This is a genomic window from Clostridium gallinarum (assembly GCF_014836325.1).
Classification (GTDB): Bacteria; Bacillota; Clostridia; order Clostridiales; family Clostridiaceae; genus Clostridium; species Clostridium gallinarum.
Genome location: NZ_JACSQZ010000004.1, coordinates 57,672 through 99,218, shown reverse-complemented (window position 1 = coordinate 99,218; position 41,547 = coordinate 57,672). Strand labels below are relative to the sequence as shown.

40 protein-coding genes and 1 tRNA gene (1 of these 41 cut by a window edge) are annotated in these 41,547 nt (G+C 27.8%); 35 read left to right on the top strand and 6 right to left on the bottom strand.

Translation table 11 applies throughout. The annotated features are described in order from the left end of the window. Positions 1 to 340: 340 nt before the first annotated feature. Positions 341 to 793: a thioredoxin-dependent thiol peroxidase gene (gene bcp / locus H9660_RS02000; protein ID WP_191748018.1), complete on the bottom strand. Its 453-nt coding sequence runs from the start codon at positions 791 to 793 to the stop codon at positions 341 to 343. A 168-nt stretch (positions 794 to 961) separates the two neighbouring features. Here bcp and H9660_RS01995 point away from each other — a divergent pair, with 168 nt between their 5' ends. Further along, positions 962 to 1,708, top strand: a complete 747-nt coding sequence (locus tag H9660_RS01995) for a peptidylprolyl isomerase (RefSeq protein WP_191748016.1) — start codon at positions 962 to 964, stop codon at positions 1,706 to 1,708. Between the two features lie 44 nt (positions 1,709 to 1,752). On the opposite strand, the gene H9660_RS01990 is transcribed toward H9660_RS01995, so the two are convergent. Then, positions 1,753 to 2,394, bottom strand: coding sequence for an HAD family hydrolase (locus H9660_RS01990; protein ID WP_191748014.1), 642 nt, complete (start codon positions 2,392 to 2,394; stop codon positions 1,753 to 1,755). A gap of 295 nt (positions 2,395 to 2,689) precedes the next feature. Next, positions 2,690 to 2,765 (bottom strand) — tRNA-Pro (locus H9660_RS01985). A gap of 190 nt (positions 2,766 to 2,955) precedes the next feature. On the opposite strand from H9660_RS01985, the gene H9660_RS01980 reads away from it, so the two are divergent. From H9660_RS01980 to rsmI, 4 genes are all read left to right on the top strand, one after another. Next, positions 2,956 to 3,261, top strand: a complete 306-nt coding sequence (locus H9660_RS01980; RefSeq protein ID WP_191748012.1) for a hypothetical protein — start codon at positions 2,956 to 2,958, stop codon at positions 3,259 to 3,261. Positions 3,262 to 3,501: 240 nt separating this feature from the next. Next, positions 3,502 to 4,728, top strand: coding sequence for a C40 family peptidase (locus tag H9660_RS01975; protein WP_191748010.1), 1,227 nt, complete (start codon positions 3,502 to 3,504; stop codon positions 4,726 to 4,728). Between the two features lie 152 nt (positions 4,729 to 4,880). After that, on the top strand, positions 4,881 to 5,630 hold the full coding sequence (locus H9660_RS01970) for a tRNA1(Val) (adenine(37)-N6)-methyltransferase (RefSeq protein ID WP_191748008.1): 750 nt from the start codon (positions 4,881 to 4,883) through the stop codon (positions 5,628 to 5,630). A 2-nt stretch (positions 5,631 to 5,632) separates the two neighbouring features. Beyond that, positions 5,633 to 6,478, top strand: coding sequence for a 16S rRNA (cytidine(1402)-2'-O)-methyltransferase (gene rsmI, locus H9660_RS01965; protein ID WP_191748006.1), 846 nt, complete (start codon positions 5,633 to 5,635; stop codon positions 6,476 to 6,478). A gap of 50 nt (positions 6,479 to 6,528) precedes the next feature. On the opposite strand, the gene H9660_RS01960 is transcribed toward rsmI, so the two are convergent. Continuing rightward, a complete protein-coding gene (locus H9660_RS01960; protein WP_008676225.1) occupies positions 6,529 to 6,768 on the bottom strand; it encodes an AbrB/MazE/SpoVT family DNA-binding domain-containing protein in 240 nt (79 codons plus the stop codon). Between the two features lie 399 nt (positions 6,769 to 7,167). On the opposite strand from H9660_RS01960, the gene H9660_RS01955 reads away from it, so the two are divergent. The 4 genes from H9660_RS01955 to H9660_RS01940 all read left to right on the top strand — a co-directional run bounded on the left by H9660_RS01955 (position 7,168) and on the right by H9660_RS01940 (position 11,013). Continuing rightward, the gene (locus H9660_RS01955) at positions 7,168 to 7,758 is read left to right on the top strand and encodes a DUF1836 domain-containing protein (RefSeq protein ID WP_191748004.1); all 591 of its coding nucleotides are present in this window, start codon (positions 7,168 to 7,170) and stop codon (positions 7,756 to 7,758) included. 48 nt (positions 7,759 to 7,806) lie between these two features. Continuing rightward, a complete protein-coding gene (locus H9660_RS01950) occupies positions 7,807 to 7,950 on the top strand; it encodes a YvrJ family protein (protein WP_191748002.1) in 144 nt (47 codons plus the stop codon). A 130-nt stretch (positions 7,951 to 8,080) separates the two neighbouring features. Beyond that, positions 8,081 to 10,384 (top strand): ATP-dependent DNA helicase, encoded by a 2,304-nt coding sequence (locus H9660_RS01945; RefSeq protein ID WP_191748000.1) that lies wholly within the window; start codon positions 8,081 to 8,083, stop codon positions 10,382 to 10,384. Then, positions 10,381 to 11,013, top strand: a complete 633-nt coding sequence (locus H9660_RS01940; protein WP_191747999.1) for a cyclase family protein — start codon at positions 10,381 to 10,383, stop codon at positions 11,011 to 11,013. Before H9660_RS01945 ends, H9660_RS01940 begins: the two co-directional genes overlap by 4 nt. Before the next feature lie 155 nt (positions 11,014 to 11,168). Here the strand turns inward: H9660_RS01940 and H9660_RS01935 are convergent, their stop codons facing one another. Next, positions 11,169 to 12,047, bottom strand: a complete 879-nt coding sequence (locus tag H9660_RS01935; protein ID WP_191747997.1) for an aldose 1-epimerase family protein — start codon at positions 12,045 to 12,047, stop codon at positions 11,169 to 11,171. Between the two features lie 157 nt (positions 12,048 to 12,204). On the opposite strand from H9660_RS01935, the gene H9660_RS01930 reads away from it, so the two are divergent. Together H9660_RS01930 and H9660_RS01925 are read left to right on the top strand one after the other, a co-directional pair. After that, positions 12,205 to 13,041 (top strand): YihY/virulence factor BrkB family protein, encoded by an 837-nt coding sequence (locus H9660_RS01930; RefSeq protein WP_191747995.1) that lies wholly within the window; start codon positions 12,205 to 12,207, stop codon positions 13,039 to 13,041. A 126-nt stretch (positions 13,042 to 13,167) separates the two neighbouring features. Beyond that, a complete protein-coding gene (locus H9660_RS01925) occupies positions 13,168 to 13,530 on the top strand; it encodes a single-stranded DNA-binding protein (protein ID WP_191747993.1) in 363 nt (120 codons plus the stop codon). 74 nt (positions 13,531 to 13,604) lie between these two features. On the opposite strand, the gene H9660_RS01920 is transcribed toward H9660_RS01925, so the two are convergent. Further along, positions 13,605 to 16,235, bottom strand: coding sequence for an FAD-dependent oxidoreductase (locus H9660_RS01920; protein WP_191747991.1), 2,631 nt, complete (start codon positions 16,233 to 16,235; stop codon positions 13,605 to 13,607). Between the two features lie 448 nt (positions 16,236 to 16,683). Here H9660_RS01920 and H9660_RS01915 point away from each other — a divergent pair, with 448 nt between their 5' ends. From H9660_RS01915 to uvrC, 24 genes are all read left to right on the top strand, one after another. After that, on the top strand, positions 16,684 to 16,989 hold the full coding sequence (locus H9660_RS01915; protein WP_191747989.1) for a DUF6514 family protein: 306 nt from the start codon (positions 16,684 to 16,686) through the stop codon (positions 16,987 to 16,989). Between the two features lie 102 nt (positions 16,990 to 17,091). Next, positions 17,092 to 17,460 carry a holo-ACP synthase gene (gene acpS, locus H9660_RS01910; RefSeq protein WP_191747987.1) on the top strand — a complete coding sequence of 123 codons (369 nt, stop codon included), beginning with the start codon at positions 17,092 to 17,094 and terminating at the stop codon, positions 17,458 to 17,460. After that, positions 17,460 to 18,950: an NAD(P)H-hydrate dehydratase gene (locus H9660_RS01905; protein ID WP_191747985.1), complete on the top strand. Its 1,491-nt coding sequence runs from the start codon at positions 17,460 to 17,462 to the stop codon at positions 18,948 to 18,950. Before acpS ends, H9660_RS01905 begins: the two co-directional genes overlap by 1 nt. 60 nt (positions 18,951 to 19,010) lie before the next feature. Further along, positions 19,011 to 19,622, top strand: a complete 612-nt coding sequence (locus H9660_RS01900) for a germination lipoprotein GerS-related protein (RefSeq protein ID WP_191747983.1) — start codon at positions 19,011 to 19,013, stop codon at positions 19,620 to 19,622. Between the two features lie 245 nt (positions 19,623 to 19,867). Continuing rightward, positions 19,868 to 20,110 carry a hypothetical protein gene (locus H9660_RS01895; protein WP_191747981.1) on the top strand — a complete coding sequence of 81 codons (243 nt, stop codon included), beginning with the start codon at positions 19,868 to 19,870 and terminating at the stop codon, positions 20,108 to 20,110. Positions 20,111 to 20,118: 8 nt separating this feature from the next. Further along, positions 20,119 to 20,472, top strand: coding sequence for a type II toxin-antitoxin system PemK/MazF family toxin (locus H9660_RS01890; protein ID WP_279289562.1), 354 nt, complete (start codon positions 20,119 to 20,121; stop codon positions 20,470 to 20,472). A 267-nt stretch (positions 20,473 to 20,739) separates the two neighbouring features. Next, entirely contained in the window at positions 20,740 to 21,564 is an 825-nt protein-coding gene (locus H9660_RS01885) for a transketolase (RefSeq protein WP_191747977.1), read from the top strand. Next, the gene (locus H9660_RS01880; RefSeq protein ID WP_191747975.1) at positions 21,564 to 22,508 is read left to right on the top strand and encodes a transketolase family protein; all 945 of its coding nucleotides are present in this window, start codon (positions 21,564 to 21,566) and stop codon (positions 22,506 to 22,508) included. Before H9660_RS01885 ends, H9660_RS01880 begins: the two co-directional genes overlap by 1 nt. A 304-nt stretch (positions 22,509 to 22,812) precedes the next feature. After that, complete coding sequence (locus H9660_RS01875) at positions 22,813 to 23,658, top strand: YitT family protein (RefSeq protein WP_191747973.1); 846 nt, start codon at positions 22,813 to 22,815, stop codon at positions 23,656 to 23,658. 44 nt (positions 23,659 to 23,702) lie between these two features. Further along, positions 23,703 to 24,539, top strand: a complete 837-nt coding sequence (locus H9660_RS01870) for a YitT family protein (protein WP_191747971.1) — start codon at positions 23,703 to 23,705, stop codon at positions 24,537 to 24,539. Between the two features lie 142 nt (positions 24,540 to 24,681). Further along, positions 24,682 to 25,368 carry a cell division ATP-binding protein FtsE gene (gene ftsE, locus H9660_RS01865; protein WP_191747969.1) on the top strand — a complete coding sequence of 229 codons (687 nt, stop codon included), beginning with the start codon at positions 24,682 to 24,684 and terminating at the stop codon, positions 25,366 to 25,368. After that, positions 25,358 to 26,248: a permease-like cell division protein FtsX gene (gene ftsX / locus H9660_RS01860; RefSeq protein WP_191747967.1), complete on the top strand. Its 891-nt coding sequence runs from the start codon at positions 25,358 to 25,360 to the stop codon at positions 26,246 to 26,248. Before ftsE ends, ftsX begins: the two co-directional genes overlap by 11 nt. A gap of 118 nt (positions 26,249 to 26,366) precedes the next feature. Continuing rightward, positions 26,367 to 27,623 (top strand): S41 family peptidase, encoded by a 1,257-nt coding sequence (locus H9660_RS01855; protein ID WP_191747965.1) that lies wholly within the window; start codon positions 26,367 to 26,369, stop codon positions 27,621 to 27,623. Between the two features lie 11 nt (positions 27,624 to 27,634). After that, entirely contained in the window at positions 27,635 to 28,903 is a 1,269-nt protein-coding gene (locus tag H9660_RS01850) for a PDZ domain-containing protein (RefSeq protein WP_191747963.1), read from the top strand. A 156-nt stretch (positions 28,904 to 29,059) separates the two neighbouring features. Continuing rightward, a complete protein-coding gene (locus H9660_RS01845; protein WP_191747961.1) occupies positions 29,060 to 29,857 on the top strand; it encodes an alpha/beta hydrolase in 798 nt (265 codons plus the stop codon). A 214-nt stretch (positions 29,858 to 30,071) separates the two neighbouring features. Beyond that, entirely contained in the window at positions 30,072 to 32,039 is a 1,968-nt protein-coding gene (gene uvrB, locus H9660_RS01840; RefSeq protein WP_191747959.1) for an excinuclease ABC subunit UvrB, read from the top strand. Positions 32,040 to 32,205: 166 nt separating this feature from the next. Continuing rightward, positions 32,206 to 33,102, top strand: a complete 897-nt coding sequence (locus tag H9660_RS01835) for a radical SAM protein (RefSeq protein ID WP_191747957.1) — start codon at positions 32,206 to 32,208, stop codon at positions 33,100 to 33,102. A gap of 453 nt (positions 33,103 to 33,555) precedes the next feature. Then, positions 33,556 to 33,855 carry a hypothetical protein gene (locus H9660_RS01830; RefSeq protein WP_191747955.1) on the top strand — a complete coding sequence of 100 codons (300 nt, stop codon included), beginning with the start codon at positions 33,556 to 33,558 and terminating at the stop codon, positions 33,853 to 33,855. A 179-nt stretch (positions 33,856 to 34,034) separates the two neighbouring features. After that, positions 34,035 to 36,860 (top strand): excinuclease ABC subunit UvrA, encoded by a 2,826-nt coding sequence (uvrA, locus tag H9660_RS01825; RefSeq protein ID WP_191747953.1) that lies wholly within the window; start codon positions 34,035 to 34,037, stop codon positions 36,858 to 36,860. Positions 36,861 to 36,935: 75 nt separating this feature from the next. Further along, positions 36,936 to 37,388, top strand: coding sequence for an FHA domain-containing protein (locus H9660_RS01820; RefSeq protein ID WP_191747950.1), 453 nt, complete (start codon positions 36,936 to 36,938; stop codon positions 37,386 to 37,388). Between the two features lie 10 nt (positions 37,389 to 37,398). Then, positions 37,399 to 38,634, top strand: a complete 1,236-nt coding sequence (locus tag H9660_RS01815; RefSeq protein WP_191747948.1) for an FtsW/RodA/SpoVE family cell cycle protein — start codon at positions 37,399 to 37,401, stop codon at positions 38,632 to 38,634. 171 nt (positions 38,635 to 38,805) lie between these two features. Further along, positions 38,806 to 40,272: a peptidoglycan D,D-transpeptidase FtsI family protein gene (locus tag H9660_RS01810; RefSeq protein WP_191747946.1), complete on the top strand. Its 1,467-nt coding sequence runs from the start codon at positions 38,806 to 38,808 to the stop codon at positions 40,270 to 40,272. A 360-nt stretch (positions 40,273 to 40,632) separates the two neighbouring features. After that, the gene (locus H9660_RS01805; RefSeq protein WP_191747944.1) at positions 40,633 to 41,181 is read left to right on the top strand and encodes a dTDP-4-dehydrorhamnose 3,5-epimerase family protein; all 549 of its coding nucleotides are present in this window, start codon (positions 40,633 to 40,635) and stop codon (positions 41,179 to 41,181) included. A gap of 105 nt (positions 41,182 to 41,286) precedes the next feature. Then, a protein-coding gene (gene uvrC, locus H9660_RS01800) for an excinuclease ABC subunit UvrC (protein ID WP_191747942.1) crosses the window boundary here: on the top strand, positions 41,287 to 41,547 show its 5' end (the start). It continues 1,608 nt past the right edge of the window; the window shows 261 of its 1,869 coding nt (coding positions 1-261); it begins with the start codon at positions 41,287 to 41,289; its stop codon lies beyond the right edge, outside the window.

Below are 41,547 nucleotides of genomic sequence, written 5' to 3'. Positions count from 1 at the left end.
GCTCGATAGCTCAGTCGGTAGAGCAGAGGACTGAAAATCCTCGTGTCCCTGGTTCGATTCCTGGTCGAGCCACCAGAAAAAAGCATTAACATAAGTTAATGCTTTTTTATTTTACAGGAATATAATATTTATTTCTTTTTTAATATCTAGGAAAGTATAAAAAGTTACGCCTTATTATTAACTATTTATACTTTCCTTCCTTCAGTTTTGAAGTGTTAAAATATCATAGCAAGGTGGCTTGGAGCTGTAAGGCTGAACCTGGATATGATATTTTAACACTTTTTTATAAAAAAATTATGCTAAAAAAATTACAGCTATATTAATTATAGCTGTAATTTTTCTATTTAATTTCATTTAAAACTTCTTCAATATGTCCTTTGACTTTAACTTTTCTAAATTCTTTTATAAGAATTCCATCTTCATTAATTATAAATGTACTTCTTTCAATTCCAAGAACTTTTTTACCATACATATTTTTCTCTTTAATTACATCGTATAGGTTACATACAGTTTTTTCTTCATCACTTAAAAGAAGAAATGGCAGATTAAATTTTTCGATAAATTTATTATGAGAATTTAAGTTATCTTTACTTACTCCAATAACCACTGCATTTAAATTATTTATCTCATTAATATTATCTCTGAAGTCACATGCTTCAGTAGTGCAACCTGGTGTATTATCTTTTGGATAAAAGTATAATATAACTTTCTTACCTTTATAATCACTTAAACTATGATTTTTTCCATCGGATCCCATAAGTGTAAAATCTGGTGCTAATTGTCCTATTTCCATTGTAATACCTCCTTTATAATAATAATTATAATACTAATAATAATTATTATCAATAAATAGGAGTAATTATAGAAAATTTGGATTTATTGAGGAAAATTTATATATTTAAATATAAACTCTGTTATAATTAATTATGTTAATAAATTAAAATTAAAGGAGATTATTTAAATGGAAAATAAGATTTTAGCAACAGTTGCAGGGAAAGAAATAAGGGAATCAGATTTACAAAATGTAATATCAAGATATCCAGAAGATAAGAGAGCATATTTTAGTACAGAAGAAGCAAAAAAGCAACTATTAGAGCAACTTGTATCATTTGAGTTAATAAATATTTTAGGAAAAGAATTAAAAATTGATGATACTGAGGAATACAGAGATAATGTAAAACAAGCAGAAAAGGATATATTAACACAATTAACTTTAAATAAATTATTATTAGAAGTTACAGTTACTGATAAAGATGCGTTAAATTATTATAACAATAATAAAGCTCAATTTACACAAGCACCTACTGTTACAGCTAAACATATATTAGTTGATACAAAAGAATTATGTGAACAAATAAAGAAAGAAATTGATAATAATGAAATAACTTTTGAAGAAGCAGCGCTTAAATATTCTACTTGTCCATCAAAAGAAGAAGGTGGAAATTTAGGGGCGTTTGGTAGAGGAATGATGGTTCCTGAATTTGAAGAGGCAGCATTTAATCTAGATCTTAATGTTGTAAGTGAACCTGTACAAACTCAATTTGGTTATCATTTAGTAAAGGTAGAACAAAGAAATGATGGCGTAGAAATGAAATTTGATGAAGTTAAACCTCAAATAGTAAACAAATTACTTCAAGAAGCACAAGAAAGAAAGTATTTAGATGTTGTAAAAGAATTAGAAAAGAAACATGGAGTAACTAGAGCATAATAATAAAGGAGCTGTTATCAGCTCCTTTATTATTAATAGTAAAATTATAATAATTCATTAAATCCTAATATATATTTGTCGGCTAATTTAGTTAATTCATCCTTTTGACTTTCAGAGCTTTTATCATAAATTGCATAAACTGTCATTCCAGCTTTTTTTGCTCCTTTTACAGCTTGTACAATATCTTCAAATACTAAACAATCTTTAGGTTGTACATTAAGTTTTTTTGCAGATAAAAGATATATATCAGGATTATCTTTAGATTTATTTACTTCTTCTGTAGTTGTTATAGCATCAAAATAGTGATAAATATTATTATTTTTTAATGTTGCTTCTAGTAGTGGGATAGAATTACTTGTTGCTAGAGCAATTTTTATATTTTTTTCCTTTAAAAGATTTAAAAAATCAACAACACTATCTTTTAATTTAATATTATTTGAATAATGAGATAAGGCCATTTCATGCCATTTAGCAATTATAGCTGAAACTTCATCTTTTATATTAAATTTTAATTTAAAATAATTAGCTGTTTCACTAAGGGTTAAATGGGTTATTTCTTCTTGTAAATTTTCGGGAACAACGTGTCCAAATGAAGAAAGATATTCTTCATCTATTTTAGCCCATACACCCATAGAATCTATTAAAGTACCATCTAAATCAAAAATTACTGCCTTAAAGTTTTCCATAAAGATACCTCCTTTATAAGATAAAATAAAAAAATATATAAATTAATAGATATATTTCGAATAGTTTCATACAATGTTTTTAAGTAAACAATAATAAAAGGGGAAAAGATTTTTATGAGAATATTAATGTTGTGTACTTATATTTCTATAATTCCATTAATATTAAATTCTTTTAAATTTATTGGGTTTGAGGACAAATTTAAAGAATTCCAGGATTACTTAGATTGAAATTAATTATTTAGAAGTTTATATTTTTAAACATTAAAAAATCCTCTCAAAAAGAGAGGATTTTTTTTGGTCGGGGTGACAGGGATTGAACCTGCGACCTCATGGTCCCAAACCACGCGCGCTCCCATCTGCGCCACACCCCGAAGTACATTATTATTATAGTAACTATATTACTTTATGTCAACACCTTAATATGAAAAAATAAAAAAATTTACTTTCAAATGGAAAGTTGATAAAATATTTTAAATTAATGTTTAAGTTTTGATAAGTTAGCTTATAATTAAGGATAGTGTAAAGTTTCGTAAAAAAATAGAGTTAATAGGAGGAATAATTATGAAAAGTACTACTTTAGTTATATTATTAGGAAGTTTGGGGTTCTTAGTAATGGGATTTGTTTCATTATTAAGTAAAAAAATAAAAGAATATTTTAAAGAAAGTGGAGTTTATAATAATATAGATAAGTTTATGAAATATAATGGTATTTTTAATTTATCTATAGGAATTATAGGAATCATATTAGGAATGTTAGATATATTATTAGAGGAAAAATCTAAGTACATAATAATAATATATATAATACTTACATTAACTATATCAATAATTCAAAATAAATTATTAAAGAAATATAGAAATATATAATAGAATATTAGTATGTTTTAAAAATGTAGATATAAAATACAAGACTGTAAAATATAATTAGATATAAGGAAATAGGCAATATATTATAAAATAATATATTGATAAAGTATGTATAGAATACATTTACATTAACTAGATATCACATTTTTAAAATTTACCATTGTCCAAGCTTACCATAAGTGTTATAATGGTAAAGTATCAAGTAGGGAGAGGGGGATGGTCTAAAAGACCAAGAACTTTATGAAAAAGAAGATTTTATCAGTTGTTATAGCAGGAGCTTTAACACTAACTTCTGTAATGCCAGTTTTTGCTACTCCTAATCAGGAGGTAATAGAAAACCAACAAAAGTATGACGAATTAACTGAGAAGATAAATGACATTCAAGGAGAAATATATAAACTAAATGAAGAAATAGCACCATTAGCTGAACAAGTTAATAAAAACAATGAGCAAATGGAAGCTATAAAAGAAGAAATTGAAAATACAAACAAAGAAATCGAAGCATCAAGAATTGAAATTTCAGAAAAAGAAGAAGTATTAGGAAAAAGATTAAGAGAGTTATACAAAACAGGTGGACAAGGAAGCTACTTAACTCTTTTATTTAGTGCAGAAAGCTTTAGTGATCTTATATCAAAATTAGATTCAGCTAGTAGACTTGTTAATATTGACAAGAAAATAGTAAAGGAATTACTTGATAAAAAAGAAAAATTAGATGAAAAAGTATCTTCATTAGAAGAGAAGTCTAATGAAATTGCAAAGCTTACTGAAGAAACTAATAAAGTTTTAGAAAGTTTTAAAGAGAAGAAGAGTGAACAAGAAACTCTTATTGCTCAAGCTCAGGCTGAACAAAGTAAATTTGATGAAGAATTTCTATCAGTTGCTGAAAGAAGTTTAGTTAATTATCAATTAGAGGTTTTAGGATCATCTAACGATATTACCGAACTTAAAGATGCAATTAGCCAATTAAGAAATATTAGGGATAATCAGCCATTAAAGAGCCCTATCGTTATAGAAGAAGTAAATAATGCTATAGAAAATGCAAAAGTTAAGGTTGAAGATTTAGAAGCACAGCAAGCAGCAGCATCAATAAATGCTAATAGAGGACAAATTTCAGGCTCAGCATCAGCATCAGGAAATGCTATTGTAAGTTATGCGTACCAATTTATAGGAACTCCATATGTTTATGGAGCAACAGGACCAAATTCTTTTGATTGTTCAGGATTTACAAGCTATGTTTATAGAAATGCAGCAGGAATAGAAATAACTAGAACAACTTATTCTCAAATTGGAGTAGGTACACCAGTTTCATATGGTGAATTACAACCAGGAGATTTAGTATTTACCTATGGAGCAGATCACGTTGGAATATACGTAGGTGGAGGCCAATATATACATGCTCCTCAACCAGGAGATTCTGTTAAAGTTTCCCCTGTTACATCATTCTATGCTGCGAGAAGAGTACTTTAATTAAGAAGTTAATAATATTAATTAAAATAAGCTCCGTCTATTAGGCGGAGTTTATTTTTGTATGATATAATTTATTAGATTTGAGTCAAAACTTATATAGAAAACAAGTATAATCCGTTTATAAATGGAAATATTAGATTGAGGTTAAATAAATGAATAAGAATATTAATTTATTAGAAGACGAATCTATAGATGATTTACAATTAGATAATTTATTATTAATTCAAAAAAAACAAGGATTTAGATTTGGAGTAGATGCTGTATTATTATCTAACTTTGCTAATGTAAAAAATAGACATAGAGTTATAGATTTATGTACAGGGACTGGAATAGTTCCATTTTTGATTTATGGGAAATATAAACCTAAAGAAATAATAGGTGTTGAAATTCAAGAAGATATGGTAGAAATGGCTAATAGAAGTAGCAAGTATAATGAAGTTGAAAATATAGTTAAATTTATAAATGCAGATCTTAAGGATACAGGTTTTTTAAAATCTTTAGGAACTTTTGATGTTTTAACTGTAAATCCGCCATATAAGTTAAATAATTCAGGAATATTGAATCCTGATGATAAGCTAGCAATTGCGAGACATGAAATACTATGTAATTTAGAAGATGTTATAAGAGCTTCTAGAAGGCTTTTAAAGGATAATGGAAGAATGTATATAGTACATAGACCAGAAAGATTAATAGATATATTTGAGCTTATGAGAAAGTATAAAATTGAACCTAAAAGAGTTCAAATGATACATCCTAAGGTAAATAAGGCTCCTAATATAGTTCTAGTAGAAGGTCAACGAGATGGTGGAGCATATTTAAAGTGGGAAGCGCCTTTATATGTTTATAATGAAGATGGAACTTATACTAAAGAGATAAATAAAATTTATGGTAGGGAGGAATAATAATGGGTAAAGGTAAATTATATTTAGTTCCTACACCTATAGGGAATTTGAAAGATATAACTTTAAGAGCTTTAGAGGTATTACAAAGTGTAGATGAAATAGCTGCTGAGGATACTAGAACAAGTTTAAAGTTATTAAATCATTTTAATATAAAAAAGACTTTATTTAGTTATCATAAGCATAATGAACAAGGAAAAAGCTTAGATATAATAAATAAATTAAATAATGGGATAAATATTGCTTTAATTACAGATGCAGGAACACCAGGAATATCTGATCCAGGAAGCGTAATAGTAGAAAAGTGTATAGAGGAAAATATAGAATTTGAAGTTTTACCTGGAGCAACAGCAATAACTACAGCTTTAGTCTATTCAGGGTTAGATACTACAAAATTTATATTTAGGGGTTTTCTTCCAAGAGAAAATAAGGAAAGAAATCCTGTGATTGAAGAGCTTAAAAATGTTAGAGATACAATAATACTTTACGAAGCACCTCATAGATTATTAAATACATTAGGATACATCAATGAAAATTTAGGAAATAGAAAAATAGCAGTATGTAGAGAACTTACTAAACTTTATGAAGAAATATATAGAGGAAGGATATCTGAGGCTATAGAATTTTTTACTGAAAGTAGACCTAGAGGAGAGTTTGTTTTAGTAATAGAGGGAAAATCGGATGAAGATATTAAGTCTGAAAGAGAAGCGTTATGGAGCGATTTAAGTATAGAGGAACATTTAATAAAGGTTATTGAATCAGGAATTGACAAGAAAGAAGCTATAAAGATAGTTGCTAAAGAAAGAGGATTAACTAAAAAAGAAGTATATAAGTATTCTGTAAATCTATAATTAAAGGAAAAGCCCCTATAGATTTTTCTATAGGGGTTCTAATTAAAAAACTATTTCTTTAATTCTGTTAAGCAGTTTTTACAGATGTTTTTACCTTTGTAGTTAACAACATCTCTAGCATCTCCGCAGAATATGCAAGCTGGTTCATATTTCTTTAAAATTATTTGTTCTCCATCGACATAAATTTCTAAAGCATCTTTTTCAGCTATATCTAATGTTCTTCTTAATTCTATTGGAATAACTATTCTTCCAAGTTCATCTACTCTTCTTACAACTCCAGTTGATTTCATAAAATACTTCCTCCTTAAAAACAAGTTTCGACATCACGCAAAGTTAATATTACTAAAAATGTAATTAAAAGTCAATAATAAAAGAAAAATTTTTTCAAAAAATACAAATTTATTAATAAAACTAATTTATAAATACAATATACTACCATAAATTAGAAAAGTCAATACTATTAAAATAAATTTTAAAAAAATAGCAAAAAATGTAGAATGGCTTGTCTACTAATTTATAGACCTATTAAATTAGTAAATATAAATATAATATTAAAAAAAAATGAATAAAATAAGCAAAAAATGTAAAAAATATAAGAGTACATTTTAATAAAAGAGATAGAAATAACTTGTAATAAGTTTATATAAACTATATAATTAAAATATAATGAAAACGTAGAGGTGAATATAATGGTAAAGAAGATAGATACTAATTATATAACAGAAATTGCAGAAGAGATGGCAAATAGTACTATGGTTGGTTATGATGATTTACCCAAATATGATCTTTTTTTATCTCAAGTTATAGATTTCTTAAATGATAAATTTATTGAAGATAAATATACTAATAATATAGTTCAAAATTATATTAAAAGTGAAGTTATTAGTAAGCCAGAAGATGGGAAAAAGAGAGGTTATACTAAAATACATTTAGTTCAATTAGTTTTATTAAGTTATATGAGACCTGTACTTACTACAGAAGAAATAAAAAAAGTTTTTAGTTTGGCTTTTAATGAGATTAATGATAGATCAGACGATATTATCTCCTGGGAAAAAGCTTATAAAATATTTTCAGAAACACAAAGTGAAAGCTTTAAAGATTTTTTAAGTAAACCTGCAGTTAATGAAGAAAAGTTAGATAGTATAATATCGGAATTAAAATTAAATGAAAAAGATGAAAATAGTATTAGAACATTTGTAATTGTAATGTCTTTAATAGCACAGGCAAGTGCAATTAAGAAATTGGTTCAAAAGATTGTTAATGAGTATCACTCAGAATAAATTAAAAAAATCCCTATAGATACGTATATAATAATAGGGGTGATTTTAATGAATGAGTTAGTAGATTTAATATCTAATATAGGATTTCCAATAGCTATTTCTTTATATCTATTGATTAGAATAGAGGGTAAGCTTGAAAATCTTACTAATAGTATAAATAACTTATCTCAAACAATTAACACAATTAAATAAAGAATTTTAAGAAGCAATTATACTTTGTTAAAAATATAGTTGCTTCTAATTTTTTTCCTTATGCTAAGTTGGTAATTAGATATTTTTAGGATTATAATATATTTAAAATATAAAGATAGGAAGAGCTTTAATGAAAGATAAAATTATTATTAAGGAATCTGTTAGAGGAATTATTGAGTATATTTTAAAAGCCGGTAGTATAGATGATAGATATATGGGAGCAACTAGAGCTTTAGATGGTACAATTGCTCATCAAAAATTGCAGGCTAGTAATGAAAGCTTATATAGTAATTATCAAAAAGAGGTTAGGCTTCAAGAAGAGTTTGAAATAGATAATGTTATTTTAGTTGTAGACGGAAGAGCAGATGGAATAATAATTGAAAATAATGAGGTCTATATTGAAGAAATTAAATCAACTATGAAAGCTTTAATATTAATAGATGAAGATTACAATGAATTACATTGGGCTCAAGCAAAATTTTATGCATATATATATGGAGTTCAAAATAAAATTGAAAAAATTAATATTAAGTTAAGTTATTTTAATATAGAAACGGAAGAAGTTAAAAGCTTTGATAAGTCCTTTAATATAGAAGAATTAAAAGATTTTGTGTTTAGTATTATAAATGAATATAAAAAATGGATAATATTAAAATCGAATTTAATTAAAAGAAGAAATGAAAGTATAGATAATTTGGAATTTCCATTTCAAAGCTATAGAAAAGGGCAAAGAGAATTAGCTGTAACGTGTTTTAATACAATAAAAGAAAAATCTGTATTATTTGCTCAAGCACCAACTGGTATAGGAAAAACTATATCTACTATTTTTCCTGCTATTAAATCCTTAGGGCAAAATAGAGGAGAAAGAATAGTGTATTTAACGGCTAAAACAATAACTAGGACAGTTGCAGAAGAGGGAGTAAATAAATTAAAAGATAAAGGACTCAAATGTAGAAGTATAACTCTTACAGCAAAAGAAAAGATATGTTTTAAGGATAAATCAAGTTGTAATCCTGAAAACTGTGAGTACGCATTAAATTATTATGATAAAGTAAATGATGTGATTTTTAGAATGATAAGTGAAGAGGAAAGTTTCACTAGGGATAAAATAGAAGAATATGCTAGAAGAGAAAAGCTATGTCCCTTTGAATTATCCTTAGATTTAAGCTTATGGTGTGATTTAATAATTTGTGATTATAATTATGCTTTTGATCCAAGAGCAAGACTTAAAAGATTTTTTGAGGAAGATGTTGATAAAAACATTTTACTTGTGGATGAAGGACATAACCTTGTGGATAGAGCTAGAAGTATGTTTAGTGCACAAATAAATAAGGAAAAAGTTTTAAATGTAATTAAAATTATAAAAGGGAAGGCACCTAATCTATATAAAGCACTAAATTCTATAAATAAATATTTAATAGAGGTTAGAAAAGAAGTTCAGGAAACTGAAAATAAAAGTATATATAAGAAGGAAGAGTATAAAGAAATATATAAATTGATTAGAATTTTCCTGAAAGAATGTGATGAATATTTAGTAAAGTCAACTAATACACAAGGATATGATGAAGTTAGAGAGCTTTATTTTGAGTTAAGAGCTTTTGTATCTATAGCTGAATTATATTCAAAAGAGTATGTAACTTTAGTGGAAATAGATAAAAATGATGTTAAAGTAAAGCTTTTTTGTGTAAATCCATCTAAGAATTTAGCAAGGATTATTCAGGGAAGCTATTCTACTATAATATTTTCAGCTACATTAACTCCAATTAATTATTATATAGATTTACTTGGTGGTGATGATAAAAGCTATAGAATGAAGTTACCATCACCATTTAAGAAGGAAAATTTAAAGGTTTATGGATATCCATTAAATATGAGATTTAAGCAAAGAGAAAATAATATAGATAATCTATGTAATCTAATATTTAAGTTTAAGAAAGAGGAAGAAGGCAATTATATGGTATTCCTACCTTCCTATCAGTATTTGAATAAAATATATTCAAGATATGTAGAACTATTTGGAGAAGAAAATACTATATGTCAAGCAGAGATATTGGCTGAAGTAGATAGAGAAAAGTTTTTAAATAATTTTAAGGAAACAACTAAAATATTAGCCTTTTGTGTAATTGGAGGAGTTTTTTCAGAAGGAATTGATTTACCTGGTAAGAGGTTGATAGGTAGTATAATAGTTGGAGTTGGATTTCCTAAAATATCTAATGAGGGAGATATAATTAAGGACTATTATCAAGAGAAGGGCTTTGATTATGCATATATATACCCTGGTGTAAATAAAGTTATGCAAGCTGTAGGAAGAGTAATAAGAACGGAAAATGATAAGGGAAGAGTTTTACTTATAGATGATAGGTACTATACATTAAAGTATAGGAGTTTATTTCCAAAAGAGTGGGATTTAATAAGATGGGGAGATGTTTTATGAAGGTAACAGATTTAAGTCATACTATAAATACTAATATGAGCACATATACAAAGGACGAAAGATTAGAGGTTTATGATTTAGCATCTATAGAAAAGGATGGCTATAATGAAAAACTTTTAAAAATATGTACACATGCAGGAACACATATAGATGCGCCTAGCCATATGATTAATAAAGGAAAAACAATTGATGAATTTGAAGTAGGAGATTTTATAGGAATTGCAACTATAATAGATGTTTCTAGCTTAAATAGAATAAATATAGAAAATTTGATTTCCTATAGAGATAAGATTAATAATTGTGACTTTGTAATATTAAAAACAAATTGGGATAAATACTGGGGAACAGATAGATATTTACAAGGATTTCCTAGTTTGAGTGAAGAGGCTGCAAAATGGCTATGTAGCTTTAATATAAGGGGAATAGGAATAGATACTATATCTATAGATACATTTGATAGCATAGATTTTGAAGTTCATAATGTAATTTTATCAAGAGGTAAAATTATAATAGAGAACTTAACTAATTTAAATTCTATAAATGAAGATGAATTTACTTTAGTAGCTACACCATTAAAGATTGAAACTGGAGATGCATCTCCAGTTAGAGCTATTGCAATAACCAATTAACATACAATTTTAGTAAGTAGAAAGTTAGATATCCTTAATGAGGCTGTTACAAAGACACCCCCATTAAGGATAAATAAATATTAATATAATTTATTTTTTAAAACTCCTGAGGGAGTTTTTATTTTAAACTCTTAATTTTCCATTGGTATATAGATCTATTTTATAAATAATTTATAGTTAGCGGTAAATTCTTCATTAATAGATAATTTTTCAATACCTTCTTTATCCTTTAAATCACCATTAAAATTTTTATAATCTGAATGTCCATACCATGGTTCTATACATACAAATGGAGCACCGGTAGGCTTGGTCCATATAGCTAAGTAAGGAAATCCTGTATAATCCATTGTTAGTTCTTTGTTATTTTTATAATTTTTTAATGTAATAGAATTAGATCTTAAATCACTAAAAACTATTGCATCATCTTTAAATAAATCTAAATTTAAATTTATTTTATTCTCATTATTAAAGAAATTCTTAGTTTCGCCAGTAAAATAACCGGTATTTGAATCGAGTTCCATAATATCTGCACGTTCTTTTTCATTAAACTGTAAGTAATAATCCTCAAATTTTTCTCCATCTAATAATGGGCACATAAAGGCTGGATGTCCACCTATAGAGAAATAAATTTCTTTATTATCAAGATTTTTAACATTATAGTTAACACTAACTCCATTTTCTAATAAAGTATATGTAAGTTTTAATGAAAATTTATAAGGATATATTTTTAAAGTATCTTCTGACCATAAAAGTTCAAAAGTTATATGATTATTATCTTTTTCTATTACATTAAATTCTCTAGTTCTAGCAAGACCATGTTGAGGTAATTCATATTCATTATTTTCTGCTTTATACTTATTATTTAAAACTTTACCTACAATAGGAAATAAGATAGGAGAATGGTATTTCCAATAAGTTTCATCTCCACTCCATAGGAATTCAATATTATCATTTTTTGTAATTAAATTATTAAGTTCACCACCAAAAGTACTTGTTGAAATTTTTATATTTTCATTTTCTAATATATAATTCATAAAACACCTCTCAAATTCTATAAAGATACTATAAAAATTATACTATAGTAAAGTGCTTTTAAAAAGAAAAGGGTTAAAATACTTATATATTTATAAATAATATAGTATTATATATAAAAGTAATACAATAATATAAACAATTTAATGGGGTGATTTAATGAAGAAAGAAAATGAATCTAAAAAATCATTTTTAGATTCTGTTATATATTTTATTGTAAAAATAAATAATGATGATATATTTGCTTTAGGAGCTCAACTTGCCTATTATTTAATGTTATCTTTTTTCCCATTTCTAATATTTTTAATGACTATAGTAGGTTTTAGTAGATTAAATTCTGCGGATATATTAGATGGATTAAGAACTATTTTACCTAATAATGTTTTTAGTTTAATAGATACTATAGTAGTTGAAGTAGTAGATACTCAAAATGCTGGTTTATTAGGGGCCTCTATTATACTTACAATTTGGTCTGCTTCTTCTGGGTTTAGAGCTGTAATTAAGGGGTTAAATAAAGCTTATGATGTAAAAGATTCTAGATCATTTATAAAAAGGTCATTTGTAGCAATTATCTTTACTTTAGGGCTTACCATAATTATTGTATTAACATTAGCAATGTTAGTATTTGGAGAATTAATAGGAGAATACATATTATCTATATTTCCTTTTGATATAGATATTTCAACAATATGGAATTTAAGTAGATACCTAATAGTAGTCTTTATGATGATATGGATATTTGCTTGTATGTATAGATATACTCCTGCTAAAAAAGTACCGTGGAGAGAGGTATATATAGGTGCAATAGTTAGCACACTAGGATGGATAATAGTTTCTTTAGGATTTTCATATTATATAAACAATATTGCTAACTATTCTAGGTTATACGGAAGCGTAGGGGCAGTATTTGTATTGATGACATGGCTCTATATTACATCCATTATATTAATAATAGGTGCTGAATTTAACTCTATAATTAATAGAAGTAAAAAATAATATAAAAGGTTTTGTATTATAAGATTCTTAAGAGAATTAAAAGTACAAAGCCTTTTTTTAGCTCTCATGAATAGAAAAGTGGTAAGTGGTTAGAATTAAAGAAGAAATATTCAGGAGGTGTAAAAAATGAATAAAATTGTATTACTAGGAAAATTAATAAGAGACCCTGAACTTAGAACCTTGGAAGAGGGAGATAAAGTATTTACAAGATTTATTATTGCTGTAGATAGAAACTTCAAGGCTCAAGATGGAACAAGAAAATCAGATTTAATTCCAGTTACTCTTTGGGGAAGGAAAGCAGAATTAGTATGCCAGTATCTAAGAAAGGGAAGCTATATAAGCTTAAGTGGAAGATTAAGAACTGGAAGTTATGAAGATAAAGATGGTAATAAAAAATATATTGCAGAAGTTGTAGCTGAAGATTTTAAATTTGTAGGAAATAGAAGAGATGATAGAGAAAACAATGTTGAAGATTTAGCCAATAATTAAGCCTTAAATATAAATTAAAATAAATAGAGTAAAGGAGCTGTATTTAACGAAAGTTAATACAGCTCCTTACTAAATTATATAGTTCCTTTACTTAAAACAGTTGCTTTGCTTTCCTCTTTTTGTATTCCTTCTATTATCTTAACAGAAGAAGTAATATCACCAATAAGGATACCACCAACTAACTTATTATTTTGGAAGAATAGTTTTGAATATTTATTATTTGCATTATCCACATATCCTATTTTTTCTAATGTAGGATCATCAAAGTTTATAGTTCCAGCAGAGAATACTTGTGTATTCATTGCTTGGAATACTGTAGATGAAACAAATTTTTCAAACTTAATCTTATCTCCAGTTGCATTAGCTCCAGCAACTTTTCCCATTTCTATAGCAGCAGGCCAATTTCCATAATAAACGCCATCATATTCAGCTATATCACCACAAGCATAAATATTGTGTATATTTGTTTCCATACGATCATTAACAACTACGCCTCTTTCACATCTAATACCAGCAGGTTGTGCTAAGAAGATATTAGATCTTACACCTACTGAGAATATAATTGCATCAGCATTTATTACTTTACCACTCTTTAAGTTAACGGATTTAACTCCATTTTCATCAGCGTTTATAAATTCTACAGCTTCTCCTAAAAGAACTTTAACAGGAGTTTGGTTTACTAAGTTTTCAAATAGCTTAGAACCATCACTGTCTAATTGACGAGGAAGCATTCTTTCAGCTAATTCAATTACATTAACATTTATGCCACGTTTTTGAACTTCCCAAGCAGCTTCTAGACCTAATAATCCACCACCAATTATAACTACATCCTTAGCATTAGGTAATTCTTCCTTAAGCTTATTAACATCGCAAAGCTTTTTAATAGTATGAATTCCCTTTATAGTATTGTAAGTCCAAGAATTTATTTCTACTTCTGAATCATTTAATTTAACCTTAGTAGGTGGAACAAAGTTGTAGCTACCATTAGCTAATATTAGTTTATCATAGCGAATACCTTGTTTATTATCTAATTTGACTATTTTATTTTCTCTATCAATAGTATCAACATTAGAGCCAAGTATTTCTATAATATTATTTTCCTTATACCAATTAGCTCTTGCAAGATAGAATGAATCATCAATATCTTCACTAATTAAATCAGATAATTGAGTTCTTACGTATGAGTGTACTGATTCATTAGAAATTAATTTGATTATTGCACTTTCATTTCTTTCTTTTATAGCCTTAGCTGCATAGAAGCCAGCAGCACCATTACCTATAATTACATAAGTTTCTTCTTTATCTATTTTGTAAGTTGTAATTTCTCTTTTTACTTCAATAAATTGATCACTTCCAGCTCCACATACAGGACATATTTCAGGAACTTCTTCTGCTTCAAATATTTCTCCACAAATTACACATTTCCAAAGTTTTAATCCGCCACCTGTAGATTTTGCTTCTTCTTTTTCTTTAGTAACAGTTTGAGCTGGAAGCTCTTTATTACCAAGAAGAATTGAACCAAATTCAAATCCAAAATCAAAAGCTTCTTTTAGCTCATCATCAGATGGCTTAAAGTTAATTTTTAAGCTTGGATATAATCTCATATTTAATTCTTTCAATCTAGTTTCCATTCTAGGAATAGCTTCTCCACTCCAACCATAAGATCCAAATGCAGCAGCTAATTTTCCACCATGAACAATAGGATTTAATTTAGAAAGAACGTCACGTATTGGTTCAAGTAATTCTGCAACTATTGTAGGAGAACCACATAAGAATCCATCTGATTCAGTAATACTATTAACTATTTCACCTAATTCGTGGTCAATAACATTAAATAATCTAACTTCTATATTTCCTGAAGCTTCTATACCTTCAGCAATTTTTTTAGCTAAAGATGCTGTATAGCCGTAAGCCGAAACATAAGGTATAGTTACAACTTTCTTAGCATCAGAAGATGGTATTGATGGAGTACTCCAAGCTCTATAATGTTCAACTATTTCCATAGGATTTTCAACTAACACCGGACCATGTCCTGGAAGTATCATGTCGATTTTTAAATTTTCTATCTTTTTTATTGCTTTTAATACATAAGGTTTATATGGTCCAAAAATACAATCAAAATAATACTTTAAAGCTTCCATATAATTATCTTTATTTTCAACGTTACTGTTTAAAACAGCTTCAGATGAATAGTGAGATCCAAAGGAGTCACAAGTTATTAAAACTTCATCTTCAGGAATATAAGTGTAAATTGAATCAGGCCAATGTAAAAATGGTGCTGAAATAAATTGTAGCGTTTTATTTCCTAATGATAAAGTATCTCCATCTCCAACAGTAATAGATTCGAAATCTCTATTAGCTATTTTTTTCATAAATTTTATAGCAGGAGCAGATCCAACAACTTTAGCATTTGGTGAAATTTCTAACAACCTAGCTACTGATCCAGCATGATCTGGTTCTGTATGATCTACAACAATATAGTCAATTTTACTTATATCTACATTTAAATCTTCAAGTTTTTCAAGATATTGATCAAAAAATTCTACTTTAACTGTTTCAAAAACAGCTGTTTTTTCATTTCCTTTAACAACGTAAGAGTTATAGCTAGTTCCGTAAGGAGTATACATGATTATGTCAAAAACTCTTAAATCTGGATCTAAAGCTCCTACCCAATGAATATCCTTTTTTATTTCTAGGGATTTCAAAATGAACACCTACTTTCGAATAAATATTAATTAATAACTATTATTATATGTCTAATTATTAACAATATCAATATAAAATTAAAATATTTAACAATAAAATTTATTCAAAATAAATTTTAAATATGAGTTATTTAATTGATAATGTTAAATATAAGTAATATATCAAAATAATACAAAATAGTATAATTTATATTAAAAAATATATTAGATTATATACAAGAAAACGATGAATTTTATAATAAGTGGAATAAATGTGAAATTAAATTTTGATTATTATATATAGATTAAATAAAAAACATTAAATTATACATCAATAGGTGAATTTTGTTGAATTGTAAAGAATTATTTTTGTTTAGTAGCAAACAAGGTTTGACATTGTTTTAATAAAATTTGTGATATTGTAATATTATGTTAATGATTATCTGATAAATAAAAGGGAGGAGAAAAGATGCATATTGTTGAAAGCTTAGATAGTAATGTGAAAACTGACAACAAAGAAAGTAAGTATTCTTTTAGAATGTTTAAAGAAAGTTTCTTTAGTGGACAAGCATTTGGGATAGAAGTAGAGAGGCAGGATTTAATAGAAGGAAATATAATAAAAATAGAAAGAGATTCTATTAGTAAGATATCCAATAATGAAGAAAAGGTTAGGGATTTACTAAAACTATTATTTAATTATAAAGTATCACCTATACACCTTGTTGATATATTAGGGGACTATGTTGATAGCTATGTTTCAGATTTTAATATATAAATTATAGAAAATAAAATCATAGATGTCGTATAATTAAAAGATAAAAATAAGTTGTTAATTTTTTTATATAGCTGTTGTTATTATGGCTCGAGAGGTGATTTTATGATTATTGGAATAGGAACAGATATAATTGAAATAGATAGAATAGAAAATGCTATTAATAAAAATAATAATTTTCTAAAAAAATTATTTACAGTTAATGAAATAGATATGTTTAAAAGTAGAAATATGAGAGTTGAGGTTATAGCTGGAAACTTTGCTGCAAAAGAAGCTATAAGTAAGGCTTTGGGGACAGGCTTTAGAGGGTTTTCACTAACCGATATTGAAGTGTTAAGAGATGAACTTGGAAAACCTATAGTTTTCTTGAGTGAAGATATAGAAAAAATAATTAAAGTAGAATATAGATTTAATATTTCTATATCACATAATAAAACATCTGCAATAGCATTTGCTATATTGGAGGAAATTTAATGGAAGTTATGTCAATAAATAGTTGTAGAGAAATAGATAGATACACTATTAAAGAAATAGGAATTCCAAGTCTTATATTAATGGAAAATGCAGCAAAAGAAGTAGTAGATAAGATTATTAACATTAGAAACAACTTTGTAGTATTTTGTGGGTGTGGAAATAATGGTGGAGATGGGTTAGTAATTGCAAGAAAATTAATTCTTGAGAATAAAAAAGTATCAGTAATAATTGTAAGTGAAGATGATAAATATAGTGAAGAATTTTTAGTAAATCTTAATATATTAAAAAAGATTACTAATGAAATTATATATATAAAGTCCATAGAGGATATTTATAATTTAGGGAGTTTTATACAAAGTTATGATATTGCAATAGATTGTATATTTGGTATTGGGTTAAATAGGGTTTTAGGAGAGTTTTATATAAAGTTAATAAATTTTATAAATGAAAGTTTTAAATTTATAGTTAGTGTTGATGTGCCATCTGGGTTAAATGCTAATGATGGAAGTATAATGGGAGCTTCTATTAAAGCTAATATTACCTACACTTTTGAAACAATAAAAAGAGGTTTCATTGAATATGAAGCTTTAGAATATTTAGGTAAAATAGAGGTATTAAAAATAGGAATACCTAATTTTGTAAAAGAGAAGAATTCTGATAGAATATATATATTAGGTAAAGAAGATTATAAGAAAATGCTAAAAAAGAGAAAGATATATGGACATAAGGGTTCTTATGGAAAGGTATTAGTTTTAGCAGGAAGCAAAGGCTATAGTGGGGCAGCTTATATATGTTCAGAATCTTGTGTCAGATCTGGAGCAGGATTAACTACTTTAGCTACTACAAAATATGTACAAGACAAGCTAAGTAGTAAGTTGGTTGAGGTTATGACAATTAATATTGAAGAAGGTGATAATTTAGAGGAGTTAATAAAAAAATCAAATGTATTTGCTATAGGGCCAGGTATTGATAATGAAGAATTATACAAAGATATTTTTATAAAGTTAGTTAAATATGAAGAAAAGAAATTTGTAGTTGATGCTGGAGCCTTTAAATTAGTAAAAGAAAATAAAGAAATATTAGACAAGTTAAAGGGAAGAGCTATATTTACTCCACATCCTGGGGAAATGGCAAGACTTATGGGAGAGAGTATAGATTATATTGAAAATAATAGAATTGAGGTAGCAAAAAAATTTGCTAAAGAAAATAATATTGTAGTTTTATTAAAGGGATATAAGACTATAATTACAAATGGGGATGATGTTTACATAAATTGTACTGGTAATAGCAAAATGGCTTCTGGGGGGATGGGAGATTGCTTAACTGGAATTATAGCTGCATTATTAGCACAAGGGCATTCGTTAATAGAGTCTGCTTTGCTTGGTGCATATGCTCATGGATTAGCTGGTGAGCTAGCATCTGAAGATAAATATTCAATTATAGCATCAGAAGTTATGGAAAATATATCGAAAGCATTGAATTATATATGAATAAATTTTAATTAGCTTTAATATTAGTAATAATAAGTATCAACGTTCAAGGGGGATAAAATGAAAAAAAAATTATTACTAATAACTTTAATATCTATACCGATAATATTAATTGGGATAGTTATTTTCTTTAGGACAACAGCTGAACCAACTAATGAAGAAATAATTGAATCTTTAAAAAACATAGAGAATTATAAATCGGAAGTAGAATTTATAATTAAAAACTCCAGGGATGAAGAAAGACAAGATGCAATTCAATATTATAAGGCTAATTTAGCTGGAAGGATTGATTTTGGAGAAGAAAGAACAAAAATTTATAAAGATGATCAAATATTAGTTAAGGACTATATTTCAAATAAGGAATACACTATGTTAAATAGCATGGATGATTTGTATTCTTTAAGTTTCTTAAATAAATTATTATCTTATCCTATAAATAATGATGGAATAATAGAAGGACAAGAAGAATGGGGAGAAACAGAGTATATTTCATTTACTAGTGAATTATTTTTAAAAAATGATACTTTAGATAAAGTAAAGATATTTATAGACAAAAATCAAAAGACTCCTATAGGGGCTATAGTCTATGATAAAAATAATAATGATCGAGTTAGAATAGTATATAGAAATTTTGAGAAATTAAAAGAATTAGATGAGGAATTATTTAAATAAAGAATTAAAATTAAACCAGTTCAATATTTGACTTTTAAATTAGTACAAGTTAAGAAGTTAAAGAAAGTGGAGTACATAAGTATGAGAAAGAATTTTACAAATCAAAGATAAAATCATCAAAATAATTTAAATTGTAAGAATATAAAAATTTGTTGAAAAAATTAAACATAAGTTTTGACAAAGGGACATAATTTGCAATATAATCTATTTATATACATAGATCCTTTACTATCTGGAGGCAAATTATGTCTAAAAAAGTTGTTAATTTCCGATTTATGAAAAATTCAATAAAAATCAAAAAAAGTAGTCAATTTATTGGGTATTCTTTAATAGAATATAATGAAGATCAATTGAATATGGATGTTTTTGAAATGATGAGAGATGGCTACAAAGAAATGGCGAAAATTAATTTGGAGCTTTCACAACTTCCTTTCGAGTGCGAAAATGCGAATATTGATGAATATGAGAACTGGCTTTGCGGAGTGTGATATTTCTAATGACGACTATGGTAGTAAAAAGAGGGGATATTTTTTATGCTGATTTAAGCCCTGTTATAGGATCTGAACAAGGTGGAATTAGACCAGTCATAATAATTCAAAATGACATAGGAAATAAATATAGTCCAACAGTTATTGTTGCAGCTATAACATCACAAATTAATAAAGCTAAGTTACCAACACATGTTGAAATTTCTTCAGAAGAATATGGCTTAAATAGAGATTCAGTTGTTTTATTAGAGCAACTAAGAACTTTAGATAAGAAAAGATTGAAGGAAAAGATAGGTCATATGACTGATAATGATATGAGAAAGGTAAATAAAGCATTATTAATAAGTTTAAATTTAGCATAAAATATTAATCAAAAAAATTATTTAAAAGAGAATTGAGTACCTTAAATACTTAAGAAACCCTATATGGGTTTCTTTTATTATAAAAGTTTTTAACGCAAAATGATATACTATTTAAATATTGTATATCACATATGCTTTAAAATAACCTAATTTTAGTGTGAAATAACACTATTAGTATATACAAATTAAATATGTTGTGCTAAAATAATTTTATAAAGACAAGGCACAATATATTTACAGGTAAATCAAATCTTAGGAGGATGAAAGATGATAAAAAATGTTGAAGAATTAAAAGCATTAGCAAAAACTGTTCGTAAGGATATAGTTTCTATGCTAACAGAATCTCGTTCAGGGCATCCAGGTGGATCGTTATCAGCTACTGATATTTTAACTACATTATATTTTGGGGAAATGAATATAGACCCAAAAAATCCTAAGGACGATAACAGAGATAGATTTGTCCTATCAAAGGGACATGCTGCACCTGTTTTATATAGCGTGTTAGCTAGAAGAGGATTTTTCCCAGTTGAAGAATTAAATACTTTAAGAAAAATTGGAACTAGATTACAAGGACACCCAAGTATGAAATGTTTACCAGGAGTTGATATGTCTACTGGATCTTTAGGTCAAGGTATATCAGCATCTGTAGGAATGGCTTTAGCTGGAAAATTAGATAAGAAGGATTATAGAGTATATACTCTTCTAGGAGATGGAGAATTAGAAGAAGTTCAAGTATGGGAAGCAGCTATGGCAGCAGCTCATTATAAGCTAGATAATTTAACTGCTTTTGTAGATTTTAATGGTTTGCAAATAGATGGAGACATAACAAAGGTTATGAACCCTTCTCCAATTGATAAAAAATTTGAAGCATTTGGATGGAATGTTTTAATTATAGATGGACACGATATAACAGCAATTCAAGATGCAATAGAAAAAGCAAAGAACTTTAAAGGACAACCAACAGTTATAGTTTGTAATACAGTAAAAGGTAAAGGGGTTTCTTTCATGGAAAATGAGGCTTCATGGCATGGAACAGCACCAAGTAAGGAACAATGTGAACAAGCTTTAGCAGAAATTGGAGGTAACAATTAATGAGTAAGAAGATTGCAACAAGAGAAGCTTATGGAAAAGCATTAGTAGAGTTAGCTAATGTAAATGAAAATATAGTAGTTTTAGATGCTGACCTATCAAAATCAACAAAAACTGCAGATTTTAAGGCTGTTTGCGAAGAAAGATTCTTCAACATGGGAATAGCAGAAGGAAATATGATGGGAGTTGCTGCTGGTTTATCTACTTGTGGAAAAATTCCATATGTAAGTACATTTGCTATGTTTGCAGCTGGAAGAGCTTTCGAACAAATTAGAAACTCTATTTGTTATCCCAAATTAAATGTAAAAGTATGTGCAACTCATGCGGGATTAACAGTAGGGGAAGATGGAGCATCTCACCAAGCTATAGAAGATTTAGCTTTAATGAGAAGTATTCCAAACATGACTGTAATATGCCCTTCAGACGCAGTTGAAACTAGAGCTGCTATAAAGGCTATTGCTGAATATGATGGACCTTGTTATGTTAGATTAGGAAGAGCTGCTGTTAATATTGTAAATGATGAAGATACTTATGAGTTTAAAATAGGTAAAGGTGTAACTTTAGCAGAAGGAAATGACGTAACAATAGTAGCTACTGGAATAATGGTAGATGTTGCTTTAGAAGCTAAAGAAATGCTTAAAAACGAAGGAATTAATGCAAGAGTAATAAATATTCATACATTAAAACCAATAGATAGAGAAATATTAATTACAGCAGCAAAGGAAACTGGTGCTATAGTAACAGTTGAAGAACACAATGTAATAGGTGGACTTGGATCTGCTGTATCAGAAGTATTAACCGAAGAAATGCCAGTACCAGTATTAAAGGTTGGAGTTCAAGATGTATTTGGAGAAAGTGGATTACCAGATCAACTTTTAGAAGCATATGGATTAACAGCTGCGAATGTAGTTGAAAAAGTTAAGAAAGCAATTGCTTTAAAAAAATAATTTGTTAACTATAATAATTAAAATAAATCACAAAACTATTTTAAAATAGCTATATTTACCATTTTTAGTGAGTTTAAGATAAGCTCATTTAGGTTAGGGACTGCATTTAAAGCAGTCCCTTTATGGTTTTAAGAGATAACTTTTTCAATTTAATAATGATATAAATGGTGTGGATTATTACTTGCAACATATATATAATATTTATGTAGAATTATAAAAAGTTGTGGGGAAAATATAATAACTGTGGATAGAATTAGATGTAATGTGGAAAAATAATAAAAATTCTCTATGAAAGGAGATTTATATGAAGGAAAAAGTAAAAGAGTATCTTTTAATAATAACAGGTGTATTTTTAGTTGCTATATCGCTAGAATATTTTTTTATACCTAATGATATAGCTGCAGGGGGACTAACAGGTTTAGCAATAGTAATAAATCATTATATACCTTCAATTTCTACAGGGCCATTAGTTTTTATTATGGATTTATTTCTATTTGTAATTGGATTTATTTTTCTAGGAAAAAATTTTGGTGTTAAGACTATAATTTCTAGTTTTAGCTTAGCGGGAATAATGACAATTATAGAAAAGTTTTTTAATCCACAAGCTTTAACTAATGATTTAATGCTTGCAGCTATATTTGGAACTTTAATAACAGCTATAGGAATGGCAATAGTTTTTAATGCCAATGCATCTACTGGAGGTACAGATACTATAGCCAAAATATTAAATAAGTTTTTAAATATAGATATAGGAAAGTCTTTATTAGCTGTTGATTTTATAGTAACCTTATTAGGTGCACTAACTTTTGGTATAAATGTAGGATTATATGGGTTATTATCTGTAATAATTAATGGAATAGCTATAGATAAATTTATAGAAGGATTCAAGGTTTGTAAGGAAGTAACTATTATAAGCACAAAAAATGATGAAATAGCAAAATTTATTATGGATGAATTAGAGAGAGGATGTACTTTTTTAAAGGGCGTTGGAGGTTTTACAGGAAAAGATACCTTTGTGTTATATGCTGTTGTAGGAAGAAATGAGTTTATTAAATTAAAGCAGTTTATAGGAAAGGTTGATCCAAAAGCGTTTATAACAGTAGGAGAAGTACATGAAGTAATGGGTGAAGGATTTGAAAATATTAAATAACTTTTAAGATGGGATTATATAGACAGAAGGAGAATACAAAAGAAATGAAAAAATTAAAAGAATATTTTTTAGCTACAGTAGGAGTAGCAATAGGATCATTTGCATTAGAATACTTTTTCTTTCCCCTTGATATAGCTGCAGGTGGAGTTTCAGGGTTAGCTTTAGCTATAAATCAAATAATTGATATTAATCCAAGTATATTAGTTTTTATATTTAATGCTATATTATTTGCATTGGCATTTTTCTTAATTGGTAGTTCATTTGGAGCTAAAAGTATTTATTCTACAGTAATGATGTCTGTAATAATGTGGATTTTTGAAACTTTCTTTGAGCCAAGAGCAATAACAGATAATATGGTTTTAGCATGTATATTTGGATCAGCTGTATTGGCTTTTGGAACTGCAATTACATTTTATCAAGGTGCTTCAACTGGTGGAACTAGCATAATAGCTAAAATTATAAATAAATATCTTCATATTCCAATAGGTCAAGGATTACTATTAGCCGATTGTACAGTAACTTTACTTGCAATATATTCTTTTGGAATTGAAAAAGGATTGTTTGGTCTTTTAAGTGCTATTTTAATAGGAAGTTTAGTAGATAAATTTATTGCTGGAATAAATCCAGTTAAGCAAGTATTTATAATAACAAATAAGGAAAAATTAGTAGTAGATTTTATAAATAATGATATAAATAGAGGATGCACAATATTAACTGGAAAAGGTGGATATACAAAAGAAAACATGACCGTTATATATACAGTTTTAACTTCAAAACAATTTATTACGCTAAAACAGTTTATCCAAGTTAATAATCCAGATGCATTTTTAACAGTAAGTGAATCTACAGAGGCAGTAGGTAAAGGGTTTACAGATTATTAAGATTTAATGAAATTTAATAAAAAATGAAGAAAATTGTATATTTATAAAGTTGAAAAGTGTAAAAAAAGTTTTTCCTTGTGCTTTGTTATGCTATAATAACGCTATAGGTTTAAAATACGCTAATGTGCGAGGTGTTTAGAGAATGATAGAATTTAAAAATGTATCTAAGCTATACGACAATAATGTTAAGGCTTTATCAGATGTTAATATAAGTATAGAATCAGGAGAATTCGTGTTTTTAGTTGGTCCTTCTGGAGCAGGGAAATCAACTTTTATAAAAATGCTAATTAAAGAAGTAGACCCAACTGTTGGAGAAATAGTAGTAGCAGGTAAGAAGCTTTCAACTGTTACAAGAAGACAAATACCTTATTATAGAAGAAAGATAGGAATGGTTTTCCAAGATTTTAGACTTATTCCTACTTTAAATGTATATGAAAATGTTGCTTTTGCTATGAGAGTAGTTGAAGCTTCACCTAAAGAAATTAGAAAAAGAGTTCCTATGGTACTTTCATTAGTAGGACTTTCTCATAAGTATAAGATGTTCCCAAGTGAATTATCTGGTGGTGAGCAACAAAGAGTTGCTTTAGCAAGAGCTATTGTAAATAATCCATCAGTATTAATTTGTGATGAGCCAACAGGAAATCTAGATCCTGAAACTGCAAAAGAAATAATGGAGCTTTTAGAGGATATTAATAGAGCTGGAACTACTATTCTAATGGCTACTCATGCAAAGGAAATAGTTGATAACATGAAAAAAAGAGTTATTGCTATAGAAAAGGGTTATGTAGCAAGAGATACAGCAAGGGGGACGTACGAAAATGAAAATTAATACAATAAAGTATTTCTTTATAGATGCTTTTAAAAGTTTAAAAAGAAACAGAACATTAAGTTTAGCAGCTATGATTACTGTTTTAATTACATTCTTTATTTTTGGTACTTTCATCCTACTTGGATTAAATTTTAATAAAGCTATAGAAGATGTTGCTTCAAAGTTAGAAGTTAAAGTTTATTTAGATGAAGACATTAAGTTAATTGATCAAAGAGAAATAGAAATTAAACTTAATGAACAAGAAGGGGTTAAAGAAGTTGTCTATGAATCTAGAGAAGAAGCATTTTTGAATTTAAAGGAAATGCTAAAGGACAATCAAGGATTATTAGAAGGTTATGATTTAAAGGACAATCCATTACCAAGCTCATTTATTGTAAAATTAAAAGATCCAGAAGCAGCACAACAAGTTACTGATTCTGTAAAAGGAATGACTGGAGTAGAAGATATTTCAAATCAACAAGATATGATTGATACTATAAGTTCCTTTGTAGATGGTGTTAGAGTAGCTGGATTAGTATTATTTGTTGTATTTGTAGGAGTATCTGTATTCTTAATAACCAATACAACCAAAATAACAGTATATTCTCGTAGAAGAGAAGTTGGAATAATGAAGTTTGTAGGTGCTACAGATTGGTTTATTAGATGGCCATTTATAATTGAAGGAATGATAATAGGATTTGTGGGATCTTTAGTAGCTAGCATTATACTATTCTTTTTATACAGATATGCATATGGCTACATAGTATCTAATATGTTCTTAGTTTCTTTAGTTTCGCCAAGTTTTGTTTTAGGAAGTTTAACTTGGGTATTCTTACTAGGTGGAATAATAGTAGGTGCTTTAGGTAGTGCAGTTGCATTAAGAAAATTCTTAGATGTATAAAGCTATTAATAAAAAGAAAGAATAAACTATATAATTTAAGTGGAGATTAATCTCCACTTAAAATATTATTAAGACAAATATATAATTAATAGGTTTTTATGAAAGGAAGTATTAGAGTATGGAGGAGAATAACAACAAAAAAGGTAAGAAAGCTTATAAGAAATCTCTAGTTATAATAGGAATAGTTATAATTTTCTTAATTTCAAATCTTACATTTTTCTATTTAGGAAACACTGTTGCATTCAGTGGAGTTAGCTTAAGAAGCATTAGTGATGATGTAGCTAAAGATGTTAGTGAAGTAAAGGATGTAAAGAAGTATGAATTATTATTTCAGGTAAGAGATGCATTACTAACAAAATATGATGGAGAAATAGATGATAATGAACTTTTAGAGTCAGCAATAAAAGGAATGACACAATCTTTAAAGGATCCATATACAGTATTTATGAATTCTGATGAATACAAATCTTTTACTGAACAAAGCGAAGGACATTTTGTAGGTATAGGAGCTCAGTTAGGAATTAAGGATGATAAGGTTACTGTAGTAGCACCAATAGAAGGTTCTCCAGCTGAAAAAGCAGGATTAAAAGCTGGTGATGTAATTTTAAAGGTTGATGGAAAAGAACTAGAAGAAGTTAATGTTGAAAAAACTGTAGCAATGATAAAAGGTGAGCAAGGAAAACCAGTAACTTTAACTGTTTCAAGACAAGGCTCAGATTATATTGATATAACAATAGTTAGAGATGTTGTTAAGATAATATCTGTAAAAGGAGAATTAATAGACAACAATATAGGATATATACAAATAGCTTCTTTTGATGAAGATGTAGCTAAGGACTTTAAGGAAAAGATAGTTGAACTTAAAAACCAAGGTATGGAGGGAATGATATTAGATTTAAGAGGAAATCCAGGAGGATTTCTAAATGAAGCTGTAAAAGTTGCTTCTGAATTTATTCCAAAGGGAAAAGTTATAACATATACTATAGATAAATATGATAATAAGCAAGAATCTAAGTCTATAGGTGGAGATGCTGAAGGTATGCCATTAGTTATATTAATTGATGGAGGAAGTGCATCAGCTTCAGAAGTAGTTACTGGAGCTTTAAGAGATTATGAAGTTGGAACTACTATTGGAACAACTAGTTTTGGAAAAGGTGTTGTACAACAATTAATAGAATTTAAAGATGGTAATGGTGGATTAAAAGTCACTACATCAAAATACTATACACCAAATGGAGAAAATATTCATAAGGTAGGAATAAAACCGGATATAGAGGTGGAAATTCCTGAAGAGTTAGCGCAAAAGGAATATGACAGAAGTATAGATCCTCAATTTAATAAGGGATTGGAAGTCATAAAAGAAAAGATAAAATAGGAGGCTCATGGATGGAATTAATATTATACACATTAAGAACTGTATCTTACGCAATAGTTGAGCCTATGCATCTATTTATGCTAGTAATATTAGGAGTAATGTTTTATTTAAAAAATAAAAAAATATCTATTATGCAAAGAGTAACTATTGGGGAAACTATAAACTCCCCTTTAGAACTTACTTTATCACAAATAGCTTTAGGTATTATAGCAGGTGCTATAATTAGTTTAATATTAAGCTATTTAGGAATAATTTTTAATGAAAATTCAGGAATAGAAATTATGTTTATGATTTCTGTTTTCTTACTTTTCATAAAGAAAAGATATATATGTTTTTCTTATTCAGGTGCTATATTAGGGGCAATTAGTATTTTATTTAGCATTTTAGCAACATATACTAATATGGATACATACATAAACATAAATATATTAGCTCTTATGACCTTTATTGGAATAATGCATATTGCAGAAGGGTTTTTAGTTTTATTTGATGGAAGTAGAGGTGCAATTCCGGTATTTTCAAATAAGAATAATAAAATAATTGGTGGATTTGCTTATAATAGATATTGGGCATTGCCAGTAGCTATATTTATAGCTATGTCTGGGAATATATCTACAGTAGGAACCTCTACTATAGCAAAACCTGATTGGTGGCCTATAATTAATAAATCTGAAACTTTATCAATCTTAAGTGCAGCTATAATTGCTTCTATACCTTTATATGGAGTATTAGCATATAACTCTGTTTCATTTACTAAAGATAAGATAAAAAAACCTATATATTCAGGTGTTGGTATTATAATATATGGAGTATTATTAACAATGATAGCCCAATTAGCTAGATTTGGAATAGTTGGACAAATTGTTGTGGTTATTTTTGCTCCTTTAGGACATGAAATTATGATAAGAATACAAAACAAAATAGAAAATAAAGGTGATTATCTTTATGTAACAGATGATAGTGGAGTATGTGTTTTAGAGGTAGCACCTAGTTCTCCTGCATATGAATCAGGAGTTAGAAGAGGAGACAAAATTTTAGAGGTTAATAGAAATAAAGTAATTTCTGAAGTTGAAATTTTTCAAGCAGTAAGAGAAAGTTTTAGCGAAATTCCTTTTAGAATAAAAAAGATTTCCGGGGAAATAGTCGATTTGAGTATAATGCCAAAGAATAAGAGAATTGGAATGTTGTTAGTTCCAAGAATGGTAAAGGCTGAAGATGCAATAAGTGTCGAAAATGAAAATTTTAAAGAAATATTAGAAGAAATGAAAAGAAAGCGATAGGCTTTCTTTTTATTTTTATCTCTTTTTGGTTAGAAAAAAGATTATAATACATATGGGAAAATAAGGTATAATTAAGATGGATAAAAAATTATTTCTAAGTTAATTTAAAATAATATTTGTAAGGGTAGAGAATTTTAATTTATGGAGGGTGTTAAAATGGCATTTAGTCAATTTGATTTTTTTTCAGCTAGTTTAAAAAAGGTTGTATCATTTAATATTTTATTACCTAATGATTGTTTTCCAGATATGATAAAGGGTAATATAAACTATAATAGGCCAACAAAAATATTAATGTTGTTACATGGATATTCAGGTAATAATAAGGATTGGTTGTTTGGAAGTAGAATTCAGCAACTTTCAATAAAATATAATATTGCAGTTATACTTCCAAATGGAGAAAATAGCTTTTATTTAGATGGAGATGCAGGTAATTATGGAACTTTTGTAGGAGAAGAGTTAATAAACTATGTAAGAAGAACATTTAATCTTTCTACAAGTAAGGATGATACTTATATTGGTGGACTTTCTATGGGAGGATTTGGTGCAATTTATATTGGAGTAAAATATAATAAGACTTTTTCAAAAGCTTTTGCACTTTCTTCAGCATTAATAATACATGATATAAAGAATAAGGATGAAAATTTTTCGAATGGAGTAGCTGATTATAATTATTATAGAAATGTTTTTGGAGATTTAAATAATCTAGAAGAAAGTGAAAATAATCCAGAAAAATTGATTAGAATATTAAAAGAAGATAACAAAGAAATTCCATCTATTTTTATGGCATGTGGAAAACAAGATTTTTTAATTGAGCAAAATAGAGCTTTCTATAAATTCTTAATTGATAATAAAGTGAGTGTTTTATATAAGGAAGATGATGGAGTTCATGATTGGGAGTTTTGGAATAAATATTTAGAACCTTCAATAGAATGGCTATTAAAAGAAAATAATTAAGTTTTTTATACTGAATATAAATTTAATTTAAGTTTATATTCAGTATTTTTATATTTGTATGAGTATAGCAAATAATAGTATTATATATACTTTTAAATTTCAATTTGATATAATTTTTAATAAGTTATTACAGGGATTATATTGTCTAAAATTAAGAATTAAAATTCTAGACAATATTTTTAGTATATAGAAAAATGAAAAAGGAGGTAAAAATATGCCTAAATTTAAGATAGAGTCAAAGTTTAAGCCAACAGGAGATCAACCTGCTGCTATAGAAAGCTTAGTTAATTCAATAAATAATGGAGATAGAGCACAAACTTTATTAGGAGTAACTGGATCAGGAAAGACTTATACTATGGCTAATATAATTCAAAGAGTCCAAAAGCCTACTTTAGTATTAGCTCATAATAAAACTCTAGCAGCGCAATTATGTTCAGAGTTTAAGGAGTTTTTTCCTAATAATATAGTGGAATATTTTGTATCATACTATGATTATTATCAACCAGAAGCTTATGTTCCTCAAACTGATACATTTATAGAAAAAGATGCTTCAATAAATGATGAAATAGATAAATTAAGACACTCAGCTACATCAGCTTTATTAGAAAGAAGAGATGTTATTATTGTTGCATCAGTATCTTGTATTTATGGTTTAGGTAATCCAGAAGAATATAAAAAGCTTACTATATCTCTAAGACCAGGAATGGTAAGAGATAGAGATGACATAATGAGAAAACTTATAGAAATTCAATATGAAAGAAATGATATAGATTTTGCCAGAGGAAGCTTTAGAGTTAGAGGAGATTCTTTAGATATTATTCCAGCATCTTCTTCAAATAAAGGAATTAGAGTTGAGTTCTTTGGAGATGAAATAGAAAGAATAAGAGAATTTGATGTTTTAACAGGAAATATAATTGGTGAAAGAAATCATGTATCTATATCTCCTGCATCTCACTTTGCTACTTCACATGAAGTGTTAGAAAAGGCTATAACAACAATTGAAGGAGAACTTGAAGATAGACTTAGAGAGTTAAATAGTCAAGAAAAGTTATTAGAAGCTCAAAGATTAAGACAAAGGACCAATTTCGATATAGAAATGATTAGAGAAATGGGATATTGTAGTGGAATAGAAAACTACTCAAGAATATTAGATGGTAGAGCACCGGGAACTCCACCACAAACTTTATTAGATTACTTCCCAGATGACTTTTTAATGTTTATAGATGAAAGTCACGTTACTTTACCACAATGTAGGGCTATGTATGCAGGTGATAGGTCAAGAAAAGATACTTTAGTAGAGTATGGATTTAGATTACCTTGTGCCTATGATAATAGACCACTTAAGTTCCCAGAGTTTGAGAAAAAGATAAATCAAGTAGTTTTTGTTAGCGCAACACCATCTCAATATGAATTAGATCATTCAACTAATATAGCGGAACAAGTTATAAGACCAACAGGATTACTAGATCCAGTAATAGAAATAAGACCTGTGAAGGGACAAATTGATGACTTATATGCAGAAATTAAGAAAACTACAGAAAAAGGTTTTAGAACTCTTATAACTACATTAACAAAGAGAATGGCTGAAGATTTAACTAAGTATTTAAAAGATTTAGGAATAAAGACTACATATATGCATTCAGATATAGATACTATAGAAAGAATGAAAATTATAAGAGATTTAAGACTTGGAGAATTTGATGTATTAGTAGGAATTAACCTATTAAGAGAAGGGCTCGATATTCCAGAAGTAGCATTAGTTGCAATTTTAGATGCTGATAAGGAAGGATTCTTACGTTCAGAAACTTCATTAATACAAACAATAGGTAGAGCGGCTAGAAACTCTGAAAGTAGAGTAATAATGTATGCGGATAACATTACTAAGTCGATGGATAAAGCTATGAAGGAAACTGAAAGAAGAAGAAAAATTCAAATTGAATATAATGAAAAGAATGGAATTACTCCACAAACTATTATAAAAGATGTAAGAGAAGTAATCGAAGCAACTAAGGTAGCAGAAGAAAAGGTTGAATATAAATCAGAAGATAAGAAGACTATTTCAGAAAAAGATAAGAAGAAATTAATTAAGAAATACACTGAAGAAATGATGGATGCAGCTAAGAACTTACAATTTGAAAGAGCAGCAGAGTTACGTGATATAATAAATGACTTGAAAAGCTAAAGCTTAGTTAAGAATGTAAAATTAAGAATTAAGAATTAATGAAAAAACTCCTTTCGGAGTTTTGAAAATATAATATTCTTATTTTGGTAATTTGGAACAAATTACTTACATAATTTTTTATTCTTAATTCTTAATTACAAGCAAAGCTTGTCAAAGGGGTGGTTAAGTGGAATTATTGGAAAGTTGTAAATTGTGTCCGAGAAATTGTGGTGCAAATAGATTAGGTGAAAAAAGAGGATTTTGTGGAGCAGGAGAAAAAGTAAGGGTAGCAAGAGCTGCCCTTCATTATTGGGAAGAACCTTGTATATCTGGTGATATAGGTTCTGGAACAGTATTTTTCTCTCATTGCACATTAAAATGTGTTTTTTGTCAAAATTATAATATAAGTCAGTGCTCATGGGGAAAGGAGATAACAGTAGAAAGATTAGCTGAAATATTTATAGAGCTTCAAGAAAAAGGAGCTTTAAATATAAATTTAGTCACCCCAACACATTATGTTCCTCAAATTATTGAGGCTATAAAAATAGCAAAAGCTAATGGTTTAAAACTTCCTATTATTTATAATAGTAGTGGATATGAAAAAGTAGAAACTATAAGACTTTTAAAAGGTTATATAGATGTATATTTACCAGATTTAAAGTATTTTGATACAAAATATGCTAGTAAGTATTCTAAAGCAAAAGATTATTTTTCCTATGCTAGTGAAGCTATAAATGAAATGATAAATCAAGTTGGGGAAGTTAAATTTGATGAAAATGGAATAATACAAAAGGGTGTAATAATTAGACATCTTATGCTACCAGGGCTATTATTTGATTCTAAAAAGATAATAGATTATATATATAATACATATGGAGATAGGGTTTATATTAGTATTATGAATCAGTACACACCTTTAGAGCATGTAAAGGAATATCCAGAATTGAATAAGCCTTTAAATCAAAAACATTATGAAGCTCTTATCGATTATACATTAAACTTAGGGGTTAAAAATGGATTTATTCAAGATGAAGGAACAGATAAAGAAAGTTTTATTCCTTTGTTTAATTTTGAAGGAGTGTAGATGCTTACGCATAATTAAAAATGTAAAATGTAGAATGTAGAATTAAGGAAAAAAATCCTTCGGATTTTTAAATAAAAGGAGCTTTGCTCCAAATTTAAATTTAGTTTTGAAGTATTAAAATTTCTGGTGTAAGAGGTAGAGTTTTTATTTAAGTTTGAAAAGATATAAACATTGTATGACGGTGACTTGGAGCGTATGCGACGGAACAAGGAATATAATGTTTATATCTTTTTTGTATTTAATTTAAACAAAAGTACTTTTGCATTCGTCTATAGTATAGAGAGTAAATTTTAGTTGTGAGTAGGGGGAGAAGGGTGTTTAAAAGGGAAAAGATTTTTGAGGAATATATTAATGAGAACAAGGAAAAGCTATTTAAGATAGCCTATATATTTTTGAAAAATAAAATTTGTAAGCTTTAAATTTATTAAGAAAAGAAATTGAGGAGGATGAGTCATGAGAGATTTATTTAATAAAGAGAAAATAATTTGTAAAAATATTGAAATTCCTGAAGACTTAGACTTCTTAGCTGTTAAATCTATAGCTGAAGGTAAGAAACAAAATAATAGAGTATCAATAATATTTAAAATAGTAGCAGCTTCTTTTATAGCTTTTATAATTACTTTAAATTTGTTTCCAAAGTTTTCGATAGTAGCTCAAAAACTACCTATTATAGGTAAATTAGCTGAGTTATTAACTATAGATAAGGTCTTTAATAATACAATAGATGATGACCTAATAAAAGATTTGCATTAAGAAAATGAGATTAATTAATAAAATTAGCAAAGGGTATAATAAACCTAAGTTGTGTTTATTGTACTCTTTTTTTGCAAATACTTTAATATATAATTGACATGCTTTATAATAAAAATTAGAATAGAGTAAAGAACGCTTGTTCGAAATAGATGTAAATATAAGGAGAAAGGGTAAAAAGTATGAAGGATAAAATTATAATAAAAGGTGCTAAAGTACATAATTTAAAAAATGTATCGTTAGAAATACCTAGAGATAAATTAGTTGTATTTACGGGATTATCAGGATCAGGAAAATCATCATTAGCATTTGATACTTTATATGCAGAAGGACAAAGAAGATATGTTGAATCTCTTTCATCCTATGCAAGACAGTTTTTAGGCCAAATGGATAAACCAGATGTTGAATATATTGAAGGATTATCGCCGGCTATATCTATAGATCAAAAGACAACAAGTAAAAATCCAAGATCTACAGTAGGAACAATCACAGAAATATATGATTATTTAAGATTACTATATGCAAGAGTAGGAAAACCTTATTGTCCAAAATGTAAAATTCCAATAGAACAACAATCTGTTGATCAGATTGTGGATAGTGTTATGGCTCTTGGGGATAGAACTAAAATTCAAGTTTTGGCTCCAGTGATAAGAGGGAAAAAAGGGGTACATGAAAAAGTACTAGAAAATATAAAGAGAAGTGGATTTGTTAGAGCAAGAATAGATGGATCTATTTATGAATTAGCAGAAGAAGAAATATCATTAGAAAAAAATATAAAACATAATATAGAAGCTGTTGTAGACAGAATAATAATTAAGGAAGGTATAGAAGGAAGATTAGCTGACTCTATAGAAACAGCATTAAAGCTTGCTGAGGGGCTAGTAATTATAAATGTTATAGATAAGGAAGATATATTATTTAGTGAAAAGTTTGCATGCCCAGAGTGTGGAATGAGTATAGATGAACTTGCACCAAGATTATTTTCATTTAACTCACCATTTGGAAAATGTGACTATTGTGATGGATTAGGAACTTTAATTGAAATAGATGAAAAGTTAGTTATACCAAATAGAGATTTAAGTATATTAGAAGGTGCTATAGCAACTTGGGGAGATGGTAGATTAAAAGAAGATTCATGGACTTTTGCTATATTAAAGGCTTTAAGTGAAGAATATGATTTAGATTTAAGTAGACCTGTAAAGGAACTTAGCAGAAAAGAATTAGATTTAATTTTTTATGGAACTAACGGTAAAAAATTAAAGGTAACTTACACGAAAGATGGTGTAACTTCACAATATAATTATGCTTATGATGGAGAAATAAATTCATTAAAAAGAAGATATAGAGAAACTAATTCGGATATTATAAAAACTGAAATAGAGCAATATATGAGTGATAATCCTTGTCCAAAATGTAAGGGAGCAAGATTAAAAAAAGAAGCATTAGCTGTTTTGGTAGGAGATAAAAATATAAATGAATTTACTAAGCTTTCTATAAAAGATGAGCTTGATTATATAAATTCATTAGAATTCTCAGAAAAAGATAGAATGATAAGTGATCAAATTATAAAAGAAATAAAGAGTAGACTTAAATTCTTAGTAGATGTTGGTCTTGATTATTTAAATTTAGCTAGAAATTCAGGAACATTATCAGGTGGAGAATCTCAAAGAATAAGATTAGCAACTCAAATTGGTTCTGCTTTAATGGGTGTGCTATATATCCTAGATGAACCGAGTATAGGACTTCATCAAAGAGATAATGATAAGTTAATAGGAACTTTAAAGAATTTAAGAGATGTAGGAAATACTGTAATAGTTGTTGAACATGATGAAGATACTATGAGAGAAGCAGATTTTATAGTAGATATAGGTCCAAGAGCTGGTGAACACGGTGGGCAAATAGTAGCGGCTGGAACTGTTGAAGATATTAAAAATTGTAAAGAATCTATAACAGGACAATATTTAACAGGAGAAAAAACTATTAAAATTCCTAAGGAAAGAAGAAAAGGAAATGGTAATTATATAACTGTTAAAGGCGCTAAGGAAAATAATTTAAAGAATATAAATGTTAAATTCCCATTAGGTACTTTAACTATGGTAACAGGAGTATCTGGTTCTGGAAAGAGTACCTTAGTAAATGAAATTTTATATAAGGGATTAAATAGATTAGTTAATAGAAGTAAGAATCCAGTTGGAGATCACAAAGAAATATTAGGATATGAAAATATTGATAAGATTATTGATATAGATCAAAGTCCAATAGGAAGAACACCAAGATCAAATCCTGCTACATATACAGGAGTATTTGATATAATTAGAGAATTATTCTCTAATACACCTGAAGCTAAAATGAGAGGATATAAACCAGGTAGATTTAGCTTTAATGTTAAGGGTGGAAGATGTGAAGCTTGTACTGGTGATGGTATAATAAAAATAGAAATGCAATTCTTATCTGATGTATATGTACCTTGTGAGGTTTGTAAAGGAAAGAGATACAATAGAGAAACTTTAGAAGTTAAATATAAAGGAAAGTCTATAGATGATATTTTAAATATGACTGTAGAGGAAGGGTTGAAATTCTTTGAGAACCATCCAAGAATATTAAACAAAATTCAAACTTTATATGATGTAGGGCTTGGTTACATTAGATTAGGTCAACCTTCAACTCAATTATCTGGTGGTGAAGCACAAAGAATTAAATTAGCATATGAGCTTTCAAAGAGAAGCACAGGAAAAACTCTTTATATTTTAGATGAACCAACAACAGGTCTTCATATAGATGATGTAAATAGGTTAGTAGAAATACTTCAAAGACTTGTGGATTCAGGAAATACAGTAATAGTTATAGAACATAACTTAGATATGATTAAATGTGCAGATTATATTGTTGATTTAGGACCAGAAGGTGGAGATAAAGGTGGTACTATAGTTGCAACTGGAATGCCTGAAGAAATCACTAATGTAGAGGAATCATATACAGCCAAATATCTTAAAAAGATGTTAAGATAATTAAAGGGACTTGTTATTTTTATATATAAGTTTTAATATATAATTGTAATATAATACTAATTTTGAGGTGAAAAGATGGGTTTTTCAAAGCTAGTGACAATTGTTTTTGGTGTAGCTTTTATAATAGTACTTTACTTTATAATTTATTATGCACTAAAAATAATGTATAAGGACGTAAAAGGCGGTGGAAGAAGAAGACAATCTTCTGCTAAAAAGAATTATGGAATAGAAGTGCTAAGTGTAGGAGAAAACTCAAACTTAGAAGAAGGGTCTATCTTACTATTAAATGGTGTAATAACCATAGGAAGAAAAGACGGTAATACAATAAGATTAACTGAGCCATATGCTTCTGGTAATCATGCTAGGGTATTAGTAAAGAATAATGAAATATTAATAGAAGATTTAAATAGTACAAATGGTGTCTTTATTAATGATGAAAAAATTAATGGATATGCTAAGATTAGGGCAAATGACAAAATAAGAATAGGAAGTGCAATCTTTAAGGTCATAAGAGCAGAGAAAAATTAGAGGTGAGATGATGAACAAAGCATTAAAGTTAGAAAAAAGAGTTCTTAAATTAATTTATTTATTATGCTTACTTCTATTTACAAATCTAGCTTTATTACAAAAGCCTTTTGATAAGAAAGCTCTAATTATTGGAGTTATATTATGTATTATAATAGGCTTATCTCATTATATTTTAAGAAGGTTTTATCCTGATGGAGATAAGTTTATGTTTATCTTTTCGAGTATATTAGCTGTAGTTGGAATTGCGGTGCTTTACAGAATAGATCCTAGTTTTGCTTATAAACAATTAGTTTGGGTTACACTTGGGATAATTGGATATATGACTATAGTAATAGCTTTACCAGATTTAAAGAGTTTTGCTAAATATAAAAAGATTTATATGATAACAACCTTAGTTCTAATGCCTATGGGATTAATTTATAACCTTGTTATGGGGAGTTCCGTTAATGGAGCTATGAACTGGGTGTATATAGGACCATTTAGCTTCCAACCATCTGAGTTTGGTAAGATAGCTTTAGTTTTGTATTTATCAGCATCACTTATGAATTATGAAAGTAAAAATGTTATAAAAGAAGATTTTAAACAACTTATAGAACCAGCATTAGTAGTAATGTTTTCTTTAGTTTGTATGGTACTTCAAACAGATTTAGGATCAACTTTAATATTCTTTGGTATATCTGTAACTATGTTATATATAGCTACTTCAAAGAAGAAATATGTATTTACTTGTCTAGGGTTATCTGCAGTAGGTGCTATTGGAGCATATGGAGTTTTTGGACACGTTCAAAGAAGAGTTAAGATTTGGCTTGATCCATGGAAATATCAATATGATGAAGGGCGTCAAATTGTTCAAGGTTTATATGCAATTTCATCAGGAGGACTATTTGGTGTTGGACTTGGAAATGGTTATCCAGATTTAATTTTTGCTAGTGAAAGTGATTATATATTTGCAATTATATGTGAGGAATTTGGAATTATCTTTGCAGTAGGATTAATGATAATTTATTTCTTATTATTTTATAGAGGTATAAGAATAGCCTTTTTAACTAAAGATAGATTTAGTTTATTGGCTGCAGTAGGATTTAGTACTATGATAGCTTGCCAAACATTAGTTATAGTAGGTGGAATTTTTAAAGTAATACCACTTACAGGAATAACTTTACCACTTATAAGTTATGGTGGTAGTTCTATGTTAACTATATTTTTCGCTTTGGGGATTCTACAGAAAATTTCGGAAGAATACTAAAACTATTGGATTATTATTAGAAAACTGTTAGAAAAGATGAAAGAAAATATTATAGAATTTAAGGTATAGGAAAGAATTTTAGTGTATAATATAAAAGGAGTATTGAGATTAATTTCAATACTCCTTTTATATTAATATTTTAATCAGCTTTGAAATATCTAGGAGGAATTTATGAACGATTTATCGAAAAGTGTAAGAAACGTTATGGTTATATTTCTTTTTTGTTTTATAGCCTTAATATCATATATAGCATATTTTCAGGTTTTTAAAGGTCCTGATATAGCTAATGATTCAGGGAATAAAAGACTTTGGGCAAAAAGAAATGAAGTTTTAAGAGGAACTATTTATGATAGAGATGGAGAAGCTTTAACAAGTAGTATAAGAATAGATAAATTTAATCAAAGTAGAGAATATATTTATGGAGACTTATATGTTCATGCTTTAGGATACATAGATGAGAGATTTGGTATTACAGGATTAGAAGATCAATTTGATAGTGAATTATCAAAATATAATAGTTTTTCTAATGGAATAAGAAATTTCTTTAAAGATTTTGATTTAAAAAGTTCATTTGAAAATAGGGATGAAGAAAAAGTTGGAAATGGAATAGTAACTACTTTAGATTATGATATACAAAAGGCTGCATATGATGCTATGGGTGATTTAAAAGGAGCAGTTGTTGCTTTAAACCCTAAAACTGGAGAAATACTTGCAATGGTTTCTAAGCCTACTTATGATCCAAGCAACTTAGAACAGGTTATTGAAGATGCAAATTCAGGTGTTGATAATGATAGCAAATTATTAAATAGAGCTATAAGTGGAATATATCCACCAGGTTCAGTATTTAAGACAGTAACTTTAGCTGCAGCTTTAGAAAATGATTCTAGTGTAGCTAATAGAACCTTTAGTGATACAGGAAAAATTTTATTTCCAGATGGAACTGCATTAAATAATTATATGAATCAAGCTCATGGAGATTTAAGCTTGCAAATGGCATATAGAGTTTCTAGTAATGTAGTATTTGGAACTTTAGCAATGGAAATGGGAAATAGTAAACTTAAAGAAGTAGCTGAAAGATTTGGATTTAATTCAAGAATAAATGGAACAGGTCTAACTATACCAGCTAGTAATTTTCCAACATTAGAGGATTATGAAGTTGGTGATATAGCACAAAGTGGAATAGGTCAAGGCAGAGTATTATCTACACCTATACAAATGGCTATTGTTGCAGCTACAGTAGCAAATGATGGTGTATTAATGGAGCCTAAGCTAGTAAATAAGATAGTTGATAAAGATGGAAATACAATAAAAGAAATTTCTAATAAAGTTTTAAAAGAAAATGTTATATCTAAGGATATAGCTAATACTGTAAAAGAATATATGGGATATTTAGTATCAAATAATCTATATAGATGGCCAGCTTTTGAAGGTACAAATGCAGGAGGAAAAACTGGTACCGCAGATTACATGTTAGAAGATGGTTCAGAAGGTATACCACATGGTTGGTTTATATCTTTAGCACCAATAGATGATCCTCAAATAGCAGTTGCTGTAATAGTAGAAGAGGGCGAAAATGGTGCTGGATCAGCGGCTCAAATAGCATCACAAGTTGTAAGAACAGCTATTTTAGGAGATTAGAATTTTTATAAAATATTAGAAATATTAAAGTACGAAAACTCCTTCGGGAGTTTTTGGTTTTTATTTAGGAAATTATAATAAAGTCCAATATGTAGAAAACTTTATTGGAATAGTAAAATTAGTAGTGTAAGATTTATAGTTTTATAATTTCCTTCATTCAGTTTGCAAAGAGATAAACATTGTATGACGGTGACTTGGAGCGCATGCGACGGAGCAAGGAATATAATGTTTATCTCTTTTCCATCTGTAAAGGCATTATTCTACAAAATTTGCTTAGGATCTCTCACTATTTAAAAATTAATACATATATTAAATTGTGGTTAATTTTAAACTTTTAAGATAAAAGGAGATAATTAATATATGTTTAGAGTAAAAAGGTTAGATATAGAGGGATGCTACTTAATAACACCAAATGTTTATATGGAAAGTACTTGTGATTTAATTAAGATTTTTAATGAAAGTCAATTTAATATATATGGCTTAAGTACAGAATTTAAAGAAGAATATTATGCTATTGCTAAACCAGGAGTTGTAAGAGGAATACATTTTCAATTACCACCTGAAGAACATGATAAATTGATAACTTGTATAATGGGAGAAATACAGGATGTAGTAATAGATTTGAGGAAGAAATCTAAATCTTTTGGGAAGTATATAACAGTAGAATTAAATGAGAGTAATAGAAATTTAATATATGTACCATCTGGATGTGCTCATGGATATTATATTAAAGGAGATAAGCAAGCTTTAGTTTATTATAAAGTTACAAAGCCGTTTATAAAAGAATTAAGAGGTGGAGTACATTGGAATTCTTTAGATATACCGTGGGAATTTAACAAAGATGAAGTAGAGGTAGAAATAGAAGATGAATCATGGAATAGATTTGAGGAGTTTAACTCACCTTTTTAGTAAATAATTTTGCAATTAACAATAATTTTTTTTATTGTTAATTGCAAATAATTTTACTAGTGATAAAATTTATATTGCAAAGTGAAAAATAAGGAGAGAAATAATATGTTTGATTTTGAATATCATTTAAAGAACTTGCCAGAAAAGCCTGGTGTTTACATAATGAAGAATTCACTTGGCGAAATAATATATGTAGGAAAAGCAAAAATATTAAAAAATAGAGTTAGAAGTTATTTTCAAAATTCTAAAAACCATTCAGAAAAAGTAAGAGTAATGGTTAAAAATATTTCTGAGTTTGAATATATAGTTACAGATTCTGAGATGGAAGCTTTAATATTAGAATGTAATTTAATAAAAAAGTATAGT

What these genes read in the sequence shown, in the direction of transcription:
- uvrA (WP_191747953.1), top strand. Translation starts at nt 34,035, where the DNA reads ATGAAGGATAAAATTATAATAAAAGGTGCTAAAGTACATAATTTAAAA.
- H9660_RS01805 (WP_191747944.1), top strand. Translation starts at nt 40,633, where the DNA reads ATGTTTAGAGTAAAAAGGTTAGATATAGAGGGATGCTACTTAATAACA.
- uvrB (WP_191747959.1), top strand. Translation starts at nt 30,072, where the DNA reads ATGCCTAAATTTAAGATAGAGTCAAAGTTTAAGCCAACAGGAGATCAA.
- H9660_RS01950 (WP_191748002.1), top strand. Translation starts at nt 7,807, where the DNA reads ATGAATGAGTTAGTAGATTTAATATCTAATATAGGATTTCCAATAGCT.
- ftsE (WP_191747969.1), top strand. Translation starts at nt 24,682, where the DNA reads ATGATAGAATTTAAAAATGTATCTAAGCTATACGACAATAATGTTAAG.
- H9660_RS01890 (WP_279289562.1), top strand. Translation starts at nt 20,119, where the DNA reads ATGACGACTATGGTAGTAAAAAGAGGGGATATTTTTTATGCTGATTTA.
- H9660_RS01995 (WP_191748016.1), top strand. Translation starts at nt 962, where the DNA reads ATGGAAAATAAGATTTTAGCAACAGTTGCAGGGAAAGAAATAAGGGAA.
- H9660_RS01870 (WP_191747971.1), top strand. Translation starts at nt 23,703, where the DNA reads ATGAAAAAATTAAAAGAATATTTTTTAGCTACAGTAGGAGTAGCAATA.
- H9660_RS01975 (WP_191748010.1), top strand. Translation starts at nt 3,502, where the DNA reads ATGAAAAAGAAGATTTTATCAGTTGTTATAGCAGGAGCTTTAACACTA.
- H9660_RS01960 (WP_008676225.1), bottom strand. Translation starts at nt 6,768, where the DNA reads ATGAAATCAACTGGAGTTGTAAGAAGAGTAGATGAACTTGGAAGAATA.
- H9660_RS01815 (WP_191747948.1), top strand. Translation starts at nt 37,399, where the DNA reads ATGAACAAAGCATTAAAGTTAGAAAAAAGAGTTCTTAAATTAATTTAT.
- H9660_RS01955 (WP_191748004.1), top strand. Translation starts at nt 7,168, where the DNA reads ATGGTAAAGAAGATAGATACTAATTATATAACAGAAATTGCAGAAGAG.
- H9660_RS01970 (WP_191748008.1), top strand. Translation starts at nt 4,881, where the DNA reads ATGAATAAGAATATTAATTTATTAGAAGACGAATCTATAGATGATTTA.
- H9660_RS01845 (WP_191747961.1), top strand. Translation starts at nt 29,060, where the DNA reads ATGGCATTTAGTCAATTTGATTTTTTTTCAGCTAGTTTAAAAAAGGTT.
- H9660_RS01935 (WP_191747997.1), bottom strand. Translation starts at nt 12,047, where the DNA reads ATGAATTATATATTAGAAAATGAAAATATAAAAATTTCAACAAGTACT.
- H9660_RS01940 (WP_191747999.1), top strand. Translation starts at nt 10,381, where the DNA reads ATGAAGGTAACAGATTTAAGTCATACTATAAATACTAATATGAGCACA.
- H9660_RS01850 (WP_191747963.1), top strand. Translation starts at nt 27,635, where the DNA reads ATGGAATTAATATTATACACATTAAGAACTGTATCTTACGCAATAGTT.
- bcp (WP_191748018.1), bottom strand. Translation starts at nt 793, where the DNA reads ATGGAAATAGGACAATTAGCACCAGATTTTACACTTATGGGATCCGAT.
- H9660_RS01900 (WP_191747983.1), top strand. Translation starts at nt 19,011, where the DNA reads ATGAAAAAAAAATTATTACTAATAACTTTAATATCTATACCGATAATA.
- H9660_RS01930 (WP_191747995.1), top strand. Translation starts at nt 12,205, where the DNA reads ATGAAGAAAGAAAATGAATCTAAAAAATCATTTTTAGATTCTGTTATA.
- rsmI (WP_191748006.1), top strand. Translation starts at nt 5,633, where the DNA reads ATGGGTAAAGGTAAATTATATTTAGTTCCTACACCTATAGGGAATTTG.
- H9660_RS01820 (WP_191747950.1), top strand. Translation starts at nt 36,936, where the DNA reads ATGGGTTTTTCAAAGCTAGTGACAATTGTTTTTGGTGTAGCTTTTATA.
- H9660_RS01915 (WP_191747989.1), top strand. Translation starts at nt 16,684, where the DNA reads ATGCATATTGTTGAAAGCTTAGATAGTAATGTGAAAACTGACAACAAA.
- H9660_RS01980 (WP_191748012.1), top strand. Translation starts at nt 2,956, where the DNA reads ATGAAAAGTACTACTTTAGTTATATTATTAGGAAGTTTGGGGTTCTTA.
- H9660_RS01990 (WP_191748014.1), bottom strand. Translation starts at nt 2,394, where the DNA reads ATGGAAAACTTTAAGGCAGTAATTTTTGATTTAGATGGTACTTTAATA.
- H9660_RS01895 (WP_191747981.1), top strand. Translation starts at nt 19,868, where the DNA reads ATGTCTAAAAAAGTTGTTAATTTCCGATTTATGAAAAATTCAATAAAA.
- H9660_RS01880 (WP_191747975.1), top strand. Translation starts at nt 21,564, where the DNA reads ATGAGTAAGAAGATTGCAACAAGAGAAGCTTATGGAAAAGCATTAGTA.
- H9660_RS01875 (WP_191747973.1), top strand. Translation starts at nt 22,813, where the DNA reads ATGAAGGAAAAAGTAAAAGAGTATCTTTTAATAATAACAGGTGTATTT.
- ftsX (WP_191747967.1), top strand. Translation starts at nt 25,358, where the DNA reads ATGAAAATTAATACAATAAAGTATTTCTTTATAGATGCTTTTAAAAGT.
- H9660_RS01925 (WP_191747993.1), top strand. Translation starts at nt 13,168, where the DNA reads ATGAATAAAATTGTATTACTAGGAAAATTAATAAGAGACCCTGAACTT.
- H9660_RS01945 (WP_191748000.1), top strand. Translation starts at nt 8,081, where the DNA reads ATGAAAGATAAAATTATTATTAAGGAATCTGTTAGAGGAATTATTGAG.
- H9660_RS01905 (WP_191747985.1), top strand. Translation starts at nt 17,460, where the DNA reads ATGGAAGTTATGTCAATAAATAGTTGTAGAGAAATAGATAGATACACT.
- H9660_RS01830 (WP_191747955.1), top strand. Translation starts at nt 33,556, where the DNA reads ATGAGAGATTTATTTAATAAAGAGAAAATAATTTGTAAAAATATTGAA.
- H9660_RS01810 (WP_191747946.1), top strand. Translation starts at nt 38,806, where the DNA reads ATGAACGATTTATCGAAAAGTGTAAGAAACGTTATGGTTATATTTCTT.
- acpS (WP_191747987.1), top strand. Translation starts at nt 17,092, where the DNA reads ATGATTATTGGAATAGGAACAGATATAATTGAAATAGATAGAATAGAA.
- H9660_RS01855 (WP_191747965.1), top strand. Translation starts at nt 26,367, where the DNA reads ATGGAGGAGAATAACAACAAAAAAGGTAAGAAAGCTTATAAGAAATCT.
- H9660_RS01885 (WP_191747977.1), top strand. Translation starts at nt 20,740, where the DNA reads ATGATAAAAAATGTTGAAGAATTAAAAGCATTAGCAAAAACTGTTCGT.